Source organism: Rhizobium lentis, from assembly GCF_014200175.1.
GTDB lineage: Bacteria > Pseudomonadota > Alphaproteobacteria > Rhizobiales > Rhizobiaceae > Rhizobium > Rhizobium mulingense.
The window spans coordinates 1-55,165 of the sequence record NZ_JACHBD010000001.1 but is presented as its reverse complement, the minus strand read 5'-3'; the positions used below and the strand labels follow the sequence as shown (position 1 = coordinate 55,165).

The 55,165-nt window shown below is 61.8% G+C and carries 59 protein-coding genes, 1 pseudogene and 2 riboswitches; of the genes and pseudogenes, 26 read left to right on the top strand and 34 right to left on the bottom strand.

Translation table 11 applies throughout. From position 1 onward, the window contains the following. Positions 1-60 precede the first annotated feature (60 nt). The gene (locus GGI60_RS00295) at positions 61-1,479 is read right to left on the bottom strand and encodes a PLP-dependent aminotransferase family protein (RefSeq protein WP_183913574.1); all 1,419 of its coding nucleotides are present in this window, start codon (positions 1,477-1,479) and stop codon (positions 61-63) included. Positions 1,480-1,559: 80 nt separating this feature from the next. Here GGI60_RS00295 and GGI60_RS00290 point away from each other — a divergent pair, with 80 nt between their 5' ends. Continuing rightward, positions 1,560-1,814, top strand: a complete 255-nt coding sequence (locus tag GGI60_RS00290) for a DUF1127 domain-containing protein (RefSeq protein ID WP_183913576.1) — start codon at positions 1,560-1,562, stop codon at positions 1,812-1,814. A 24-nt stretch (positions 1,815-1,838) separates the two neighbouring features. Here GGI60_RS00290 and GGI60_RS00285 read toward each other — a convergent pair whose 3' ends face one another. The 7 genes from GGI60_RS00285 to GGI60_RS00255 form a co-directional block, all read right to left on the bottom strand. After that, on the bottom strand, positions 1,839-2,237 hold the full coding sequence (locus GGI60_RS00285) for a hypothetical protein (RefSeq protein WP_183913578.1): 399 nt from the start codon (positions 2,235-2,237) through the stop codon (positions 1,839-1,841). Between the two features lie 83 nt (positions 2,238-2,320). Next, the gene (gene purQ, locus GGI60_RS00280) at positions 2,321-2,992 is read right to left on the bottom strand and encodes a phosphoribosylformylglycinamidine synthase subunit PurQ (RefSeq protein ID WP_183913580.1); all 672 of its coding nucleotides are present in this window, start codon (positions 2,990-2,992) and stop codon (positions 2,321-2,323) included. Beyond that, positions 2,989-3,543, bottom strand: a complete 555-nt coding sequence (locus tag GGI60_RS00275; RefSeq protein ID WP_183913582.1) for an RNA 2'-phosphotransferase — start codon at positions 3,541-3,543, stop codon at positions 2,989-2,991. Before GGI60_RS00275 ends, purQ begins: the two co-directional genes overlap by 4 nt. Positions 3,544-3,585: 42 nt before the next feature. Next, entirely contained in the window at positions 3,586-3,828 is a 243-nt protein-coding gene (purS, locus tag GGI60_RS00270) for a phosphoribosylformylglycinamidine synthase subunit PurS (protein ID WP_183913584.1), read from the bottom strand. 15 nt (positions 3,829-3,843) lie between these two features. Next, positions 3,844-4,608 (bottom strand): phosphoribosylaminoimidazolesuccinocarboxamide synthase, encoded by a 765-nt coding sequence (gene purC, locus GGI60_RS00265; RefSeq protein ID WP_004676256.1) that lies wholly within the window; start codon positions 4,606-4,608, stop codon positions 3,844-3,846. 249 nt (positions 4,609-4,857) lie between these two features. Beyond that, positions 4,858-7,152: a bifunctional diguanylate cyclase/phosphodiesterase gene (locus GGI60_RS00260; RefSeq protein WP_183934445.1), complete on the bottom strand. Its 2,295-nt coding sequence runs from the start codon at positions 7,150-7,152 to the stop codon at positions 4,858-4,860. Positions 7,153-7,244: 92 nt separating this feature from the next. Beyond that, entirely contained in the window at positions 7,245-7,802 is a 558-nt protein-coding gene (locus tag GGI60_RS00255) for an alpha/beta hydrolase (RefSeq protein WP_183934444.1), read from the bottom strand. A gap of 174 nt (positions 7,803-7,976) precedes the next feature. Here GGI60_RS00255 and GGI60_RS00250 point away from each other — a divergent pair, with 174 nt between their 5' ends. Continuing rightward, positions 7,977-8,780 (top strand): DUF2189 domain-containing protein, encoded by an 804-nt coding sequence (locus tag GGI60_RS00250; RefSeq protein ID WP_183934443.1) that lies wholly within the window; start codon positions 7,977-7,979, stop codon positions 8,778-8,780. A gap of 105 nt (positions 8,781-8,885) precedes the next feature. Beyond that, positions 8,886-9,365, top strand: a complete 480-nt coding sequence (locus GGI60_RS00245) for a low affinity iron permease family protein (RefSeq protein WP_183934450.1) — start codon at positions 8,886-8,888, stop codon at positions 9,363-9,365. 34 nt (positions 9,366-9,399) lie between these two features. Here the strand turns inward: GGI60_RS00245 and GGI60_RS00240 are convergent, their stop codons facing one another. The 7 genes and pseudogenes from GGI60_RS00240 to GGI60_RS00215 form a co-directional block, all read right to left on the bottom strand. Then, positions 9,400-10,221, bottom strand: coding sequence for an RDD family protein (locus tag GGI60_RS00240; protein ID WP_183934442.1), 822 nt, complete (start codon positions 10,219-10,221; stop codon positions 9,400-9,402). Positions 10,222-10,278: 57 nt separating this feature from the next. Then, positions 10,279-10,681, bottom strand: a pseudogene (locus GGI60_RS31780) (transposase); the annotation flags it as partial. A gap of 60 nt (positions 10,682-10,741) precedes the next feature. Next, entirely contained in the window at positions 10,742-12,049 is a 1,308-nt protein-coding gene (gene purB, locus GGI60_RS00235) for an adenylosuccinate lyase (RefSeq protein WP_183934441.1), read from the bottom strand. Positions 12,050-12,111: 62 nt separating this feature from the next. Further along, on the bottom strand, positions 12,112-12,597 hold the full coding sequence (locus tag GGI60_RS00230; RefSeq protein ID WP_183934440.1) for a hypothetical protein: 486 nt from the start codon (positions 12,595-12,597) through the stop codon (positions 12,112-12,114). A gap of 14 nt (positions 12,598-12,611) precedes the next feature. After that, entirely contained in the window at positions 12,612-13,337 is a 726-nt protein-coding gene (locus tag GGI60_RS00225; protein WP_183934439.1) for a DUF2259 domain-containing protein, read from the bottom strand. Then, positions 13,334-14,011 carry a ribulose-phosphate 3-epimerase gene (gene rpe, locus GGI60_RS00220; RefSeq protein WP_183913586.1) on the bottom strand — a complete coding sequence of 226 codons (678 nt, stop codon included), beginning with the start codon at positions 14,009-14,011 and terminating at the stop codon, positions 13,334-13,336. Before rpe ends, GGI60_RS00225 begins: the two co-directional genes overlap by 4 nt. Before the next feature lie 61 nt (positions 14,012-14,072). Further along, a complete protein-coding gene (locus GGI60_RS00215; RefSeq protein ID WP_183913588.1) occupies positions 14,073-15,155 on the bottom strand; it encodes an ABC transporter substrate-binding protein in 1,083 nt (360 codons plus the stop codon). Positions 15,156-15,438: 283 nt separating this feature from the next. Here GGI60_RS00215 and GGI60_RS00210 point away from each other — a divergent pair, with 283 nt between their 5' ends. Both GGI60_RS00210 and GGI60_RS00205 read left to right on the top strand, forming a co-directional pair. Beyond that, entirely contained in the window at positions 15,439-15,933 is a 495-nt protein-coding gene (locus GGI60_RS00210; RefSeq protein ID WP_183913590.1) for a flavin reductase, read from the top strand. A 32-nt stretch (positions 15,934-15,965) separates the two neighbouring features. Continuing rightward, entirely contained in the window at positions 15,966-16,286 is a 321-nt protein-coding gene (locus GGI60_RS00205) for a TfoX/Sxy family protein (protein ID WP_064685448.1), read from the top strand. Here the strand turns inward: GGI60_RS00205 and GGI60_RS00200 are convergent. From GGI60_RS00200 to GGI60_RS00180, 5 genes are all read right to left on the bottom strand, one after another. Further along, positions 16,283-16,702 (bottom strand): NUDIX domain-containing protein, encoded by a 420-nt coding sequence (locus tag GGI60_RS00200; protein ID WP_183913592.1) that lies wholly within the window; start codon positions 16,700-16,702, stop codon positions 16,283-16,285. The two genes, GGI60_RS00205 and GGI60_RS00200, sit on opposite strands and share 4 nt — an antisense overlap. Before the next feature lie 3 nt (positions 16,703-16,705). Next, a complete protein-coding gene (locus GGI60_RS00195; protein WP_183913594.1) occupies positions 16,706-18,223 on the bottom strand; it encodes a DEAD/DEAH box helicase in 1,518 nt (505 codons plus the stop codon). Positions 18,224-18,380: 157 nt separating this feature from the next. Further along, entirely contained in the window at positions 18,381-19,697 is a 1,317-nt protein-coding gene (locus GGI60_RS00190) for a peptidoglycan DD-metalloendopeptidase family protein (RefSeq protein ID WP_183913596.1), read from the bottom strand. Positions 19,698-19,801: 104 nt separating this feature from the next. Further along, positions 19,802-20,629, bottom strand: a complete 828-nt coding sequence (locus GGI60_RS00185) for a ferritin-like domain-containing protein (RefSeq protein ID WP_183913598.1) — start codon at positions 20,627-20,629, stop codon at positions 19,802-19,804. After that, on the bottom strand, positions 20,626-21,099 hold the full coding sequence (locus GGI60_RS00180) for a peroxiredoxin (protein WP_183913600.1): 474 nt from the start codon (positions 21,097-21,099) through the stop codon (positions 20,626-20,628). Before GGI60_RS00180 ends, GGI60_RS00185 begins: the two co-directional genes overlap by 4 nt. A gap of 125 nt (positions 21,100-21,224) precedes the next feature. On the opposite strand from GGI60_RS00180, the gene GGI60_RS00175 reads away from it, so the two are divergent. Next, the gene (locus GGI60_RS00175; RefSeq protein WP_183913601.1) at positions 21,225-24,623 is read left to right on the top strand and encodes a DUF3971 domain-containing protein; all 3,399 of its coding nucleotides are present in this window, start codon (positions 21,225-21,227) and stop codon (positions 24,621-24,623) included. A 12-nt stretch (positions 24,624-24,635) separates the two neighbouring features. On the opposite strand, the gene GGI60_RS00170 is transcribed toward GGI60_RS00175, so the two are convergent. Further along, on the bottom strand, positions 24,636-26,297 hold the full coding sequence (locus tag GGI60_RS00170; protein ID WP_183913603.1) for an alpha-amylase family protein: 1,662 nt from the start codon (positions 26,295-26,297) through the stop codon (positions 24,636-24,638). Positions 26,298-26,474: 177 nt separating this feature from the next. On the opposite strand from GGI60_RS00170, the gene GGI60_RS00165 reads away from it, so the two are divergent. After that, complete coding sequence (locus tag GGI60_RS00165) at positions 26,475-26,771, top strand: hypothetical protein (protein WP_183913605.1); 297 nt, start codon at positions 26,475-26,477, stop codon at positions 26,769-26,771. A 63-nt stretch (positions 26,772-26,834) separates the two neighbouring features. On the opposite strand, the gene tyrS is transcribed toward GGI60_RS00165, so the two are convergent. Continuing rightward, positions 26,835-28,091, bottom strand: a complete 1,257-nt coding sequence (gene tyrS, locus GGI60_RS00160; RefSeq protein WP_183913607.1) for a tyrosine--tRNA ligase — start codon at positions 28,089-28,091, stop codon at positions 26,835-26,837. A gap of 132 nt (positions 28,092-28,223) precedes the next feature. Here tyrS and GGI60_RS00155 point away from each other — a divergent pair, with 132 nt between their 5' ends. Beyond that, positions 28,224-29,336, top strand: coding sequence for an anhydro-N-acetylmuramic acid kinase (locus GGI60_RS00155; RefSeq protein WP_183913609.1), 1,113 nt, complete (start codon positions 28,224-28,226; stop codon positions 29,334-29,336). Next, positions 29,333-29,869, top strand: a complete 537-nt coding sequence (locus GGI60_RS00150) for a GNAT family N-acetyltransferase (protein WP_183913611.1) — start codon at positions 29,333-29,335, stop codon at positions 29,867-29,869. The genes GGI60_RS00155 and GGI60_RS00150 overlap by 4 nt, the downstream gene beginning before the upstream one ends. Positions 29,870-29,898: 29 nt before the next feature. Here the strand turns inward: GGI60_RS00150 and GGI60_RS00145 are convergent, their stop codons facing one another. Further along, complete coding sequence (locus GGI60_RS00145; RefSeq protein ID WP_004675601.1) at positions 29,899-30,576, bottom strand: alpha/beta hydrolase; 678 nt, start codon at positions 30,574-30,576, stop codon at positions 29,899-29,901. Between the two features lie 217 nt (positions 30,577-30,793). Between GGI60_RS00145 and GGI60_RS00140 the strand changes: the two genes are divergently transcribed. The 8 genes from GGI60_RS00140 (at position 30,794) to sufA (ending at position 38,207) form a co-directional block, all read left to right on the top strand. Continuing rightward, positions 30,794-31,960 carry a cysteine desulfurase family protein gene (locus GGI60_RS00140; RefSeq protein ID WP_183913613.1) on the top strand — a complete coding sequence of 389 codons (1,167 nt, stop codon included), beginning with the start codon at positions 30,794-30,796 and terminating at the stop codon, positions 31,958-31,960. Between the two features lie 191 nt (positions 31,961-32,151). Continuing rightward, positions 32,152-33,621, top strand: a complete 1,470-nt coding sequence (gene sufB, locus GGI60_RS00135; RefSeq protein WP_064685460.1) for a Fe-S cluster assembly protein SufB — start codon at positions 32,152-32,154, stop codon at positions 33,619-33,621. A 1-nt stretch (position 33,622) separates the two neighbouring features. Continuing rightward, on the top strand, positions 33,623-33,892 hold the full coding sequence (locus GGI60_RS00130) for a hypothetical protein (protein WP_183913615.1): 270 nt from the start codon (positions 33,623-33,625) through the stop codon (positions 33,890-33,892). Positions 33,893-34,016: 124 nt separating this feature from the next. After that, a complete protein-coding gene (gene sufC, locus GGI60_RS00125; protein ID WP_183913618.1) occupies positions 34,017-34,772 on the top strand; it encodes a Fe-S cluster assembly ATPase SufC in 756 nt (251 codons plus the stop codon). A gap of 24 nt (positions 34,773-34,796) precedes the next feature. Continuing rightward, positions 34,797-36,071, top strand: coding sequence for a Fe-S cluster assembly protein SufD (gene sufD, locus GGI60_RS00120; RefSeq protein ID WP_097665924.1), 1,275 nt, complete (start codon positions 34,797-34,799; stop codon positions 36,069-36,071). Between the two features lie 12 nt (positions 36,072-36,083). Continuing rightward, positions 36,084-37,325: a cysteine desulfurase gene (locus tag GGI60_RS00115; protein WP_183913620.1), complete on the top strand. Its 1,242-nt coding sequence runs from the start codon at positions 36,084-36,086 to the stop codon at positions 37,323-37,325. A 12-nt stretch (positions 37,326-37,337) separates the two neighbouring features. Continuing rightward, the gene (locus tag GGI60_RS00110; RefSeq protein ID WP_004675587.1) at positions 37,338-37,718 is read left to right on the top strand and encodes an SUF system Fe-S cluster assembly protein; all 381 of its coding nucleotides are present in this window, start codon (positions 37,338-37,340) and stop codon (positions 37,716-37,718) included. Between the two features lie 96 nt (positions 37,719-37,814). Then, complete coding sequence (gene sufA, locus GGI60_RS00105) at positions 37,815-38,207, top strand: Fe-S cluster assembly scaffold SufA (protein WP_004675584.1); 393 nt, start codon at positions 37,815-37,817, stop codon at positions 38,205-38,207. An 86-nt stretch (positions 38,208-38,293) separates the two neighbouring features. Here sufA and GGI60_RS00100 read toward each other — a convergent pair whose 3' ends face one another. The 6 genes from GGI60_RS00100 to gcvT form a co-directional block, all read right to left on the bottom strand. Next, on the bottom strand, positions 38,294-38,917 hold the full coding sequence (locus GGI60_RS00100; RefSeq protein WP_183913622.1) for a hypothetical protein: 624 nt from the start codon (positions 38,915-38,917) through the stop codon (positions 38,294-38,296). 151 nt (positions 38,918-39,068) lie between these two features. Continuing rightward, on the bottom strand, positions 39,069-39,374 hold the full coding sequence (locus GGI60_RS00095; RefSeq protein WP_183913624.1) for a flagellar basal body rod C-terminal domain-containing protein: 306 nt from the start codon (positions 39,372-39,374) through the stop codon (positions 39,069-39,071). A gap of 134 nt (positions 39,375-39,508) precedes the next feature. Then, a complete protein-coding gene (locus GGI60_RS00090; RefSeq protein ID WP_183913626.1) occupies positions 39,509-40,549 on the bottom strand; it encodes a GH25 family lysozyme in 1,041 nt (346 codons plus the stop codon). Positions 40,550-40,756: 207 nt separating this feature from the next. Next, on the bottom strand, positions 40,757-43,621 hold the full coding sequence (gene gcvP / locus GGI60_RS00085; protein WP_183913628.1) for an aminomethyl-transferring glycine dehydrogenase: 2,865 nt from the start codon (positions 43,619-43,621) through the stop codon (positions 40,757-40,759). Continuing rightward, complete coding sequence (gene gcvH, locus GGI60_RS00080) at positions 43,621-43,983, bottom strand: glycine cleavage system protein GcvH (protein WP_183913630.1); 363 nt, start codon at positions 43,981-43,983, stop codon at positions 43,621-43,623. Before gcvH ends, gcvP begins: the two co-directional genes overlap by 1 nt. Positions 43,984-44,006: 23 nt before the next feature. Further along, on the bottom strand, positions 44,007-45,143 hold the full coding sequence (gene gcvT / locus GGI60_RS00075; protein ID WP_183913633.1) for a glycine cleavage system aminomethyltransferase GcvT: 1,137 nt from the start codon (positions 45,141-45,143) through the stop codon (positions 44,007-44,009). A 76-nt stretch (positions 45,144-45,219) separates the two neighbouring features. Next, positions 45,220-45,301: riboswitch (glycine riboswitch) on the bottom strand. A gap of 3 nt (positions 45,302-45,304) precedes the next feature. Next, positions 45,305-45,393: riboswitch (glycine riboswitch) on the bottom strand. 159 nt (positions 45,394-45,552) lie between these two features. On the opposite strand from gcvT, the gene GGI60_RS00070 reads away from it, so the two are divergent. Both GGI60_RS00070 and GGI60_RS00065 read left to right on the top strand, forming a co-directional pair. Then, entirely contained in the window at positions 45,553-45,933 is a 381-nt protein-coding gene (locus GGI60_RS00070) for a hypothetical protein (RefSeq protein WP_183913635.1), read from the top strand. 73 nt (positions 45,934-46,006) lie between these two features. Beyond that, complete coding sequence (locus GGI60_RS00065) at positions 46,007-47,005, top strand: DUF1775 domain-containing protein (protein WP_183913637.1); 999 nt, start codon at positions 46,007-46,009, stop codon at positions 47,003-47,005. 76 nt (positions 47,006-47,081) lie between these two features. On the opposite strand, the gene GGI60_RS00060 is transcribed toward GGI60_RS00065, so the two are convergent. After that, on the bottom strand, positions 47,082-47,348 hold the full coding sequence (locus GGI60_RS00060) for a hypothetical protein (RefSeq protein WP_183913639.1): 267 nt from the start codon (positions 47,346-47,348) through the stop codon (positions 47,082-47,084). 120 nt (positions 47,349-47,468) lie between these two features. Here GGI60_RS00060 and crcB point away from each other — a divergent pair, with 120 nt between their 5' ends. The 7 genes from crcB to GGI60_RS00025 all read left to right on the top strand — a co-directional run bounded on the left by crcB (position 47,469) and on the right by GGI60_RS00025 (position 52,974). Then, the gene (crcB, locus tag GGI60_RS00055) at positions 47,469-47,846 is read left to right on the top strand and encodes a fluoride efflux transporter CrcB (protein ID WP_064822084.1); all 378 of its coding nucleotides are present in this window, start codon (positions 47,469-47,471) and stop codon (positions 47,844-47,846) included. A 94-nt stretch (positions 47,847-47,940) separates the two neighbouring features. After that, complete coding sequence (locus tag GGI60_RS00050; protein WP_183913641.1) at positions 47,941-48,933, top strand: RluA family pseudouridine synthase; 993 nt, start codon at positions 47,941-47,943, stop codon at positions 48,931-48,933. Continuing rightward, positions 48,930-49,583: an HAD-IA family hydrolase gene (locus GGI60_RS00045; RefSeq protein ID WP_183913643.1), complete on the top strand. Its 654-nt coding sequence runs from the start codon at positions 48,930-48,932 to the stop codon at positions 49,581-49,583. Before GGI60_RS00050 ends, GGI60_RS00045 begins: the two co-directional genes overlap by 4 nt. 9 nt (positions 49,584-49,592) lie before the next feature. Next, the gene (locus tag GGI60_RS00040; RefSeq protein ID WP_183913645.1) at positions 49,593-50,378 is read left to right on the top strand and encodes an ATP12 family chaperone protein; all 786 of its coding nucleotides are present in this window, start codon (positions 49,593-49,595) and stop codon (positions 50,376-50,378) included. 67 nt (positions 50,379-50,445) lie between these two features. After that, positions 50,446-50,904 (top strand): hypothetical protein, encoded by a 459-nt coding sequence (locus GGI60_RS00035; protein ID WP_183913647.1) that lies wholly within the window; start codon positions 50,446-50,448, stop codon positions 50,902-50,904. Positions 50,905-50,930: 26 nt separating this feature from the next. Further along, a complete protein-coding gene (locus tag GGI60_RS00030; protein ID WP_183913649.1) occupies positions 50,931-52,463 on the top strand; it encodes an acyl-CoA carboxylase subunit beta in 1,533 nt (510 codons plus the stop codon). 118 nt (positions 52,464-52,581) lie between these two features. Next, positions 52,582-52,974, top strand: coding sequence for a DoxX family protein (locus tag GGI60_RS00025; protein ID WP_183913651.1), 393 nt, complete (start codon positions 52,582-52,584; stop codon positions 52,972-52,974). Positions 52,975-53,023: 49 nt separating this feature from the next. Here GGI60_RS00025 and sugE read toward each other — a convergent pair whose 3' ends face one another. From sugE to GGI60_RS00005, 4 genes are all read right to left on the bottom strand, one after another. Then, positions 53,024-53,338 carry a quaternary ammonium compound efflux SMR transporter SugE gene (gene sugE, locus GGI60_RS00020; RefSeq protein WP_183913652.1) on the bottom strand — a complete coding sequence of 105 codons (315 nt, stop codon included), beginning with the start codon at positions 53,336-53,338 and terminating at the stop codon, positions 53,024-53,026. A gap of 165 nt (positions 53,339-53,503) precedes the next feature. Beyond that, complete coding sequence (locus GGI60_RS00015; RefSeq protein ID WP_183913655.1) at positions 53,504-53,971, bottom strand: YaiI/YqxD family protein; 468 nt, start codon at positions 53,969-53,971, stop codon at positions 53,504-53,506. A gap of 10 nt (positions 53,972-53,981) precedes the next feature. Continuing rightward, positions 53,982-54,455 (bottom strand): GNAT family N-acetyltransferase, encoded by a 474-nt coding sequence (locus tag GGI60_RS00010; protein WP_183913657.1) that lies wholly within the window; start codon positions 54,453-54,455, stop codon positions 53,982-53,984. Then, on the bottom strand, positions 54,455-55,165 hold a 711-nt coding region (locus GGI60_RS00005; RefSeq protein ID WP_183934438.1), incomplete at its 5' end, for a zinc-binding dehydrogenase. The genes GGI60_RS00005 and GGI60_RS00010, both read right to left, overlap by 1 nt.

Sequence of the window (55,165 nt, the reverse complement as noted above, 5' to 3'; positions counted from 1 at the left end):
TAAAGCGCTCTCGTCAGACGTGTGTGTTTTTTCCGAATTATGGCATGTATTTGCAACAGGTCATATTTCGCCGTCGTAGGCAGAGCCGCCATTTTCCAGGAGCCGGCGCAGAATCATCAATCCGGAGATCAGTTCCTGCCCCGTCTTCGGCGAGGACAAGCCGACGCGAACCCGATGATAGGATTTGTCGCCGCGCGCCGCCTTGAACTCGTCCTCGTCATCGACGAGCACGCCGTCCCGGAAGGCGGCGTTCTTGAAGGTGCCCGACATCCATGGCTCCGGCAATTTCAGCCAGAGGAAGGGCGCATGCAGGTGCGATGCGAACTCGAATCCTTGCAATTGCTCGCGGGCGATCCGGACACGCCGCGAGAGTTCCTCGACGCTCTGTTTGCGAATCTCGTGCGCCACGCCGCTTTCGACGAGGCGCGCGCATGTCTCCGCCAGGATGAAGGGCAGACCACCGGTGATCATCCGGTGCGTTACCCTGATACGCTGGGCGAAATGCGGCGGGCATGCGACCCAGCCGCCACGCACGCCGGCGGCGACAGATTTCGACAGGCCGCTGACGAGAAAGGTGCGATCGGGTGCAAGCGAGGCGATCAGCGGCGTATCATCGTCGGCCATGCCGCCATAGAGATCGTCCTCGATCAGCCACACCCCGTGTTTTCTGGCGATTGCCGCAATTGCCGCGCGACGCTCATAGGGCATGATCGTCACAGTCGGATTGTGAACGGTCGGCATCAGGAAGGCGAGCTTCGGATGCTGCTGCTGGCAGAGCCGTTCGAAATCGTCGGGAATCACGCCTTGTTCGTCAAAATCGACGGTGACCGTGCGGCGGCCGAGAAGGCGGGCGCTGCGGCTGATCTGGGTGTAGCTGAGATTTTCGAAGACGATCTTATCGCCGGGCGCCGAGACGGCGGCGATGACCGATATCGCCGCCGCATGGGCTCCGAGCGTCGGTACGATGTTTTCGGCCTCCGGCGTCCACCCGCTGCGGGCTAGCCAGCGGCGGCCGGACTCGAACCAGTTCTTCGGGAAGCTTCGGGAGTAGGAGGAGATTTCGGAGAGATGCTGCTCGCCGATTTCCGCGAGAATGCCGGCTATGATCTTGCCCTGGCCGAGATCGGGGGCAGCTGTTGTGTCGAAACGGATCTTGTCGGCGGGCGCATCCTGGAGGCGGGTGCCGCCGAGCGAGATCGTCAGCGGATCGGTCTGTTCGCCGGGCGGCGATTCGGAGCGGTTCAGCACATAGGTGCCGCGCCCGACTTCGCCTGCAACGAGACCGCGTTCATGCACCAGGGCATAGGCCCGGCCGATCGTGCCGATCGTCACGCCGATATCATAAGCAAGGTTGCGCTGCGGCGGCAATTTGCTGCCAGCGGGCAGGGCGCCGCTGGATATTGCGGATTCAATACTATCGGCAAGACGGAGATACACCGGTCCTGAGCCGCGGGAGAGATCGGGAAGCCAATTTGTCATGGTGACAATTCGTAGATTGTCACATTGTCCCTGTCAAGATTAAGAGTCAATTCCAACGGACAACCGAGAGGATTCCTGGAATGTCTGCATTGCCTGAGATCAAAATGCCAATTGTGCCGATTGTCTCTTGTGAGGACAGGAGGCAGATCATTGTCCCCGACGCGCCCGCCGAGGCGACGCGTTTAAAGCGGATCTGGGTCGCAATTCTTCTGTGGCATCAGAAGCGGGAAGGCCGGCGCGCGTTGCGAGGGCTGACGGCGAGCGAACTCAAGGATATCGGGCTGTCGCAGTCCGATGCAGCGCGCGAAGTCAGCAAGTCGTTTTTCTGGGATTGATCCCGCGGAAATGGATCGCCGCGGTCAGCTGCAGGCCTTGTTGCCGCCGGACCAGCGATTGACGTCGGCCGCGATGCGGCCGGCAACCGGTTCCTGCATCATCGGACCGAAAGCCTGCAGACGTGCCGGGTTGCCCTCGGCCTGCACGACGAGCAGCGGCCGGCTTTCAGGGCTCCCCTTGTGGACGAGCAGGATGCGCGGCCGGCCGGAGAAGGAATTGAGTTCCGGGGCGAGCTTATAGGCTGCGAAGGCCGGATCGGCCGATTTGAACCAGCACGCATTGGCGGCGAGCGCCACGCGCTCCATGGTCGGCAGCGCAGCGCGATTCGGACCCGCTGCCGGAGCCGGCGATTGGCAGCCGGCGACAGCAGCTGCAAGAGCGGTCAGCAAGGCGGCGTTTGCGACGGAGAGGCGAAGGCGCATGATCGGCTCCAGTGATCCGGATGAAGGTCTTTCGCATGCCATTGCCTGCAGAGGCCTGCGGGCGGCATGCATCGAGGACGGGCTCAGGCGGCGATGACGTCGAGCGCCGAGGCGAAGAGGCCGCGGCCGTCCGAACCGCCGTGGGCGGCTTCGATCAGGTTTTCCGGATGCGGCATCATGCCGAGCACGTTGCCCTTTTCGTTCATGACCGCGGCGATATCGTTCAGCGAACCGTTGGGATTGGTGCCTTCGGCATAACGGAAGACCACCTGGCCATTACCTTCGATCTTCGCCAGCGTGGCTTCGTCGGCGAAATAATTGCCATCATGATGGGCAACGGGGCAGCGGATGACCTGACCTTGCGCGTAGGCACGGGTGAAGTCCGTCTCGGCATTGATCACTTCGAGCTTGATCTCGCGGCAGACGAATTTCAGCGAGGCATTGCGCATCAGCGCGCCGGGCAGCAGCCCGGCTTCGACGAGGATCTGGAAGCCGTTGCAGACGCCGAGCACCTTCACGCCCTTTGCAGCCTTGTCGCTGATCGCCTGCATGACCGGCATGCGGGCGGCGATCGCGCCGCAGCGCAGGTAGTCGCCATAGGAGAAGCCGCCGGGAATAACGATCAGGTCGACATCCGGGATTTCGGCTTCCGTCTGCCAGATCGTCACCGGCTCGCGCCCGGAGATCTTGGTCAGAGCTGCGATCATGTCGCGGTCGCGGTTGAGGCCCGGGAGTTGAACAACAGCTGATTTCATGGGGTCCCTGCGTCTGGCGAAAGATATTGAACTGGAACGCTTTCGGTGAGCCATACTCCATTGTCGGAGACAAAGAAAGAATGACCCTCTGAAAACATGCGGGCAGCGTCGACGCGAAGGATGACATGCTCGCCCTTGCGGCGCATCGAGACGATTTTCGCCGTTTCGACATCCGCCGACAGATGCACGTGGTGCCGCTGCATCTTCTTCAAGCCCTCGCGCTCGATCGAGTGCCAGGCGGTCGCGGATGTACCGTGGAAAAGATCTGCAGGCGGCTGGACCGCGGTCAGCGCGAGATCAACCTCTACGCTATGACCCTGGTTCGCGCGAATTCTGTTATCGACGAGCGCGAAGCGCTTCTTTTGATTGTTTTCGACAATCTCGATGATATCGGCGCGGGAAACGTCATATTTCCGCGCGACCGCTCGTTCGAGCGCGTCGAACGACACCCAGCCCTCAGCATCGAGGGTCAAACCCGCGGCCTCCGGCGCATGACGCAAAACATAGCTCATATATTTCGAGACTTCCGTCTCCAGCTTTGTTTTCGTCATGACGCCAATCCTCGAAGTCCGCCGGCCGACGGTTTGCGATCGTCAGTCGATTGCGATCGCGTAGTTCTCGATCACTGTGTTGGCGAGCAGTTTTTCGCACATCGCCTTGAGGTCGGCCTCGGCCTTCGCCTTATCGGCGCCATCGAGCTCCAGGTCGAAGACCTTGCCCTGTCTAATATGGCCGACGCCCGAGAAGCCGAGGGCGGCGAGGGCGCCTTCGATGGCCTTGCCCTGCGGATCGAGAACGCCGTTTTTCAGCGTGACGGTGACACGAGCCTTGATCACTTTGTCTATCCTGCCTTACTTGACGAGAACCGGGCCGGTGCCGCGCACAGGCTCATTTTCATTGATGATGCCGAGACGGCGCGCGACTTCGGAATAGGCTTCGAGCAAGCCGCCGAGATCGCGGCGGAAGCGGTCCTTGTCCATCTTCTCGCGGGTTTCGATATCCCAGAGCCGGCAGCTGTCCGGCGAGATTTCGTCGGCGAGGATGATGCGCATCATATCGCCTTCGAAGAGGCGGCCGCATTCGATCTTGAAATCGACGAGCTGGATGCCGACGCCGAGGAACAGACCGGTCATGAAATCGTTGACGCGGATGGCAAGCGCCATGATGTCGTCGAGCTCGGCCGGATTGGCCCAGCCGAAAGCGGTGATGTGCTCTTCGGAGACCATCGGATCGTCGAGCGCATCCGACTTGTAATAGAACTCAATGATCGAGCGCGGCAGGACGACGCCTTCCTCGATGCCGAGGCGCTTGGCGAGCGAACCGGCAGCGACATTGCGCACGACGATCTCCAGCGGGATCATTTCCACTTCCTTGATCAACTGCTCGCGCATGTTGAGCCGGCGGATGAAATGAGTGGGGATGCCGATCTTGTTCAGGTGGCTGAAGATATATTCGGAGATGCGGTTGTTGAGGACGCCCTTGCCGTCGATGACTTCATGTTTCTTCTTGTTGAAGGCGGTGGCATCGTCCTTGAAAAACTGGATCAAGGTGCCCGGTTCCGGACCCTCATACAGAATCTTTGCCTTGCCCTCGTAGATACGGCGGCGACGGTTCATCGTGGTCATTCTCTGTTGTTGGCGCTCTTGGGATAGCGCGAGTGGATCGATCTCGTGGCGTCCCCTTAAAGGAAAAGAGTAGGTTTCACAATCCGCCTGTCGCTCCTTCCCTCTTTTCGGGATTTCTGGCCCCGATTCCTGGAGGTTACGGAATACCGCCAAGAGAATCGAATGGATTCCCAAGACGAGTTTAGCGCCTTTTCCTGTAGCGTGGAATGAAGGCGAAATGGCGGGCCGCTTATCCAGGCTTTATTTGGCAGCTCTGCTTGGCAGCGCGCGGCCAAGCTGCGCCTGCAGGGCGCGAGCGGCAGTTTGCCCGTGAGGCCAGCTGCTGGCGCGGACGAAGGAAGGGATCTGTATGGCCGGCATCGGCCGGGCGAGCGCATAGCCCTGCAGCATATCGCAATCGAGTTCTTCGAGGATGCGGATGTGATCCGCCGTCTCGACGCCCTCGGCAATGACGCGGATGTTGAGCGAGCGGCCGATGTCGATGATCGAGCCGACCAGTTTGCGCTGCTCGGCCGATTGCGGCAGCAGGCGGATCAGCTCGCGGTCGATCTTCAGTGCCTTCGGGCTCAGGCGCAGCAGGCTGACAATCGAGGCGTGGCCGGTGCCGAAATCGTCGATCTGGATGTCGATGCCGAGCTTGCGCAGCTTCTTGAGGTTGGCCGACACCAGCGGGTCGCAATCGTCGAGCGAGATCGATTCCAGCAGTTCGAAGGCGATGGCGCCGGGTTCGATCTTCAGGGCGCGGAGCTTCTTGCCGAGATCGGGATCGGCAAGCCGGCGGGCGGAAACGTTGACCGATATTTTCGGAATCGACAAACCATCCTTGATCCAGGCGTGGCGGTCGGCCAGGGCGCGCTCCAGGATCAGCGCATCGATCGTCGAGACGACGTCGAGATCCTCGGCGATATCGAGAAAGCGGTCGGGTGTCAGCAGCCCGTGCCGGGGATGTTGCCAGCGGGCGAGTGTCTCAACGCCGGTGACATCGAGCGTGCGGGTATCGAACTGCAATTGATAGAATGGCACGAATTCGTTGCGCTCGAGGCCGATCAGGATTTCGTCGGCGAGATGCTTGGCAGAGACGATGTCGCGGCGGTCGGAGGCAGAGAAGAATTCAAAGCGGTTGCGGCCGCGGCCCTTGGCGCGATAGAGCGCGATATCGGCATCGAGCAATATTTGCTTGGCGTCGAGATTCGACCCGCGGCCGACGGCGATGCCGATGCTGGCGCCGAACCGGCAGTCGTGCCCCTCAAATCTGACGGGCTTGCGCAATTCGCGAATGATCCGTTGGGCGAGACCGCCGATCTTCTTCGACGCAGCATCCATGGAGCAGAGGATGACGAATTCGTCGCCGCCGATGCGGGCGACGAAATCGGCGGCGCGGACGGAATTCCTCAGCACGCTTGCCACATGCTGCAGCATGGCGTCGCCGGCCCGGTGGCCGAGCGTGTCGTTGATCTGCTTGAAGCGGTCGAGATCGATGTGGAGGATCGCAAGCGCAAGGCCCTTGGCGCGGCATTCCATGGAACGCTCGTCGAGCATCTTGTCGAGATAGCGGCGGTTCGGAAGGCCGGTGAGATAATCGTGCAGGGCCAGATGCTCGATGCTTTCCTTGGCGGCTTCGAGCTCGCGGTTGCGTGCCTCAGCCAGATCCTTGGCGCGCTGCAATTCGTTGCGCAGCGCGACGTCCTCGGTGACGTCCCAGTTGGCGCCGATCAGCTTGCGGTGGCCGTTGCCATCGACGAAAAAGGCCGAGCGGGCGCGGATGATGCGTTCGGCGCCGTCACCACGAATGATACGATATTCCTGCTGGAAATCGCTGCCGCTTTCGACGCTGCGGCCGGCCAGGCCGAGCACCCGTTCGCGGTCGTCGGGATGCAGGCTTTTCGCCCAGGCATCGCTCGCGATCTGATGCGAGGCGCCCTGCAGGCCGTAAATGGCGATGAGGCGATCGTCCCATTCGACCGTATCATTCTCGATGTCGGCCTCGAAGACGCCTATGTGGGAAATCTCCAGCGCCAGGTCGAGCCGGCGCGACAGGCGCGACAGCGTCTCCTCGGCTTCCTTGCGGGCTGTGATATCGATATCCGTGCCGACGATGCGAGTCGGCACGCCATTCTCGTCCCACTCCACGCAGGCGCCGCGGCAGTCGATCCAGACCCAGTGGCCGTCCCTGTGGCGCTCGCGATATTGGAAGATCTGATAATCCGGATCACCGGCGTTCTGGCGCTCGATGGCATGCGCGACGAATTCGCGGTCGTCGGGATGGACGAGCTGAAGCCAGGCATCGTAATCGCCGGCGACCTCCTCGTCGGGCGCCATTCCGCGGATGGTTTTCCACGTGGGCGAGTAATATTTCCGGTCGAGACGGTAGTTGTGATCCCATACGCCGAGGCCCGAGCCGACCAGCGCATGGTTCCATCGGCTCTCCCGTTCCGCCAGTTCGGAATCGCCGACTGCACCGCCGACGCCTGCCACAGCCGCTATGGCATCGCCATGCGCGTTCTCGGCCTCTGGATGGGCTTTCTTCACGGGCATTCTCGCTTATTCATCTCCGGGCGCAGTCTGCTGTCTTTCCATTAACAAAGACTTAGAAAGCAATTTCTGAATTAACGAGAAGGCGGTTTTCCTCAATCAGCGGAGAGACGGCTGAGGAACTGGGCAAAGACCATCGTGCCCTCTGGCCAGGGACCGTGACCGGAATCGGCATTGATATGCCCGGCCTCGCCGGCATCGACGAGAAAGGAGCCCCAGCTGCTGGCAATATCGTCGGCATGCTCGTAGCTGCCGAACGGGTCGTTGCGGCTGGCGACGGTGATCGACGGAAAGGGCAGCGGCTCGCGCGGGTAGGGGCCGAAGGTCATCAGGTGCTTCGGGCGGATGTCGGGATTAGTGACATCGGGCGGGGCGACGAAGAAGGCGCCCACCACCCGATTGCGGAAGAGCGGGATGGCGTGGATAGCCGTGGGTACGCCGAGCGAATGGGCGACAAGCACGACCGGCCGGGTCGAGGCGTTCACTTCCTCGGCGATGCGGGCGATCCAGTCCTCGCGGACCGGCTTCGTCCATTCGGCCTGTTCGACGCGCCGCGCCGTGCTGAGCTTCGCTTCCCAGCGGCTCTGCCAATGGCCGGGGCCGGAATTGGTATAGCCGGGGATGATGAGGATATCTGAGTCTGAGGCTTTCATAGTGCCGCCGATGTGAGAAAGCCTGTCGAAGATGTCAAGAGGGGGCACCAAGGGAGAGAGCGACACGGCCCTTGATATTTGTTATATTGCTCCAGTGCCGGTTGCGGATTTCGTATCGGCTTACCCGCCGATGCGTGCCGCCGCCGACCAATCTCGGCTGAGGAGGAGAAAGCCATGGCGGCATTTCATGTCATGACGGGTGCCAGCGAAAGTTTAGCGCGCCCCGTCGTCAATCGCATTGGCGTTGCTGACGTCTTCGACGCGCTGAAGCGCGGGCTCGACGATTTTAAGGAAAAACCTTCGCATTATGTGTTCCTGTGCCTGATGTACCCGATCGCCGGTATCTTCCTGACGCTATGGACCTCCGGCGCCAATCTTCTGCCGATGGTCTTCCCGCTGATGTCCGGTTTCGTGCTGATCGGCCCGATCGCAGCGATCGGCCTTTATGAGATCAGCCGCCGGCGCGAGGAGGGCCTCGATACATCATGGACGCATGCACTCGAAGTGCGCCATTCGCCGGCACTGCCGTCGATCGTCGCGGTCGGGCTGATGCTTTTTGCCCTTTTCGTCGTCTGGCTGGTCACGGCGCAGACGCTTTACACCAATCTTCTCGGAGAAGTGTTTCCGCGCACGATGACCGATTTCACCCGCCAGGTTTTCGGCACGGCTCAAGGCCTGCAGCTGATCATCTGGGGCAATCTCATCGGCTTCGTCTTCGCGCTGGTAGTGCTGGCAATCTCCGTCATCACCTTTCCGCTGCTGCTCGACCGCGATGTCGGGGCCGTCGCCGCCGTCGTGACCTCGATCCGGGCCACGGTCGCCAATCCGGTGCCGGTGCTGCTCTGGGGTCTGATCGTTGCTGCACTCCTCGTCATCGGAACGATCCCGGTCTTTGCCGGGCTTGCGCTCGTCATCCCGATCCTCGGCCATGCGACTTGGCATCTCTACCGCAAGCTGGTTGCGCGGGAGACCGCGTAGCCACGGCTGTTCCCGGCGGGGATTTCGGATTCCGATTCCCCAGGGGAACCTCGAACCTGCCTCGGAGTTTTGATATGGCTCCGAGGGAGGATTTCAGAGGTGACGATGAAGAATCTGTTTGCCCGTTTCGCAACCAAGACTTCAGAATGGGCGGGCAAACCCGTCATCTTCATCCTGGCGCTGAGCATTGTTATCGTCTGGGCCGTACTTGGCCCTTTCTTCGACTATTCGGAAACCTGGCAGCTGATCATCAACACCGGCACGACGATCATCACTTTCCTGATGGTCTTCGTGCTGCAGAACGCCCAGACGCGCGACACTCGGGCAATTCAGGCCAAGCTCAACGAAATCATCCTGACGAGCCACGCTGAAAACCGCTTCATCGGCATCGAAAATCTTGACGAAGACGAGCTGAAGCGCCTCGATGAATTGGTCGCCAAGGCTGCCAAGGGCAGGGGCGAGACGGAGGCTTGCATGACAGCCGAGGTCGTGGAAGCCGTTGCGCCGAAAAAGGCCGAGGCGCGCAAACGCCCGGGGAGCGCCAAAACCTCAAAGGTAAAACAACGGCCGCTTGAGAAGAGCTGAATTTCTTAATGGCGGTGCGGGGACTTGCGCTTTTTTACCCACTATTGCTTCGCGTACGGCGAACTTCGCAGCCAGCGAACCGGTCATAGAACATCTGGCCTTGCCACCGGATGAGCGGCAGGAGCCACCACAGCAGCGCAGGAATGAAAAGGCTGGCACCTATCAGTATCGGAGTAATGGCGGCCGCGGTACCATCGCGCGCCGCGTGGATCATATCATCAAGACTTTGGTTGGATGCTATCGCCGCAACGATTGAGTCGCTCGCCACAAAGGCGATCCAGGGCGAAAACTTCAGCAGTTCCCTTTTTAACGCCTCGCTCAAATGCGGCGACGCACCCTCAGTCGTAACTACCCGTATCGACGAGATCCATTTTCCCGGTGTTCTGCGACCGTTCGCAGTTAAAAATGCGAGTGCAAGCAATACAAGGAAGACGCCGACCAACGGGCCGACGAGGTCCGCGGTCCCATGGGCTAATTCACCGTTTTCGTCTAGCGCCACCGATAAAACGCGCCAAGAAACCGATTGGCCTCCGGAATTGCCAGTGATGACCGTCGTTTGAAAGAACGTGCTCTCTTGGCCCCAAAATTGCGTACTTCGGCAGATTTGATTGACCCTCGTCTCTCCCAGTTTCAGGGGCCATTCACGCTCGACTTTTTCGACCAATGGGCCAGAGGCTGCTTCCCCGCATTGCGTGCTCTCAAAGAGGGGGATGCCGAAGTTCAATGGAATGATGAGCGCTACCAACGCAAGCAAGAACTCTAAAAATGTCATGTCTATCAGGTAGGCAAAGACCCGCCTCCAAAAGAGCCGAGGCTGCAAAGTTCTCTGAAATGCCTGTGTGATATTGACGTCCACGTTACCCCCTACGCCAAAACGATGCTACATGATGGAAATGCTCGCGATGGATTACTTTAGAAATCCAAGCGTATCGGTGATGTGAAGCTTGCGGCCTTCGACGCTTTGGCTGTCGATGATCCCTGCCGGGGTACGCCTCCGTCCCTCCATTTCCCGCGCTGCCATCACCCAGAAGCTGGGTGATGCTCTCCCAAAGTCCGACCTCACGCCAAGTATAGAAATAACTATGCACGGTCGAAGCCGGCGGAAATCACTTGGCAGTGTGCGCCATTAGCAACCGCGCGAGCAGACATGGAGGATCGCCCCCACGAGGCTACGCATGTCTGTCGTGCGCGGCGGGCCCCCGTGCCTCGCCTTCGGCAGCAACCGCGTGGTCACCGACGATTCCCCGTTCGTCAATCGCTTGGAAACGCAAGACGTCTCGATTAGGCTCGCGACGAGCGATAGCAGTCCCGCTCATCGGAAAACCTTAGGCACGCGTCTACCGTTGCATCTGCGCATCGAGCTACCATCATCGGGATCACGCCGCCCCAAACACCCGCTGGAAGATCGTATCGACATGCTTGGTATGATAGCCAAGATCGAACTTCTCCCGAATATCCTCCTCGGACAGTGCAGCACGGACCTCCGCATCCGCCAGCAGCTCTTCCAAAAAGTCCTTGCCCTGTTCCCAGACCTTCATGGCGTTGCGCTGGACCAGGCGGTAGGCGTCTTCGCGGGAGGTGCCGGCCTGCGTCAGCGCTAGGAGCACGCGCTGGGAGTGGACGAGGCCGCGGAACTTATTGAGGTTCTTTTCCATGTTCTCCGGGTAGACCAGCAGCTTTTCGATGACGCCGGCGAGGCGGGAGAGGGCGAAGTCGAGGGTGACTGTGGCGTCGGGGCCGATCATGCGTTCGACCGAGGAGTGGGAGATATCGCGCTCGTGCCAGAGGGCGACGTTTTCCATGGCCGGCAGGGCGTAAGAGCGGACCATGCGGGCGAGGCCGGTCAGGTTTTCGGTGAGAACCGGGTTGCGCTTGTGCGGCATGGCGGAGGAGCCCTTCTGGCCGGGCGAGAAATATTCCTCGGCTTCCAGAACCTCGGTGCGCTGCAGGTGGCGGATCTCGGTCGCCAGCCGCTCGATCGACGAGGCGACGACGCCGAGGGTGGCGAAGTACATGGCGTGGCGGTCGCGCGGGATGACCTGGGTCGAGACCGGTTCGGCCTTAAGGCCGAGGGCCTCGGCGACATGTTCCTCGACGCGCGGATCGATATTGGCGAAAGTGCCGACGGCGCCCGAGATGGCGCAGGTCGCGACTTCTTCGCGGGCGGCGACGAGGCGCTGGCGGCAGCGCTCGAATTCGGCATAGGCGAGCGCCAGCTTGACGCCGAAGGTGGTGGGCTCGGCGTGGATGCCGTGCGAGCGGCCGATGGTGACGGTGTCCTTGTGTTCGAAGGCGCGGGTTTTCAGCGCCGCCAGCAGCCGGTCGAGATCGGCAATCAGAATATCGGTGGCGCGCACCAGCTGGACGTTGAAGCAGGTGTCGAGCACGTCGGACGAGGTCATGCCCTGATGGACGAAGCGTGCATCCGGGCCGACGATTTCGGCGAGGTGGGTCAGGAAGGCGATGACGTCATGCTTGGTGACGGCCTCGATCTCATCGATGCGGGCAACGTCGAAGGTGGCGGCGCCGCCTTTTTCCCAGATCGTCCTTGCCGCCGATTTCGGGATGACGCCGAGTTCGGCCAGCGCGTCGCAGGCATGCGCCTCGATCTCGAACCAGATGCGGAACTTGGTTTCGGGAGACCAGATGGCGACCATTTCGGGCCGGGAGTAACGCGGGATCATGGGCGGCTGCCTTTACTTCAAGAGGTTTGTTGACGCCCCTGTAGCAAAGACGGGCGGCAATCTCAACGCAAGCGTTTCGCAAGATAATAGCTGCTGACGACAAGGCAGCCGAGACCGAGCGGCAGGAAAAGGCGCATACCGATCACCAGGAACTGATAGAAGGCGCTGATGCTGGTGAAGATGAACTGGAAGACCCAGATGCCGCTTCCGAAGGGCGCGTGCCAGCGCGAATAGAAGATCCGATATTCCATCGCGAAGAGGAAGGCCGTCATCGCGATCGTGGCCGCGATCAGCGTCACGAAAAAGGCGGCGAAACGCGCCTCCGGCGGCTTGCCATAGGCGAGGAAGCGGCCGGTGGGCAAAGCGAATGGCCAGGCGAGCAGGCCGCCGAGGAAATAGAGCGCGGCGACTTCGGCAAGCCGGCTTGTCTCCAGGCCGTTACGGAGATAAAGGCCGAGCATGGCGGAGACGAGCATTTGCAGGGCCCAAAGCAAGGCGCCGAGGATGAGATGGGAGTAGGGCGGCCATGCCGCCCTGAGGCGCTCCATGTCGGGCAACCAGCTCAGGGATGAACTGGAACGGCGATCCAGCGCCCGTTCCTTTGCGCATCGAAGGCCAGGACCAGGGCGATATGTACCTGGTTTGCGGCTTCCGGCTGATAGACGACGGCGCCGCCGATCCTGTATTCGACTGAACATGCGCGCTCGGCCGGAACCGTTTGCACCTGGCGCGCTGCCTGCCGGTTCGGAGCGCCTTCCTTCTCGATCATCTGCAGGCTGAAGCCGAGGACCCGCTTGGCGATGGCCGCGCAGTCCTTCGGCACCGCGATAGGCAACTCGCCGAGCGAAAGCGTATAGGGCGATTTCGGCGGGCCGTCGGTCGCAAGCGTGGTATAACGCAGCGTCTTTGCGGGTGAGCCGAGTTCGGTCGGCGGATTGAAGGCGGCGATCAGGCCGGGGTTGGTCAGGAGATCGTATTTGTCCATCTGGCCGCGCGCCGCCGTGAGGTTCTGGCGCCGCGCCTTGGAAAGATTGGCGTCCTTCTCGGTCAGCTCGGTGCGGAAGGGCGTGCCCTCGAGATACTGGCCCTTATCGGTATCGATGAAATAGGTGTTGGAATAGGGGACATTGCTGCCCTCCTTGAGGCCGAACTCCTGGAAGGCGAAGACCTTGCCGTCGGCGGAAAAGCCGATCGGCTGGATGCTCGCAATGTCGCCGGCAAGTGACACGCCGGGCAGGCCGGCAAGTGCGGCTGCGAGCAGGCCGCCAAAGAAAAGCTGCTTCTTCATGCTCGTGCCTCTTCGGCTGCTTGACGCAGATCGGCGACGGTCCGGCGATAATCCTCGACCGTATCGCCCTTGAAAATCGCCGAGCCGGCGACGAGGACGTTGCCGCCGCCGCGGGCGATTGCCGGCGCCGTTTCCACCGTGACGCCACCGTCGACCTCAATCTCGATCGGCCTGTCACCGATCAGCGACTTTGCCGCCGCGATCTTGGCTGTCATCGCCGGAATGAACTTCTGTCCGCCGAAGCCGGGATTGACCGACATGATGAGGATAAGATCGACATCGTCGAGCAAGTTCTCGATGGCGCTGAGCGGGGTTGCCGGATTGAGCGTCACCCCGACCTTCTTGCCGAGATTGCGGACGGTCTGCAGCGACCGATGCAGATGCGGCCCGGATTCGGCATGGACGGTGATGCGGTCGCAGCCGGCCTTGGCGAAAGCTTCGAGATAGGCGTCGACCGGCGAGATCATCAAGTGGCAGTCGAAGGTGGCGGCCGTATAGGCGCGCAGCGACTTGATGACATCAGGGCCGAAGGAAATGTTCGGCACGAAATGCCCGTCCATGACGTCGAGGTGGATCCAGTCGGCCCCGGCCGCGGTGACATTGCGCACCTCCTCGCCGAGCCTGGCGAAATCCGCCGCGAGGATCGAGGGGGCAATGCGAATGGGCAGCGTCATCAAGTCTACTCCGTATGGGCGCCAGCCGAGCACGGCGCCGGAATTCAAGGCTGGCCGCCGCTCATTGCGTCGGCGCAGCCGGTGGAAAAAAGCCGTTGCCGCGCCATTCGAGCAGGCGATACGGGTTTTGCGAAAGTTCATGCGTGCCGGTGAAGGCGACGGCGCCGACCGGGGTCTGGAATGTCGTGCCGAGCAGCGGCTCCTGGAGGGGCTTGCCGGCCGCAGCAGCGGCTTCGGCCGCCTGGCCGGCAATGAATGCCGCGGCCAGCGACGGCAGGACATAACCTTCCGGCTCGATTCCTTTGGCGCGCAACGTTTCGGCCGCCGCCGCCGCTTCCGGCAGAACGGCATATTCGGGCAGGGCGACGGCGCGCACGCCAGACCCGAGCGGCAGCGGCTGATCGGCGGCGCGCATGGCGTCGCCGCCGAGGATTGAGAGCGGGATGTTCTCGGCTTCCGCGTCGCGGGCGATGACGGCGATATCGTTACGGTCACCGCCGACGAAGACCCTGGTGGCGCCGGCCCGTTTCAGGCGGCGGACAAGAGCGATCTGTTGCTCCTGCCCCGGACGATAGGTATCGGTGAAAACCGGCTTCAGTCCGTTCTGTTCCAGCGCGTTGCGCACCGCTTCCGTGAGTTCGCGGCCGTGAATGGTGCCGTCCTCGATCAGGGCGATCGGATCGGCAGCCCAGTTCTTCAGGATCACTTCGTTGATCTTTGCCGCCTCGGCGCCATCGGCGGGCGCCATGCGGAAGAGCGGCCAGCCGTTTTTCAGCGCGTCCTCCATCAGGATGCGCGAGCGCACGGAGACGGTGATCGCCGGAATGCCGGCATCCTTCAGCTTCGGAAGGGCGCCTTCCAGCGTCTCGCTGCAGAGAAAGCCGACGGCGATCTGCACCTTGGCCGCGACAAGGGCATCGCCGACTGCTGCGCCGCCATTGTCCTCGCAGGTCTCGTTGACGGCGACAAGCGTATTGCCCGACTGCCGGATCTCGAAACCGGCGCCGGCGGCAACCTGTGCGCCGAGCAGGGCGAGCGGGCCGTTCTGGGGCGCGACGACGCCGATCGTCACGCCGGCCGCATGGCCTTGCGCCGCCGCTCCCAGCAGCATCAGAACGGCTGCTATGCCACGCAGGTTGATCATGAAAGGCGGAGATCCCTAGCCATCGTTCCATGCCCTTTTATCCGCAAGGCCGCGATCGTCAAAGAAAAACAAGCGTAACCCGATGCTTTTCACCGGTCCTATTGTAGAAAAGGTAACCCATGCTCGCCATATTGGCGCGATGGAAAGTCGAACTGCAGCGCAGGACGTCCTTTCGGTGACGCAAAGGACGCTGCAGCACTTTGAATTGCCGCGTAATTTTGTCCCCAAATCGATTCCGATTTATGGATGTATGCAGTCGGCAGAAGAGCGTACGGAGAAGCAGTTGTTGAACAGGCAGCATATCGACCCCGGCCTTTATCGCGATGCCATGAGCCGTTATGCCGGCCATGTGCAACTCGTGACGACGGTGATGGAAGGCATGCGCCGGGGCGTCACCATCACAGCCGCCTGCTCGGTCTCGGATAATCCGGCCTCGGTGCTGATCTGCCTCAACAACACCAATCCGAAGAACGAGATTTTTTTCCGCAGCGGCATCTTCGTGCTGAACACGCTCGGCGCTCACCACCAGGGCGTTGCCGACGCTTTCTCCGGACGTACGGCGCTTGCCGATGACGAACGCTTCGCCAGCGCCCGTTTCGACACGCTTGTCACCGGCGCGCCGGTCCTTGCCGATGCGCTTGCCGCCTTCGATTGCCGGGTGACCGACATCAAGGAAATGCCGACCCATAATGTCATCTTCGGCGAAGTCGCCGCCGTCCGCTTCAGTGAGAAGCATCCGGCGCTCATCTATGTGAACCGGGATTATCACACGCTGTGATCGGCGCAGCGGAGATTTTGAGGGAATAGAGAATGGACAATGCCGGGATCGAGGAAATGTTTCAGGGGCTCGGCCCAGTCACGATCAAGCGCATGTTCGGCGGCAAAGGCATTTATCACCTCGGGCGCATCGTTGCAGTCGAAGTGCGCGACGAGATGCTGCTGAAGGCTGACGAGACAAGCGCCCCGGAATTTGCCGCCGCCGGCGCCACGCAATGGGCCTATGAGGGCAAGAAGGGCAAGCCGGTGAAAATGCCCTACTGGTCGATCCCAGAAGAGGCATACGACGATCCCGATCTGATGGCGAAATGGGTGAGGCTGGCCTATGAGGCGGCGCTTCGCACCGAGAGTTAGCGCTCCGCAGCCGGCAAAACTGCTATTGCCGCCCTGGTGAAGGCCGACAGCGGCATGGGCAGATCCGTCAGGGCAAACCAGCCGAAATCAGAAAGCTTGTCGGGTTCAGTCAGTTGCGGCTCGCCTTCGACGTCGCGGGCGAGATAAAGGATGGACATCCAGTGCTGGCGGTCGGCATCGATGATCTGTTCGGTCACGCCGATCCGTTCGATCCGGCCGATCTTCAGGCCGGTTTCTTCTTCGGCCTCGCGACGCGCGGCTTCTTCGGCCGGCTCCATGTGATCGACCTTGCCGCCGACAATGTTCCAGTAGCCGGCTTCAGGCGGATTCATGCGTTTGTAGAGGAGGATCCTGTCGTCGCGCAGGATCACCAGACCAACCCCGAGGCCCGGAAAATCATGGCCGGGCCTGCCCATTGTTCAGACCTTGGCGCTGCCGGCGATCAGCATGAAGGCTGGGATGTCGTCGCCGAAACCGACCGGGGTCGGGCCATCGTCGTGATCGCGATGACGGCGGCGGTCGCGGCTGTCGTCGTTTGCCGGGTAAGGCCGATTGTTGCGCGCGTTGTTTTGCGGCTTCTGCTCTGCTTTGCGCTCGTTCTTCAAGACTTCGGCCCTTGCTGGTGCTGCTTCGATCACTTGGACGTCATTATCCTGTATGTCGTTATCAGATTTATGACTCGCGGCACCGCGATTGCCGCGTCCGCGCCCACGATCCCTCTCGCCCCGCTCACCCTTTGCGGCCCGGTCGCGGCTGTTGCGCCGCGGGCGCTCGTTGTCGGCGCTTTCTTCGGCCGGTGGCAGCGAATTCACATCGCCGCTCAGCCATTCGACCTTTTCGCCGATCAGCTTCTCGATTGCATCGACGAATTTGGTGTCACGCTTGGTCACGAGCGTAAAGGCGGCGCCCGATCGGCCGGCACGGCCGGTGCGGCCGATGCGGTGGACATAATCCTCCGAGTGGATCGGCACATCGAAATTGAATACGTGGCTGACATCGGGAATGTCGAGGCCGCGGGCGGCGACGTCGGAGGCGACCAGCAGCTGGAGATTGCCGTCACGGAAGCTCTGCAGCATCATCGTGCGGGAGCGCTGATCCATGTCGCCATGCAGCGCACCAACGGAGAAGCCGTGGCGCTCCAGCGAACGGAAGAGATCGGCGACGTCCTTCTTGCGGTTGCAGAAGATGATGGCGTTCTTCAGTTCGGTCTGCGCACGGACGAGCTCGCGCAGAACCGCGCGCTTCTCATAATCCTTGCTGTGGGAGGCGACGAAGCGCTGTGTCACCGTCTTTGCGGCCGAAGCCGGCTTTGCCACTTCGATGCGCTCGGGATTCTGCAGGAAGCGGTCGGCGAGCTTCTGGATCTCCGGCGGCATGGTTGCCGAGAAGAATAGCGTCTGGCGGGTGAAGGGGATGAGCTTGGCGATGCGCTCGATATCGGGGATGAAGCCCATGTCGAGCATGCGGTCGGCCTCGTCGATGACGAGGATCTCGACGCCGCTCATCAGGAGCTTGCCGCGTTCGAAATGGTCGAGCAGGCGGCCGGGCGTGCATATGAGCACATCGGCGCCGCGTTCAAGCTTGCGGTCCTGGTCTTCGAAGGAGACGCCGCCGATCAGCAGGGCAACGTTCAGGCGGTGGTTCTTGCCGTACTTCTCGAAATTCTCGGCGACCTGGGCAGCGAGTTCGCGGGTCGGCTCGAGGATCAGCGTGCGGGGCATGCGCGCCCGGGCGCGGCCCTTTTCCAGAAGCGACAGCATCGGAAGAACGAAAGATGCGGTCTTGCCGGTTCCGGTCTGCGCGATGCCGCAAATGTCGCGGCGTTCGAGCGCAAAGGGAATGGCCCCCGCCTGAATAGGCGTGGGGATCGTATAGCCCGCGTCGGTAACAGCGGATAACACTTTTTGGCTCAAGCCAAGGTCAGCGAATGTCGTCAAAGGGAAAACTGTTTCCGTTCCGGTTCGGCCGATCTCTGAACGAGTCGGCGGGATTGCATGCCGCAATGCAGCGCGACATAGCCCCGAATGGCCGGCAAGTCAAGAAATAGAGAGGGCGCACCCCGTGCAGAGTGAAGCGATGGTTACTTGACGGCTATTACTTGATGTAGGTGGCGAGTTTAAGTCCGGCATTCATGAAATATACTGGATCGACCGCCTGGCCGTTCTGGCGCACTTCATAGTGCAGATGGGTGCCGGTCGAGCGGCCGGTACTGCCGGCAAGGCCGATGACATCGTTGCGGCCAACCGTGTCGCCGACCTTGACGAGAACCTGTGACATGTGGCCGTAGCGCGTCGAGATGCCGTTGCCGTGGTCGACCTCGACCATATTGCCGTAGCCCCCGGTCCAGCCGGCGGCGATGACCTTGCCGGGCGCCGTCGGACGGATTCTCTCACCCGGTGAAAAGCGGAAGTCGATGCCGGAATGGAGTGCCAGGCGGCCGAGGAACGGGTCGCGGCGGTTGCCGAAGGGGCTGGTGACGTCCTTGCCGATGGCGGGGTTGCGGAAGGGCAGGGATTCGGCGGTGCTGCGCACGGCCTCCAGCCGGGTCAGCGCGCCGTCGAGGGCGGCCAGCGAATTGTTGAAGTCGTCGTTGCTCTCGGGTTCGAGATAGGGACCGCCGACGGCGCTCTCCTCCTGCCTGGCGGCGGCCGTCTCCTCAGGCACAGGAATCTTGAAGCGGGTCAGCACGGTCGCGATGGCGCTGGCGGCGTGGCCGGCGTCACTCGTCAGCTGCTCGACGCGGTTGCGCTGATCCTGCTCGACATCCTTCAGCGACAGCGTCACCTTGGAGAAGATCCGGTCGGCGCGGTCGCCAACCGTCTCGGCGGACGGCACATAGGCAAGCGTCGAATTGTCGGGCGTCGCGTCGGCAGGCGCGCCGCTCGCCAGTTGTCTCTCAATGGCCTCGATGCCGGTGAGCGAAGCGCGCTTATCCTTGATATCGGGGGCAAGGGACTGGACGGGCGATGACGGTGCGGGCTGCGCGCCGTCCTTTTCCGTCAGGCCGGAACTTTCAGCGCGGTCGAGCAGATTGTCGAGCTTGCCGTGCCGCGAGGTGAGCGCCAACTGCTGCTCCATCAGCTTGTCGACCTTGTCCTCGACCACCTGCTGGTCAAGAAGCTGGCGGGAGGTGATGCGGTCGACCTGGGCACGAAGGGCGGCGATGCGGTCCTCGTAGTCATGCTGCATGCGGGCCTGGCGCGCCATGGTGGCGCCGATCAGGTCGTCGCGCAACACGAGGTAGGAGGTCGCCAGGAGATAGCCGATCGAGAAGACGCCGACGAAGCAGAAGGCAAGCGCCGCCATCCACGGCCGGACCGTCATGTGGCGCACCTTGTCGCCGCTTGCCAGGATGAGGATGTGTTCCTGCGCCCGCTTGCCGAATACCCGGTGCTGATGTCCGCTGTTCACGCAGGCTCTCCCGATTGATGCTCTACGCCTCTTTCGGAAATTAGACACCGTTATGGTTAACGAATACTTTCGCAGTCGTCATTTGCGTCAGAAAATCAATCACCTCAGGCGTGGCTGATCGATGCAAGAGTGCGGTAGAAAGACGGCGTCAGCCCGGCTTCGGCCCGGGCGAGATCGTTGAAGGGCGGCTTCAGCGGCCCGCGGAAATTGGCGCGCACCAGCTCCTGGAAGGCCTTAGCCGGATCGCGCCTTTCGCGGGCGCAGAGGAAACGGAACCATTTGGCGCCGACGGCGACATGGCCTTTTTCGTCGTTATAGATGACGTCGAGGACGGCAGCGCTTTCGAGATCGCCGGTCTCGCGCATCTTGGCCTGCAGCGACGGTGTGACGTCGAGGCCGCGGGCTTCGAGAATTAGCGGCACGACGGCGAGCCTTGCCGTCAGGTCGTTGCGCGTCGAATTGGCCGCCTGCCACAACCCGTCATGGGCGGGAAGATCGCCGTAATCGGCGCCGAGATCGTTGAGGCGGGCGCGCACCATGCGAAAATGTTTCGCCTCCTCGAAAGCGACCTGCATCCAGCCGTCGAAGAAGGAGTTCGGCACCTGTTCGGTCGCGAATCGCGCAACGATATCGAGCGCCAGGTCGACCGCATTGAGCTCGATATGGGCGATGGCATGCAGCAGTGCGATACGGCCTTTCAGCGTGTGCAGCGAGCGCTTCTTCACCAGGGTCGGCGGCGTCAGCACCGGTTTGTCGGGACGGCCGGGCCTTTCCGGCAGGGCAGCGTCGAGCGGCGAGCGCAGCGACACCCGGCGGGCGAACCAGCGGGTGGCGCTTTCCTGCGCAAGGGCGGTCTTGCGGTCGAGATCGGCCGAGCGGATGGCGTCGATGGCGCCGCCGCGCAACGAGCTTATTGTGAAATCACCGGTCACGCGGCCAGATTCCTGACGGCCTCGAGCACGGTTTCGGCATGGCCTTGCACCTTCACCTTCTGCCAGATGGTGGCGATCGTGCCGTCCTGGCGGATGAGGAACGTGGTGCGCTCGACGCCCATGAAGTTTCGGCCGTACATGCTCTTTTCCTTCCAGACGCCATAGGCCTGCAGCGTCGTCTTGTCTTCGTCCGAGGCGAGCGCCACCGAAAGACGGTGTTTCCTGATGAACTTGTCATGGCAGGCAGCCGAATCGGGCGACATGCCGATCACGGCGGCACCGGCTGCTTCGAACTCCGGCGCCAGCGCTGTGAAAGCCAGCGATTCGGCGGTGCAGCCCGTGGTGTCATCTTTGGGATAGAAGAACAGCACTAGCGGCCTGCCGTGAAAATCGGACAGGGAGACACGACCGCCGCCGTCGCGGGGGAGATTGAAATCGGGGGCCAGGGCACCGATGCCGGGAACCGCCATTGGGAAAACCTTTCTTTTGCCGGGTTTGTGGATGACACTCTCTCTCCCCGAATTATATAGTGGATGGAAACCCGTCCAGCATGGCCGGGTTCAATTCTTCGATTTAAGGGAGAGCCCGAGGGCGCATGTCAGCCATCCGCGGCGAAAAGGTCACGTTTCGCAAGAAGGATATCGTTGCGCTGGACCGCTTGCCGTCCGCCCAGGCCGAGGATCCGATCATCGTTCATTGCCCGCCGCCGCGTTCGCCGATGCGGCGAACGGCGAAGCTGACCTTGGGATTTCTGGGACTGATTCTCCTGATCCTCGGTGCCATCGTCTTCACCGTCGAGAGCGGCATGTTCGACAAGCCGCTGTCTGAGCAGGCGCAGGCGGCGCTGAACGGCGTGGCCGGACCGCGCTACCGCGCCGAAGTCGGGTCCACCGTCATCCGTTTCACCTCTGACTTCCGGCTGGCGCTGGAAGCGCGCAACGTCAATATGATCGACCAGCAGAGCGGCCAGCACCTGTCGACGACGGGTTCGGTGCGGCTGGGGCTCGATCCGCTACAGCTCTTCCGCGGCCGCATCGCCGTCGCCGATATCGAAGCGGAGGATATCGCGCTCGACACCGCGCTTTTGCCCTCCGGCAACCCCGTCAAGCTCGACGATCTGCGCATCGACGCCATGCCGGCGGCGATGGAGACGATCTTCTCGCAGCTCGACATGTTCGACAACATCGTGACACGCGGCTCGACCAATTCGGTGCGCATCTCCGGCATCGACGTCAAATTCGCCGACACCGCAAACGGCCCGTTGTCGCTCGTCGTCGATAATCTGATCTTTGCGCATGCCGGGCCATCCTCACTGCAATTGAGAGGTGAGGTTGCGCTTAACGGCGAAGTGGCGGAGCTCGATGTGCTGGCCGAGAAGGAAGGCGGCCAGGTGTCGAAGGTGGTGGCGACGCTCAGGCACGCCGACCTCACGCCCTTTGCGTTGAAACGCAACGATCAGGGCGTGATACGGCAGGGGCTCAGTGCCTTCGTCGACCTGACAGTGTCGGCGACCAGGGAGCGCGACGGCGTGCAGCCGGCGCTTGCCGCAACGATCGATATCGATCCCGGCGTGATTTATGCAGATGGCGATCCGCAGGAGCTGTCGGGCGGGCAGATCAACCTCGCCTATGATTTCGCCAAGCAGACGCTGGAGATCGCCAAGTCGAACGCCCGGTTCGGCGCGACCACGGTTCCGATCAACGGCGCGCTGATTGATCTCGACAAGCTCGACCCGCAGGCCGGCAAGGGCTTCGGCATCGACCTGCTGGTCAGCGGCGGCACCGCCGCGCCTGGCGCCTCCGGCGAACAGCCGCTCTCCTTCGATATCCAGGCGACCGGGCGTTATATGGTCGCCGGCCGGGAATTCCTGTTTCCCAACATGACCGTTTCCAGCGCGCTCGGCGCGCTTTACGGGGCGTTGCACGTCAAGCTCGGCGATAAGTCGCCGGAAATCAGCTTTGCCGGGCAGTCCAGAGAGCTGCAGACGACGGCGATCAAGCAGCTCTGGCCGTTCTGGATGGCGCCCAAGGTGCGCACATGGGTGCATGGCAATCTCTTCGGCGGCACCGTCACCGACGCCGCCATATCCGTTTTCATCCCGTTCGGACGGCTTGACGAAGCAGCCGGCGGCAAGGGATTGAAGCTCGACGCCAACCAGATCCGCATCGGCTTCGACATTGCCGGTGCGCGGATGAACGTTGCCGGCGACATTCCGCCGGTGCGCGATACGGCGGCGCATTTCGATCTGACCGGCCCGGTTGCGACGATTTCGATCAAGAGCGGCACTTCCTATTTCCCCTCCGGCCGGTCCGTCGGTCTCGGGCAGGGAACGTTCGTCATACCTTCCGCATACGACAAACCGCTGATGGCCGATATCGATCTTGCGGTCTCCGGTGCGGCGGACGCCGTAGGCGAGCTCCTGACCTACAAACCGATCCGGGTGCTGCAGCGCGCCGGCTTTACGGCCGACGATTTCAAGGGACACATCGACGCGAATGTGAAGGCGCATTTCGGACTGCTGTCGTCGCAAAACCCGCCGCCGGCCGAGTGGAAGGCCGCCATGAAGCTCACCGACGTCGATCTGGCCAAGCCGTTCTCCGGCCGCACGATCAGCAATGTCAGCGGCATGCTGAATGGCGATCCGAAGCAGATCACGCTCGACGCCAAGGGCGAGATCGACGGCATTCCGGCCGAGATCGATCTGACCGAGCCGGTCGAAGCGTCGTCTGGCGTGGAGCGGCAGCGCGTAATCACGGCGACGCTCTCGGATGATCAGCGCAGCAAGGTGATGCCCGGGGTTTCCGATATCGTCAGGGGTAACCTGAAGATGGTGCTGACGCGGATAGACGACGACCGGCAAGACGTTCAGCTCGACCTCACCAAATCGATGCTCGACCTTCCTTGGATCGGCTGGTCGAAAGGCAGCGGCATTGCCGCATCCGCGGAGTTCGAGATTTCCGGCCCGCCCGAAAATACTGAGATAAAGAATTTCCGGCTGAAGGGTGACGGCTTCGGTGCCAGTGGCTCGCTGAACGTCGGCAAGACGGGCCTAATCTCCGCGGATTTCGACAGCGTCAGGCTCTCCTCGCTCGACGATTTCGCCTTGTCGGTGAAGCGCAGCAAGGGCAATTTTGACGTCTCCGTTTCAGGAACCAGCGCCGATGCGCGGCCGGTCATCGCGCGATTGAAATCGGGCTCGGACAGCGGCGAGGGCGGCGATAGCGACAATACCGGCGTGTCGGTGCGCGCTAGGCTGAAAAACGTCATCGGCTTCAATGACGAGAAGGTCGGCAACTTCCAGGCTCAGCTGTCACTGCGCGGCGACAAGCTACAGACCCTGAATTTTTCCGGCATCACCGACAGCGGTGAGGCCGTGGTCAGCCAGATGAAGGATGGCGGCGTCATCAACATCACCAGCGGCGATGCCGGCGCGGTTTTCCGTTTCGCCGATCTCTACCAGCACATGCAGGGCGGCCTGCTCAATCTGGGGATCCGCTTGGGTGCGGAGGGCGGTTGGGATGGCTCGCTCGACGTGCGCCGCTTCTCGATCGTCAACGAACAGCGCCTGCGTTCGATCGTCTCGACACCCGTCGGAAACGAGCAGCGCAGCCTTAACGAGGCCGTCAAACGCGACATCGATACTTCGTCGCAACGCTTCCAGCGCGGCTTTGCCCGCATCGTTTCGCGGGGCGGCATGATCGGTATCGAGAACGGGGTGCTGCGTGGCGACCAGATCGGCGCGACGTTCCAGGGCGTGGTGCGGGACCGCAAGGGCAATATGGATATGACCGGCACCTTCATGCCCGCCTACGGCCTCAATCGCCTGTTCGCTGAACTGCCGCTGATCGGCGTCATCCTCGGCAATGGCAGCGACCGCGGCCTGATCGGCATCACCTTTAAGCTCACCGGCAAGTTCGACCAGCCGAACCTGCAGATCAATCCGCTGTCGATCATCGCCCCGGGCGTCTTCCGGCAGATTTTCGAATTCCAGTGAAGGAAAGCGAGACTAAATATCCTTCCGCCTGAGGAGATAGTCGAGGCCGCCGACGCGATACCAGCGGTAGCCATAGGCATCGAGCATGACCGTATGGCGGCCTTTTTCGTCGGCTTCGCTACTTGCCCCATCGGCAATATCGATCAGCAATCGCCCGAGTTCACCAACATCAGGATCGAAGGTCACTTCCATCGGGTGCGGACGCAGGTTGTGCAGGATCAGCACCGAATTGCCGCGCCAGTCATAACGCAGCGCCAGTACGCCGTCGTCACCTGTGTCGACCGCTGAGAAATCGCCCCAGCCGATCTCGGGAGCCTCCTTGCGCATCCGGATCATCCGCTCGGTCCAGTTCAAAAGCGAATTAGGGTCGCGCCGTTGGACGGCGACATTGATGTGCTCGAAGCCGTAGGGGCCGTCCTTGATAACAGGTGAAACGGGCTTCGCGCTTTTGGTGAAACCGCCTTCCGGTTCCGTCGACCATTGCATCGGGGTGCGCGCGCAATTGCGCTCCGGCAGGCACAGATCATCGCCCATGCCGATTTCATCGCCGTAGCGGATGACCGGCGTCCCGGGCAGCGAGAACAGCAGGCTGTAGGCCAGCTCGATCCTGCGGCGGTCGCCGCCGAGCATGGGCGCCAGGCGACGGCGAATGCCCCTGTCATAAAGTTGCATGCCCTTCTCGGGTCCAAATGCCGCGAATACCGCGTCGCGCTGCTTATCCGTCAGGCGACCGAGATCCAGTTCATCGTGGTTGCGAAGGAACAGCCCCCATTGCGCAGTTGCCGGGCGCGGCTTCGTGGCATCCATCGCCTTCTTCAGAGGCCGCGTGTCGGCCGTGGCGAGAGCATAAAACAGCGTCTGATTGACCTGGAAATTGAACATCATCTGCATGCGGTCGCCATCGTCGCCGAAATATTCGAAATTGTCCTTCGGCAGGATATTGGCCTCCGCCAGCACGATGGAATCTCCCAGGCGCCATTGCAGGAATTCGCGAAATTTCCTTAGCATGTCGAACTGTTCGACCGGCTTGGTGACCTCGGCGCCCTTGGTGGCGATGATGAAGGGGGCGGCGTCCATGCGGAAGCCCGAGACGCCGAGCTGGACCCAAAAGCCCATGATCTTGAGGATCTCCGCCTGCACCTCGGGATTGGACGTGTTGAGATCGGGTTGGTGATCGTAGAAGCGGTGAAAATAGTAGCTTTTGGCTTTTTCGTCATAGGTCCAGGTGGTTTTCTGGACGCCCGGGAAAACCATGCCTTGATCCGCGTTGGCGGGCTTTTTGTCTGACCAGACGTACCACTCGCGATAGCGTGAATGCGGGTCGCTCCTAGCGTCTTCGAACCAGGGATGATCCTTCGAGGTGTGATTGATCACCAGATCGATCAACACCCGGATACCCCGCTGTTTGGCACCATGGGTGAACTCGACGAAATCGCCGAGCGAGCCATAGCGTGGATCGACATTATAGTAATCGGAGACGTCGTATCCGTCGTCCCGACCGGGCGACGTCTGGAACGGCATGAGCCAGATCGCCGTCACGCCGAGGCCTGAAAGATAGTCGAGACGGCGCATCAGGCCTTGGAAATCGCCCACACCGTCGCCGTTCGCATCCATGAAGCTCTCGACGGACAGGCAGTAGATGACCGCGTTCTTATACCAGAGGTCGTTGATCATGCCGGCACTCCAAATGCATCTGGTCGCAAATCCCGTCGGGCGGAAAAGGTTCCGGGAAGGCGATATCGTGGCGCGGCCAGTTGGATAATTGCGACCTATAGGCTGGTCATTGATGCTTTGCTTATTTTAGATAACTCTGATGTAGTGTGGGTGCCAGCTGCAACAGCGATTGGTGCAATGTCGGAGGATGCCATGCAGTGCGCCCGGACAGTCTCCTTCCTATCGGCCACCATGATGGCCGTGACAGTTGGCGATGCTTCGAATTCTGCAGAAAAGGGCGGACGGCTGAAGCTGGTGAAGAGCATCCCCGTCGAGCATGTCCTCCTGGTTCCGCTCGACGCAAAGATGACGCCGCCGATCTTCTCGATTGGCTGGTGGTCGCGCGTACGACCCGCTTCGGAAGTTAATCCACCCGGACCGCTCCTTCGAGAGATGAAACAAGACGATGCGGAATATCGGTGGCGGGCCGACTGATCCCGTGCCAAAGGAAAAGCCGGCGCGGGGCGCCGGCTTCAAGATCCGTCCATTTGAAGCGACCTATGCCGCGCGGCGGATCAGGATGTGCTTCTTCTTGCCGAGCGAGAGCTTGATGACACCGTCGGCGGTGATTTCGCCGCTGCCGATCAGGCGGCGTTCGTCGCTGACGGCCTCGTCATTGATGCGCACTGCGCCGCCCTGGACGTGGCGACGAGCCTCGCCGTTGGAGCCGGCAAGGCCGGCGCGGACCATCAGCGAGAGCAGGCCGATGCCGCCGTCAAGCTCGGTGGCCGGGATTTCAACAGAAGGAAGGTTTTCGGCGACGCGGCCTTCCTCGAAGGTGGTGCGGGCCGTTTCAGCGGATGCTTCGGCCGCCTCGCGACCGTGGACGATCGCGGTCGCTTCGGTGGCGAGAATCTTCTTCGCCTCGTTGATTTCGGCGCCGCCGAGGGCCTCGAGCCTGGCGATTTCGGCGAGCGGCAGGCGGGTGAAGATCTTCAGGAACCGGCCGACATCGGCATCCTCGGTGTTGCGCCAGTACTGCCAGAAATCATAGGGGCTGAAGACGTCCTCGTTCAGCCAGACGGCGCCGGAGGCGGTCTTGCCCATCTTGGCGCCGGAACTCGTCGTCAAAAGCGGCGTGGTCAGCGCGTAGAGCTGCGGCGTGCCCATGCGGTGCCCCAGATCGACGCCGTTGATAATGTTGCCCCACTGATCCGAACCACCCATTTGCAGGCGGCAGCCGTAGCGGCGGCTGAGCTCGACAAAGTCGTAGCCCTGCATGATCATGTAGTTGAATTCGAGGAAGGAGAGCGACTGCTCACGATCGAGGCGCAGCTTGACGCTGTCGAAGGAGAGCATGCGGTTGACCGAGAAATGCCGGCCGACGTCACGCAGGAATTCGACATAGTTGAGCTTCATCAGCCAGTCGGCATTGTTGACCATGAAGGCATCAGTCGGACCGTCGCCGAAGCGTAGGATACGCGAGAATATCTTCTTGATGCCCTCGATGTTGGTGTTGATCGCCTCCGGCGTCAGAAGCTTGCGCTGCTCATCGCGGAAGGAGGGATCGCCGACCATCGACGTGCCGCCGCCCATCAGCGCGATCGGCCGGTGGCCGGTCTCTTGCAGCCAGTAGAGCATAGTGGCCGAGATCAAATTGCCGATATGCAGGCTGGTCGCGGTTGCGTCGTAACCGACATAGGCCGTCACGACCTCCTTCGCGAACAGATCGTCGAGGCCGCTTTCATCGGAAACCTGATGGATGAAGCCGCGCTCTTTCAGCGTGCGGAGGAAATCGGACTTGAACTCGGACATGGCTTTCGTCTCTTGGTGTCTGCGCTCGGTCCCGTGTGGCCTTGCGCAACTTCGTTGTTGTTGATCTGTCGCGGCGCGTTTAGCACTGTTTTTACAAAAGTGCATCCGGGAATCGCATGGGAGGCAAGCCTCATGGATGTGGTCAGAACCGCGATCGGCCTGATGAGCGGCACGTCGATGGACGGTATCGATGTTGCGCTGATCAGGACCGACGGCCGCGGCTTCATCGAGCGCGGGCCGTTTCTGGGCATGCCGTATGATGCAGAGTTTCGCGGACGGCTCAAACGGGCGCTGGAACTGGCGCGGCCGCTCCGGGACAGGAACCAACGGCCGGGAGAACTTCGCGAGATCGAGCTCGAGCTGACCTTACGGCATGCAACTGCCGTTACGGCATTTCTCGAGCATTTCGGGCTCGCTGCCAATGGCGTCGACATTCTCGGTTTCCATGGCCAGACGGTGCTTCACCGGCCGGACGAGGGACTGACGATCCAGATCGGCGACGGCCGGGAATTGGCGTGCCGGACGGGCTTATCAGTGGTCTACGACATGCGTGCCAACGATATGGTGCATGGCGGGCAGGGTGCGCCGCTGGTGCCGGCCTATCATGCAGCATTGGCGGGAAAATTCCAGCAGGCGGGAGAGGCGGTGTGCTTCGTCAATATCGGCGGCATCTCCAACCTCACCTATATCGGCGCTGACGGCCGGATCGCCGCCTTCGACAGCGGCCCTGGCAACACGCTGATCGATCAATGGGTAGAGATGCAGACCGGCAGAACCTATGATCCCGGCGGCGAGATCGGCGGGCGCGGGAAAGTCGTCCCCGCCCTGGCGGAGCGGTATCTGAACAGCCCGTTCTTCCGCGGCAATGTCCGCCGTTCGCTCGATCGCGGCGATTTCGCGCCGCTTCGGCCTGATGAGGCGAGCCTCGAAGACGGCGCCCGGACGCTTGCGCATGTCGCTGCCGCATCGATCATCAAATCCGCCGGATTCCTGCCCGAACGTCCATCGGCCTATATCGTCTGCGGCGGCGGTCGGCTGAACGGCACCTTGATGGGCGAGCTCTCGGCGATGGCCGAGGGATCAAGAGTGTTGAGCGCCGAGGCCGCGGGCTTCGACGGCGATGCGATGGAGGCCGAGGCCTGGGCCTACCTCGCCGTACGCTCGCTGGACGGGCTGCCGCTGACCTTTCCCGGCACGACGGGAGTTGCGGCTCCCGTCAGCGGCGGCGTGCTGGCAAGACCATGACAAGCCAAAGGCTGATATTGGAAACGCCGAGGCTGCGTTTTGTCATGTGGGACGAAGGCGACGCCGCCCTGCTGCAGCAACTGCACTCAAGCATGGCGACGACGCGATATCTTCCCGGCAATACTCCCTGGAGCCTTGATAAGGCCGAGCAACGGTTGCGCGACTGGTTCGCGGAGCAGGCGCGCGACGGTACAACCAAATACAAGCTTCTCGCCGCGGATGGCAGCTTTATGGGTCGCGCCGGCATTTCGCGATTCGGGAGTGACCAATTCGAACTCGGCTATTCCCTGCGCGAGGAGGCGTGGGGCAAGGGCCTGGCGACTGAGGCGGCGAGCGCGCTCGCCGGCTGGTTCTTCGCGAGGGCGTTCGCGTCGAGCTTAATCGCTTTCACGCATCCTGAAAACGTTGCTTCGCAGCGGGTCCTCAGGAAGATCGGCATGCGCGAACGCGCGCCAATCCTGATCGATGGAGTCCTCGACACGGCTTACGAGCTGACTGCAGGCATGCAGTCGGGAAAGCCCAGCGCGTCGTGATGATGGCGGTGGGCAGACGGGTTATGCGGTCAGCGGATCCGCTTGGCCGCCGGCTCGGGCACCAGCTCGCCATTGAGGCGGCGGTCGAGATAGTCCTCGCATTCGCTCATCAGCGTCTCCACCTGACCGTTGAAGAAGTGGTTGGCATTGGCAACGGTGCGATGGGTAATGAGAATCCCCTTCTGGGTCTTCAGCTTCTCCACAAGGCCGTTGACATCCTTTTCCGGCGCCACCTTGTCGGCCTCGCCGTTGATGATCAGGCCGGAGGAGGGGCAGGGCGCCAGGAAGGAGAAGTCGTAGGTATTTGGCTGCGGCGCGATCGACATGAAGCCCTCGATCTCCGGCCGGCGCATCAGGAGTTGCATGCCGATCCATGAACCGAAGGAATAACCGGCGACCCAACAGGTCTTCGAATCGGGATGCAGGCTCTGCACCCAGTCGAGCGCCGAGGCGGCATCAGACAATTCGCCGGCGCCGTGGTCGAATTCGCCCTGGCTGCGGCCGATGCCCCGGAAATTGAATCGCAAAGTCGTGAACCCGCGCTTCTGGAACATGTAGAAGAGCTGGTAGACAATCTGGTTGTTCATCGTGCCGCCGAACTGCGGATGCGGATGCAGGATCAGGGCGATGGGCGCGCTTTTTTCCTTGGAGGGCTGGTAGCGGCCTTCAAGACGGCCGGCTGGACCGTTGAAAATTACTTCGGGCATTGGTACTCCGGGTTTTATTTCGCGTTCGCGCTGCGTCGGGCGACAACATGACTTGACTATCGTTGTCAGCTTTTCTAAAACGCAGTTTAGAACAATTCGAAACTTGCATGGCGATCCACGCTTCGTGGAACGTGTCATACGGCAAGCCCGGCGGAAATTTCAAGAAAAATGAACCGTGGGTGCTGAAGCAAGCTCGTCAAGCGCAGGACTGAAGATCATGGCGCCGCCACGCCTTTATCTCGACTGGAATGCCACAGCGCCGCTGCACCCCGCAGCGCGTGAGGCGATCATGGGCGCCATTGACGTGTTTGGCAATCCGAACAGCGTGCATGGTGAGGGACGGGCCGCCCGCGCCGCTATCGAATGTGCGCGACGCAAGGTGGCCGCCCTTGCCGGCACAGAAGCCGGCAATGTGATCTTCACCAGCGGCGCAACGGAAGCCGCCAATCTGGTGCTGACGCCGGAATTTCGCATGGGTCGTACGCCGCTTCGGCTTGGCCATCTCTATTTTTCAGCGGTCGAGCACCCGGCGGTTCGCGAAGGCGGGCGCTTCTCCAGGGAAAACATGACGGAGATCCCGGTGACGGAAGCCGGAATCGTCGATCTCGACGCGCTCGGGCTTCTGCTCGGGGCGCATGACAAGGCAGCAGGCCTGCCGATGGTCGCCGTCATGCTTGTCAACAACGAGACGGGTATCGTCCAGCCGGTCGAGGCGGCGGCAAAAATCGTGCATGCCCATGGCGGGCTTTTCGTGGTCGACGCGGTGCAGGCGGCCGGCCGCATCCCGCTCGATATCAATAGGATTGGCGCCGATTTCATGATCGTCTCCTCGCATAAGATCGGCGGGCCGAAAGGCGCCGGCGCGCTGATTGCGCGCGGCGAGGCGCTGATGCCGCGGCCGCTGATCCAGGGTGGCGGGCAGGAGCGTGGTCACCGTTCGGGGACACAGAATTCGCTGGCGCTGATTGGCTTTGGCGCGGCGGCGGAGACGGCAGCGGGCGAGCTGGAGACGCGCAATGCGGCAATCGGCGCGTTGCGCGAGCGGCTCGAGGAAGGCATGCGACGGCACGCCGCCGACGTGATCATCCATGGCGAGAGCGGCGAGCGCGTCGCCAATACGATCTTCTTCACCCTACCGGGGTTGAAGGCCGAGACCGGACAGATCGCCTTCGATCTCGAAGGTGTCGCGCTCTCGGCAGGTTCGGCTTGCTCGTCGGGACGGCTTGGCGAAAGCCATGTGCTGACGGCGATGGGCCGCGACGCCAAGCTCGGCGCACTACGCATCTCGCTCGGCTTCTCGACGACGGAAGAAGACATAGACAGGGCGGTTGCCGCTTTTGCGAAGATCGCCTGCCGGCGCAGGTCGGCGGGTGAGGCGGCCTGACCGCATCATAAACTTGCGGAAACGCAAATTTCCGCTTGCCAATCGGGCTGAAAAGTCCCTTTTGGCCTCTTACATCAGGGCAAGGAATTGCCCGACCATCAGGGCAAGCGATTGCCCGACAGGAAGGGCGAGACGATTGCCCATATGCTACAAGCTGCCGGACCTTGGATCCGGCGAGATTGGAGAATGAAATGGCTGCCGTGCAGGAAACGATCGACCAGGTGCGCCTGATCGATGTGGACCAGTACAAATACGGTTTCGAGACCGTCATCGAAATGGACAAGGCGCCGAAGGGCCTGTCCGAGGATATCATCCGCTTCATTTCGGCCAAGAAGCAGGAGCCGGAATGGATGCTGGAATGGCGTCTGGAGGCCTATCGGCGCTGGCTGACGCTGGAAGAGCCGACCTGGGCACGCGTCAATTATCCGAAGATCGATTTTAACGACATCCATTACTACGCCGCGCCGAAAAGCGCGCCGGGTCCGAAGTCGCTCGACGAGGTCGATCCGGAGCTGTTGAAAGTCTATGAGAAGCTCGGCATCCCGCTGCGTGAGCAGGAGATCCTGGCCGGCGTCGAGAAGCCGAAGATCGCTGTCGACGCGGTTTTCGACAGCGTCTCGGTCGTCACCACCTTCAAGGCGGAGCTGAAGAAGGCCGGCGTGATCTTCATGTCGATCTCGGAAGCCATCCGCGAGCATCCCGATCTCGTCCGCAAATATCTCGGCTCGGTCGTGCCCACCTCCGACAATTATTATGCGACGCTGAATTCGGCGGTCTTCACTGACGGCTCCTTCGTCTTCGTGCCGAAGGGCGTTCGCTGCCCGATGGAGCTTTCCACCTATTTCCGCATCAACGAGAAGGGCACCGGCCAGTTCGAGCGCACGCTGATCATCGCGGAAGAGGGCGCCTACGTCTCCTATCTGGAAGGCTGCACGGCGCCGCAGCGCGATGAAAACCAGCTGCATGCCGCAGTGGTCGAGCTCGTGGCTCTCGACGATGCCGAGATCAAATATTCCACTGTCCAGAACTGGTATCCGGGCGACAAGGAAGGCAAGGGCGGCATCTACAACTTCGTCACCAAGCGCGGGGATTGCCGCGGCGACCGCTCGAAAATTTCCTGGACGCAGGTTGAAACCGGCTCGGCGATTACCTGGAAATATCCGTCGTGCATCCTGCGCGGCGACGACTCCAGAGGCGAATTCTACTCGATCGCCGTCTCCAACGGTCATCAGCAGATCGACAGTGGCACCAAGATGATCCATCTCGGCAAGAATACGTCGAGCCGCATCGTCTCCAAGGGCATCGCCGCCGGCGTTTCCAACAACACCTACCGCGGCCAGGTCTCGGCCCACCGCAAGGCGTCGAATGCGCGCAACTTCACCCAGTGCGATTCGCTGCTGATCGGCGACAAGTGCGGCGCCCATACGGTGCCCTACATCGAGGCGAAGAACTCGACGGCGCAGTTCGAGCATGAAGCGACGACCTCGAAGATCTCCGAGGACCAGCTGTTCTACTGCCTGCAGCGCGGTATCCCGACAGAGGCGGCGATTGCGCTGATCGTCAACGGCTTCGTCAAGGAAGTGCTGCAGGAGCTGCCGATGGAGTTCGCCGTCGAGGCGCAGAAGCTGATCAGCATTTCGCTTGAAGGCTCTGTAGGCTGATATGGACGAGACGGACAAGAAGCGCATTCTTGAACGTCTGGAAAATATTCGCGGGGAAATATTGGCGAAAATTCGCCCCCGCGAGCAAAGGTACGAGACGGAAACGCCGCCGGAGCAGCCTTACGTGTTTCTTCAGCAGCGAGTGGAAAAACCGGCAAAGTTCATTGAAGTTATCGGGAGATTTCTGCAAATCCCTGAATTCATCGAATGGCTTCGGTTCGTCTTCAAGGCAGCAGGTGTGGTTTTTGCTGCCATCTGTTTTTGGCGTTAGCGCCGAATACATGCCCTTAGGAGTTGCAGTTCTCGGGACAAGCCCGAGGATGACGGATCGAGACCAGTGCGAACGGTCAATTGGGCGGATCCTTGAAATCCGCCGGATAACAGGAAAGACAAAGATGCTTGAAATCAGAAACCTTCATGCCCGCATCGCCGAAGACGGCACCGAGATCATCCGTGGTCTGAACCTGACGGTGAAGGCCGGGGAAGTGGCCGCCATCATGGGGCCGAACGGCTCCGGTAAGTCGACGCTTTCTTATGTGCTGTCGGGTCGCGAAGACTATGAAGTCACCGAGGGTGAGATTCTCTACAACGGCGAGAGCATCCTCGAACTCGATCCTGCCGAGCGCGCCGCAAAGGGCATTTTCCTTGCCTTCCAGTATCCGGTCGAAATCCCCGGTGTCGCCACCATGCAGTTCCTCAAGGTGGCGATGAACGAGCAGCGCAAGGCGCGCGGCGAGGACGAGTTGACGACGCCGGATTTCATGCGTCGCGTCAAGGATGCCGCGGCCAAGCTGCAGATCAACACCGAGATGCTGAAGCGGCCGCTCAACGTCGGCTTCTCCGGCGGCGAGAAGAAGCGCGCCGAGATCCTGCAGATGGCGCTGCTGGAGCCGAAGCTCTGCGTGCTCGACGAAACCGATTCCGGCCTCGACATCGACGCGCTGAAGATCGTCGCCGACGGCGTCAATGCGCTGCGTTCGCCCGATCGCGCTGTCGTCGTCATCACCCATTATCAGCGCCTGCTGGACTATATCGTGCCTGATACGGTTCACGTGCTCTACAAGGGCCAAGTGATCAAGTCGGGCGACAAGACGCTGGCGCATGAGCTCGAAGCCAACGGCTATGCCGATATTATCGGCGCGGCGGCCTGAGTTCGGGTGGAAAGGACGACCTCCATGAACATGCAGACGACGAGTCGCCTGACCGCGGCCGAAACGGCGCTGATCGACGCCTTCAACCAGCAGATCGGCGAGTTGCCGGGGAACGGCATGGTGACGGCGCTGCGCGACCGGCTTCTCGATGACTTGAAGAAGGCCGGCCTGCCGACGCGGCGCATCGAAGCCTGGCATTACACCGACTTCAAAAACCTGCTGCGCGGCTTGCCGCCGCAGGCAGGCGACGCCGGCTCCGACCCGCTTGAGCCGCTCGTCGCGGGTTCCAGGGTGCTGGCGGTGATCCAGGGCCATGCCAATCAGAAGGCGGTCGCAGAGGGCCTCGGTGTGTCAGCCTATAGCGAACGTCTGCGTGACGGCTCGGCCGCAGGCGGGCTCGATGCGCTCGGCAGCGACGATGCGGTCGGCCGCATCAATGGCAGCTTCGTGCGCGACGGCTATGTGGTTGACGTGCCCGATGATACCGAGCTTGAAAATCCGCTCGAGATTCAGTTCATCCATGCTGGCGGGCAGACGCATACGCGCCTTCCCGTTTCCTTCGGCGCCGGCGTCAAGGCAACTGTTATCGAGCGTCACCGTGCGGTGACGGGCGATGCTGCCTTCGTGTCCCATGTCAGTGACATCACCGTCGGCAAAGGCACGGAACTGACCTGGATCATCCTGCAGCAGCAGGGTGCTGACGATACGCATCTCGGCCAGATCCGCGTCGATCTCGGCGCCGATGCCAAGCTTCGCCTGTTCGTCATCAATGCCGGCGGCAGGCTGGTGCGCCAGGAACTGCACATCAAGGTGACCGGCGAGGGCGCCGATCTGACGCTGCGCGGGATTAACCTGCTCGGGGCCGAGAGCCATACCGACGTGACGATGGTTCTCGGCCACGACGTGCCGCATACCGGCTCGACCGAGGTGATCCGCAACGTGGTGTTCGACCGCGCCAAGGGTGTCTTCCAGGGCATGATCCGGGTGGCGCCCGATGCGCAGAAGACCGACGCCAAAATGGCGTGCAACACGCTTCTGATGTCGGACGATGCCGAGTTCTCGGTCAAGCCCGAGCTCGAGATCTTCGCCGACGACGTCCAATGCGGCCACGGCGCGACGGTGACCGATATCGACGCCAACCATCTCTATTACATGATGGCGCGCGGCATTCCGGAGAACAAGGCGCGGGCAATGCTCGTCAACGCCTTCGTCGCCGAAATCGTCGAGGAACTGGAAGACGAGGCCCTGGTCGAGGCGCTGGAAGGCGTGATTTCGGCCTGGCTCGAAAAGCACGCCTGATCGGATATAGCAATGGACAAGATCGTGCCGGCCACGCAATACGACGTCGAATCCATCCGCCGGGATTTTCCGATCCTGGCGGAGAAGGTGCACGGCAAGCCGCTGGTCTATCTCGACAACGGCGCCTCCGCCCAGAAGCCGCAGTCGGTGATCGATGCGATCTCGCATGCCTACGCCCATGAATATGCCAATGTGCACCGCGGCCTACATTATCTCTCCAATGCCGCGACCGATGCCTATGAGGCGGCGCGCGAAAAGGTCCGCCGTTTCCTCAACGCCCCTTCGGTCAACGATATCGTCTTCACCAAGAATTCGACCGAAGCGATCAACACCGTCGCCTATGGCTGGGGCATGCCCCAGCTCGGCGAAGGTGACGAGATCGTCCTGACGATCATGGAGCACCACTCCAATATCGTGCCCTGGCATTTCATTCGCGAGCGGCAGGGCGCCAAACTGGTCTGGGTGCCGGTGGACGACGAGGGCGCCTTTCATATTGAGGATTTCGAGAAGAGCCTGACGGAACGCACCAAGCTCGTCGCCATCACCCATATGTCGAATGCGCTCGGCACGATCGTTCCGGTCAAAGAGGTCTGCCGCATCGCGCATGAACGCGGCATTCCGGTCTTGATCGACGGCAGCCAGGGCGCCGTGCATCTCCCGGTCGACGTGCAGGATATCGATTGCGACTGGTACGTCATGACCGGCCACAAGCTCTACGGCCCGTCGGGTATCGGCGTGCTCTACGGCAAGAAGGAGCGGCTTTTCGAGATGCGCCCCTTCCAGGGCGGCGGCGAGATGATTTTCGAGGTTGCCGAGGATGCGGTCACCTACAACGATCCGCCGCATCGCTTCGAAGCCGGCACGCCGCCGATCGTCCAGGCGATCGGGCTCGGTTATGCGCTCGACTATATGGAGAAGGTCGGCCGCGAGGCGATCGCCCGCCATGAGGCCGATCTTGCCGCTTACGCGGTCGAGCGGCTGAAATCGGTCAATTCGCTGCGCGTGTTCGGCACGGCGCCCGACAAGGGCAGTATCTTTTCCTTCGAGCTTGCCGGCATCCACGCCCACGACGTGTCGATGGTGATCGACCGGCAGGGCATTGCGGTGCGCGCCGGCACGCATTGCGCCATGCCGCTCTTGAAACGCTTCGGCGTCACCGCCACATGCCGTGCATCTTTCGGCATGTACAATACCCGCGCCGAGGTCGATGCCCTGGCCGATGCGCTTGAACATGCGCGCAAGTTCTTTGCTTGAGGAGTGTCCGTGATGAGCCTGGACGAAAGCGAACAGAAGATCGATGTGCGCGAAGGCATCGTGCATTCCAGCATCCCGGCCGATGAGTTGGCAAGGCTGAGCGACGACGTCATCGGCGCGCTGAAGACGGTCTACGACCCGGAAATTCCCGCCGACATCTTCGAACTCGGTCTGATCTACAAGATCGACATCGAGGACGACAGGATGGTGAAGATCATGATGACGCTCACCGCTCCCGGCTGCCCGGTCGCAGGCGAGATGCCGGGCTGGGTGGAAAACGCCGTGGGCGCCGTCGAAGGCGTGTCGGGTGTCGAGGTTGAAATGACCTTCGATCCGCCGTGGACGCCGGATCGCATGTCCGAAGAGGCGCAGGTCGCAGTTGGCTGGTACTGATACCGTACCGTGGTATTGATCCGTTTACGTGCGGCGACTACATTTGAATCACGAAGCACCGGATCTTGACCCCGGTTGCGGAAGGAGATGAAGCCGATGGGCTTTGCAGTGATGAGCATGACGGAAGGGGCCGCGGCCCGCGTCAAGGCGATCGTCGAAAATTCCGGCCCGGAAGCCAAAGGCGTTCGCGTCGGCATCAAGAAGGGCGGCTGCGCCGGGATGGAATATACCATCGATCTGGTGACCGAGCCCAATGCTAAGGACGACCTGATCGAGCGCGATGGCGCGAGGGTCTGGGTCGAGCCATCGGCCGTGCTCTATCTTCTCGGCACCGAAATGGGCTTCGAGCAGACGACGCTGCGCTCCGGCTTCACCTTCACCAACCCGAACCAGACATCGGCCTGCGGCTGCGGCGAATCAGTCGAGCTGAAACCCGCCGATCTCGCGGCCCTTGCCGCGCAGCGCCAAAGCGAGCCGGCGCATTCTTGACGCCGTTCGCATGGGGCTGGCTGAAATTACCGCTAAGCGTTGCTGATGAAGCCGGTTTGGCTTCGTCGAGATCACCGGGTCCTGTTTTATGGATGCGCAAAACGAGGCGCTGCACCACAGGCTGCGTCTTGCTCAGCGGTACCTGTCGCGAAAAACGATAGCGATTGGGATCGTGTCTCGATTTGCATAGTAGAGACGACGCGGCAGCCGGAGGGATTTTTTTCGGCTAACCGAACACCAAGGTTAGTGGAAAATATGGGGTCCGGATTCCAGCGCTCGTAGCGCCCAGTGCCGTGGAGTTGATCTCGCTCCGCGAGAAATGCCGTCCTCAAGTGGTTTTCCTCGTCCACCGAGATCGGCTTTGCTCCCTGAGCGAGTTCGAGTTTACACGAACGTCTCGATTTGCCATGATCGGGTGGATATTCGGTTTCCACGACGACGAAACGAGCTCGGGGAACCTCCCAGCGCTGTTCAGCCATTTTGTACCCAGGCAGAAGTGGAAAGGGTACCCCGGAAGCGGTCACCGGGGCCACCGTCCTGACGTCACGCCCAAGGTCGCGTAATCCTGTTGCATCAAAGTCTTTGCCTGTCTCCACGGCAGTTCGACAGCGTGTGAACAGGTCACGCCAAACACCGGAAAGGTCGTCGCTGGCGCCAGCATTGGTTATCAGGACAAAATTCAGAAGAATTGATAAGGTAATACGGCGCAAGCGGAATTCTTTCCTGAGATGATGTATGAGCCCCTACAGGGCAATTCTGCTCACAGAGCGGCTGATTTCGCGACGGTCGAGGCAGTCGGCAGATCGACATAGGTCTGATCCAAGTGGAATTACAACAGCGCGACGACTTCGAGAATCGCACTCAGTCGCGCTTAATGCTCATCAGCATTTCCCACATATCCGCGCCGGTCTCGAAGACCACGGCGTTCGCCTTATAGGCCTGTGCGGCCTCGATGAGATCGGTCAGTTCGGTGGCCGGGTCGACATCCGACGCCGTCGGGCTGACTGTCGCCTGGACGCCGCCTGATGCGACAGTCGTAAGGCTGGTGTTCAGCCTGGCGTAATCTGATGTGCTGCCGTTGGCGACATTGTTGGCGATCGCGCCGATCCGCGTCGTCTGCGCCCGCATGCCCGAAAGAGCAATGTTCGTGATGCCCGATATGCTCATCAGTTGTTCCCCGGAACTGGATGATCCCATTTACCTCCCAACTTTTAGAGAATGCTGAAGGCGTTGCGTTAGCAAAGATCTATCGAACGCACGTCTGCCGTTCCGTTGTTCCGGATTGGCACAAGAACTCATCACTATCGCGATGCCACCCAATCGTGCCAATCGCTTTCGCTGCCGTTGAAGACGTTGAGATCGATCTTGCCGTCGACACCGTCGGAGAGGCCAGAGCCGGAATATTGCCAGAAAACCCACTTGCGGCCCGGATAGACCTTAGAGGGGTGGGCGGCCACTGAGCGCAGCCAGAAGGGATAGTCGAGCATCTGGCCCTTCAAATTGTCGCGGTAGAAATCCGGCGCCGTGTAGATGATCGGGCGCTGGCCGTAATGACGCTCCAGCTTGTCCATGAACACCTGCATCTTTTCCCGGACGCGGGCGGGGGAAATCCGCCTCTTGCAGCTCGATTCTCCGTTCCATTCAACGTCGATCACGGGCGGAAGCGCGTTTGCTTCTCTCGGCACGTTGCGGATGAACCAGTCGGCCTGTTCGCCTGCGGTCCGGCACCAGTAAAAGAAGTGGTAAGCGCCGTGTTTCAAGCCGGCTTCCTTGGCCCGGCGCCAGTTCTTCCTGAACATCGGATCGAGGTGATCGCCGCCGTCGGTCGCCTTGATGTAGACGAAGTTCGCCCCCTGCTGCCGCAGCGTGTCCCAATCGATCTCGCCCTGCCAGCGCGAGACGTCGACCCCATGCACGGCAAGCTTTCGAGGTGAAGTCGAACCGAAGTTGATCGGTTTGGCGTCGCGGAATCGATGGCTATAGATTCGCGAGCGTGTCGGTGGTTTCGGGCTGACATCCGGGTCGATCCCCGGATTGGCAGGCATCAACATTGCAACCGGCCTTTCGGTCGGCATCGGCATGCCGACCGGTCTCTCCGCCGGCACCAACGCCTGAGGTTCCGGAACCTGTCCCGTCCAGCTCAATGCTTCCTGTCGCGGGCTTGCCTGCGGGGCGGCGTCGCCAACGGTGGCGGCCGGTATCGGACCGGTCGGCTTCGCGATGGCGTTGGTGGTTTCTTTCGACGGCACAGGGGTGAGCACGTCTTCGGCGCCAGAGCTTGTGGAGCATCCCGACAGGATTACGGCGGCGAGGAGAATTGCTGATACAGCCGATGAACGCATAAGAACCTGCACGCAAAACCAAGATCGACGGCGACGTTTCCGGCAAGGAAAACCGCCCATTGGAATTGCTAACAGAGACTTGCTAAGAAAGGTTAAATTTGAATCCAATGCCGCGAAAGGTGCATGGGTTCATTGCGCCGGTTGCCACCTGCGCAAGGCGAGGTGTTAGCCCTCCCGAACAGCGCGGGAGGGCCTGTACAATTGCTGTTATTCCGCAGCCTCGGCGTAGCTTTCCACCGGCGGGCAGGTGCAGATGAGGTTGCGGTCACCGTAGACATTGTCGACGCGGTTGACCGGGGACCAGTATTTGTCGACGCGGAAGGCGCCGGGCGGGAAGCAGGCCTGTTCCCGGCTGTAAGGCCGATCCCATTCGCCGACAAGGTCTTCCACCGTGTGCGGGGCGTTCTTCAGCGGGTTGTTGACCTTGTCCATGCGGCCGTCCTCGATGGCGCGGGCTTCCTCACGGATCGCCAGCATCGCCTCGCAGAAACGGTCGAGCTCGGCCTTGGGCTCGCTTTCCGTCGGCTCGATCATCAGCGTGCCAGCCACCGGCCAGCTCATGGTCGGCGCATGGAAGCCGCAGTCGATCAGCCGCTTGGCGACGTCGTCGACGGTGACGCCCGCGCTGTCGACCAGCGGCCGGGTGTCGATGATGCATTCATGCGCCACGCGGCCGGTCTTCGACTTGTAGAGCACGTCATAGGCGCCCTTCAGCCGGGCGGCGATGTAGTTGGCGTTGAGGATCGCCACCTTAGTCGCTTGCGTCAGGCCTTCGCCGCCCATCATCAGGCAGTAGCTCCAGGAGATCGGCAGGATCGAAGCCGAGCCGAAGGCTGCCGCAGACACCGCGCCGGGACGGCCGTCGGTCTCGGGATGGCCGGGCAGGTGGGGCGCCAGATGCGCCTTGACGCCGATCGGGCCCATGCCGGGGCCGCCGCCGCCATGCGGGATGCAGAAGGTCTTGTGCAGGTTCAGGTGGGACACGTCGGAGCCGATGTCACCAGGGCGGGACAGGCCGACCATGGCGTTCATGTTGGCGCCGTCGAGATAGACCTGGCCGCCGTGTTTGTGCACCAGTTCGCAGATCTCCTTGACCGTTTCCTCGAACACGCCGTGCGTCGAGGGGTAGGTGATCATGCAGCAGGAAAGATTTGCCGCATGCTCTTCTGCCTTCGCACGGAAGTCTTCCATGTCGATGTCGCCATTCTCGCGCACCTTGACGACGACCACCTTCATGCCGACCATCTGGGCCGAAGCCGGATTGGTACCGTGCGCCGAGGTTGGGATCAGGCAAACGTCGCGATGAGCCTCGCCATTGGCGATGTGGTAGTTGCGGATGGTCAGCAGGCCGGCATATTCGCCTTGAGCGCCGGAATTCGGCTGCATCGAGAAGGCATCGTAGCCGGTGACGACGCAGAGCTTTTCCGTCAGGTCGTCGAGCATCTCGCGATAGCCGAGCGCCTGGTCTGCCGGCACGAAGGGATGGATGTCGGAAAATTCCGGCCAGGTGATCGGCAGCATTTCCGCGGTCGCATTGAGCTTCATCGTGCAGGAGCCGAGCGGGATCATCGAGCGGTCAAGGGCCAGATCCCGGTCGGAGAGCCGGCGGATGTAACGCGTCATCTCGCTTTCGGCGCGGTTCATGTGGAAGATCGGATGGGTGAGGTAGTCGCTGGTCCTGAGCAGACCCTTCGGCAGCCGGTAGGAGGGCTCGAAATCGGCAATGGTGAAATTCCCGCCGAAGGCGCGCCAGACGGCTTCGAGGGTGGCGGGGCGCGTGCGCTCGTCGAGGCTCATGCCGATCTGTGTTTCACCGACCTTGCGCAGATTGACGCCTTCGGCGACGGCTGCGCGCAGGATGAGGCCCTGCATGTGGCCGACATCGACGGTGATTGTGTCGAAGAAACTTTCCGGCTCGACCTTGTAGCCGAGCTTTTCCAGCCCCTTGGCCATCAGCACGGCCTTCTGGTGCACCTGCTGGGCGATCGCCTTAATACCCTTGGGGCCATGGAAGACGGCATACATCGAGGCCATGACGGCAAGCAGCACCTGGGCTGTGCAGATGTTCGACGTCGCCTTCTCACGACGGATATGCTGTTCGCGGGTCTGCAGCGACAGGCGATAGGCGCGGTTGCCGCGGGCATCCACGGAAACGCCGACAAGGCGGCCGGGCATCGAGCGCTTGATGGCATCCTTGACCGCCATATACGCGGCATGCGGACCGCCGTAGCCGACGGGAACGCCGAAGCGCTGCGAGGAGCCGATCGCGATGTCGGCGCCCATCTCGCCCGGTGATTTCAACAGCGTCAGCGCCAGGATGTCGGCTGCGACCACGGCGATGGCGCCGGCCTGGTGCAGGCGTGCGATCAGGCCGGTGAAATCATGGACGTGGCCGTGCGTGCCGGGATACTGAAAGATCGCGCCGAAGACATCGACGGCATCGAGATCGGTGAAGGGATTGCCGACGATGACGCTCCAGCCGAGCGGTTCGGCGCGCGTGCGGATCAGGGCGATAGTCTGCGGATGGCAGTCGGCATCGACGAAGAAAGCCTTCGCCTTCGACTTGGAGACGCGCTCGGCCATTGCCATGCCTTCGGCAGCGGCGGTCGCCTCGTCGAGCAGCGAGGCGTTGGCGACGTCGAGGCCGGTCAGGTCTGAGATCATCGTCTGGTAGTTCAAGAGCGCTTCCAAACGGCCCTGGCTTATCTCAGGCTGATAGGGCGTGTAAGCCGTGTACCAGGCGGGATTCTCCAGGATGTTGCGCTGGATGACCGGCGGCGTGATCGTGCCGTAGTAGCCCTGGCCGATTAGCGAAACGAGCACCTTGTTCTTGTTTGCGGTCTCGCGCAGCTTGTCGAGCGCCTCGCGCTCGGTCATCGGCGCGCCCCAGACGAGCAGCGCCTTCTGGCGGATGGAGGGCGGCAGCGTCGCGTCGATCAGCCCGTCGAGGCTGTTATAACCGATCACCTTCAGCATGTCGGCCATCTCGGCCGGCGAGGGGCCGATATGGCGGCGATTGGCGAAATCGTAGGGCTGATAATCGGTGAACTGGAATTCGGTTGGCGTCGTCATTACGCGGTGAGCTCCTTATAGGCCACCTCATCGAGCAGGCCATCGGCTTCCGCGGGATTGGCAAGCTTCAGCTTGAAGAACCAGCCGGCGCCTTGAGGATCGGAATTGACCAGTGACGGATCGGCAACGATGGCCGGATTGACCTCGGTGATCTCACCGTCAAGCGGACAATAGACGTCCGAAGCGGCCTTGACCGATTCGACGGTCGCGGCATTGCCGTTCTTCGAGAAGGTCGCGCCGACTTCCGGCAGTTCGACGAAAACTAGGTCGCCGAGCTGATCGACGGCATAATTGGTGATGCCGACCGTCGCGACGTCGCCTTCGATCTTCAGCCATTCGTGTTCTTCAGTAAATTTCAGCATTGGTCGTCCTCTCTGGAAAAGCTTTATCGTTTGTAGGTCGGTGTGATGAAGGGCAGGGCGCTGACGGTGACGGGCAGATACTTGCCCCGCACTTCCGCGTAGATGAGCGTGCCGGCCGCAGCATGAGAGACCGGCACGTAGCCCATGGCGACGGGGCCATCGACGCTGGGGCCGAAGCCGCCCGAGGTGACTTCGCCGATTTCGGTCTGGCCCTCGGCATCGGCATAGAGCCTGGCATGGCCGCGCACCGGCGCCTTGCCTTCCGGCTTCAGGCCGACGCGGCGGCGGACGGCGCCGTTTTCGAGTTCGGAGAGAATGCGGCCGGAGCCGGGAAAACCGCCGGCGCGTGCACCGCCTGCGCGCCGCGCCTTCTGCATCGCCCATTCCAGCGCTGCCTCGACGGGCGAGGTGGTCGTGTCGATATCGTTGCCATAAAGGCAGAGGCCGGCTTCCAGGCGCAGCGAATCGCGGGCGCCGAGACCGATCGCCTGGACGTCGGGATGTTCGAGCAACCGCATGGTGACATCCTCGGCCTTGTCCACCGGGACGGAGATCTCGAAGCCGTCCTCGCCGCTATAGCCGGAGCGCGAGACCAGACAGGAAACGTCATGCAGGCGGCAGTGGCGCACATCCATGAATTTCATCGCCGCGACATCGGCCCAGAGTTCGGCGAGAACCTCGACCGCGCGCGGCCCTTGCAGCGCGATCAAGGCGCGGTTCAGGAGGGTGATGTCGCACTGGTCGCCGATATGGGCCTGCAGATGGGCGAGGTCGGCTTCCTTGCAGGCGGCGTTGACGACGACGAAAAGGTGGTCGTCGAGATGGGCGATCATCAGATCGTCAAGAATGCCGCCGGTGTCGTCGGTGAAGAAGCCGTAGCGCTGGCGGCCTTCCGGGAGCCCGAGGATGTCGACCGGCACTAGGCTCTCGAGCGCCAGCGCCGCATCCTCATAGCTGCCCGACTTGGCCTTCACGATGACTTGGCCCATGTGGGAGACGTCGAAGAGGCCGGCCTCGGTGCGGGTATGAAGATGTTCCTTCATCACGCCCGCGGGATATTGCACCGGCATGGCGTAGCCTGCGAACGGCACCATGCGGGCGCCGAGCGAAAGATGCAGGGCATGCAGCGGGGTTTTCTTCAGGGCAGCAGTATCGTCCAAACGACGCCTCCGGGGTTTGCGCCTTGTTGCGAAGGCGCGGGCTCAAATCTGAAGGCGCGGCTGCGCACTTCTCTCCTGAGCCCCCTCTGTCCTTGACGCCTGAGATTGTTATCCCTTCGGCGAGCGTTTCGAGAACGCTTCTCTCCAGAGTTCCGTCTGCCCCTTGCTGGTCCTTTGGCCTGAGAGTTTCCGGGGCGGTTGCTCCTTCGGCACCGGTGGCGAAAGCACCGGATTCTCCCAACAGGGTAGGCCGCAATTATCCGGTGGGCGCGGCGCTTGGCAAGCGGCAAATGTCGTCGCCGAGCAAATTTTTGTCGCGATAGTCAGGTCCGGCCCTAAACTGCGGCAAATCTGCTTTTGCAATCCAAGGGGAAACCGGCTATCGCGACATGCTGTTGAAGGGGATCTCATGCGGCGGACCGGACTGAAAGCGACGCTCTTTCTGCGCATGATTTGCGCCTTGAGCTTGGCTTTGCTCGGATTTGCCCACCAGGCGCCGCAGGCTGTCGCTTCCGAAGGTTATGACGCCGCCGCCTATGTGCTGCCCGACGGCAGCTTTGCCTCGCTATGCGTCACCGTGAGAGACACCGGCGGCAAGACCGTCGCCTTCCAGCGAAATTGCGAAGCCTGCCGGCTGTCTGCTTCGGTGATCCTGCCGACGCCGGATGCGGGCTCCTGGCTCGAGCGCAAGTTCGCCTCGTTCATCAATTCCCCGATCGAGACCGCCGCCTTTGCCGGCGCCAGCGCCGTCAGCCGGCCGAATTCCCGCGCCCCTCCGGTCCTCATCTGAGCTGCCCCTGCGCCCGATGATGAAGCATGCCGGCCCGCCCAACAGAAGTTTTCGGCCGGCGAGGAGATATCCGATGAAGACCATCAAGACTTTTGCCAAGACATTCCCGCTTGCCGCCCTTGTTTCCGCAACCGCCTTTGCCAGCGCCGAGGCGCATGTGAGCTTCCTCGACAAGGAGGCGAGCCAGGAAAGCACCATTCTCGCCACGCTGCAGCTGCCGCATGGCTGCGACGGCAAGGCGACCACCGAAGTGCGGGTCAAGCTGCCGGAAGGCTTCGTCTTCGCCAAGCCGCAGCCGAAGGCCGGCTGGGAACTCGAAGTGATCAAAGGCGACTATCAGAAGACCTATGACAATCACGGCGACAAGGTGAAGTCGGGCGCGGTCGAGATCCGCTGGAAGAACGGCAATCTCTCCGACGATTTCTACGACACCTTTGTCATCCAGGGGAAGGTGTCGGGAGTTGAAGCCGGCACCTCGCTCGCCTTCCCGGTGATCCAGATGTGCGGCGATGCGGTCGCCGCCTGGGATCAGGTGGCGAAGGACGGCAGCGACCCGCATGGGATGAAAAGCCCGGCGCCGCTCCTGAAGGTCGTCGCGGGGGATAGCCATGGTCACGACCACGACATGGCCGGCATGGATATGACGGGCATGGGCGGCATGGCGGCTGCGGCGCCGGCCGGCGAGACGGTCAAGGCCGGCGACCTCGAGATCTCAGCCGGTTTTGCCAAGGCGATGCTGCCCGGCCAGCCGGTCGGTGGCGGCTTCTTCACGGTGAAGAACAGCGGCCAGACGGACGATCGCCTGCTGTCGGTAACCTCGCCGGTATCAGGTGAAGTTCAGATCCATGCGATGGAAACGAAGGACAATGTCATGAGGATGCGGCAGCTGAAGGATGGCATCGCCGTCGCTGCGGGCGAAACCGTCAAGCTCGAGCCCGGCAAAATGCATCTGATGTTCCAGAAGGTGAAAACGCCGTTCAAGCAGGGCGATACCGTGCCCGTGACGTTGACCTTCGAGAAGGCCGGCAAGGTCGACCTTGTGCTGCAGGTGGTGTCGGCCCAGGGCAAGTGACAGCGCACTCCAAGAGCCCGCGGCCTTGGCTGCGGGCTCTTAACCCAGGTCGGGCTTCGTTCGGAAAGCGGCTGCCTCAGACGTCTTCGTAGGATTGTAGCGCCTGCCTGAGTCCGGTCTGGGGCTGGCGGTTGCCTTTGGTCATCAGGTCGAGCGCCACTTCCGTCGATTGAATGATGCTGGAGGGCTCTTCGGCTTGGTCCGGGTTTTCGGCCTTCAATTGCCGGTCGGCAATGCGTTTTGCATCACGCGCCGCCGTGCTCGTCGCCACACGCTGCGGGATCCTCAGCGATTCGAAGGCAACGGCGGCGGTATTGGCCGATATGGACAGGAGCTGCGTCATGCCGTCACGGTATCGGCATGATCTTGGCGCTATCCTAAGAAAATCATTGGCATTTTACCGACTGGCAGCATTTCGTGCGAATCGATTGGAGTTGATCCCGAATTGCGGTAAATCCGGCTTATGATTCAGGCTTTCCTTGTCGCCCTCGGCGGCGCGATCGGTTCCGTTCTCAGATATTACGTCGGCCAATGGGCGCTGAGGCTCATGGGGCCGGCCTTTCCCTGGGGCACGCTCGCCGTCAATGTGGTCGGCTGCTTCGTCATCGGCGTCTTCGCCGAGCTGATCGCGCGCAAGTTCAACGCCTCGATGGAGTTGCGCCTTTTGCTCATCACCGGCTTTCTCGGCGGCTTCACCACCTTCTCGGCCTTCTCGCTGGATGCGATCTCCTTGTTCGAGCGCGGTGAGGCCGTCGCCGGCGGGATCTACATCGCTGCAAGTGTTGGGCTTTCGATGGCGGCGGTCATATCAGGGCTCGCCGTCATGCGCGCTTTGGCCTGATTTCGATTCCGGTTTCCGTTTTGTGTGAAAATGCTCTAAAGGCTGCGGCAAGAACGCCGGCTCGGCCCGTGCGGCAATTTCCGAAAGATCGACTATGGCTGGCATAGAACATATCAAGGTTGAACCCGACGAAGCCGGCATGCGGCTTGATCGTTGGTTCAAGGTGCATTTTCCCGGGCTCGGCTTCGGTCCGCTACAGAAGCTGCTGCGCTCCGGCCAGGTGCGCGTTGACGGCGGCCGCGTCAAATCGGATGCGCGTGTGCAGCCCGGCCAGACGGTGCGCGTGCCGCCGCTCGATGTCGATGCGAAGCTGAAATCGGGACCGATCGCCGGCAAGGATCTCAAGCATTCGTCAGATTTCGAGCTGCTGTCGCGCATGGTGCTGCATGAGGACGAAAAGGTGATCGTGCTCAACAAGCCGCCCGGCATTGCGGTGCAGGGCGGCTCCGGCGTGGCCCGGCATATCGACCAGATGCTCGAGGCCTGGACCAGCCCGAAGGGCGAAAAGCCGCGGCTTGTTCACCGCCTCGACCGCGACACCTCGGGCGTTCTCGTCATCGCTCGCACCCGCGGCGCCGCACAGAAGCTGACCGCCGCCTTCCGCGAGCGCGACACGAAGAAAACCTATTGGGCGCTAGTCAAGGGCGTGCCGCGCAAGCACGAGGACAAGATCTCGACCTGGCTCGTCAAGGAAGCGACGGCCGATGGCGACCGCATGCGCATCGCCAAACACGGCGAGGACGGCGCCGATCATGCGATTTCCTTCTACCGCGTCGTCGAGACGGCGGCACAGAACCTCGCATGGCTGGAGATGGAACCATATACCGGCCGTACCCATCAGTTGCGCGTCCATGCCCTGCATATCGGCCATCCGATTATCGGCGATCCGAAATATTTCGACGACGATCCGAATTGGGATTTTCCGGGCGGCATCCAGAAGAAGCTGCATCTGCACGCGCGTCACATCGACATCCCGCACCCATCCGGCGGCCGTCTGCGCGTCAGCGCGCCGCTGCCGTCGCATATGGTGCAGACCTGGAACCTTCTCGGTCTCGACCTTGCCGGCGCCGAAAGGGAGAGCGAATGAAACTCGCGCTCTTCGATTGCGATGGCACGCTGGTCGACAGCGCCGGCCTGATCCACGAAACCATGCGCCGCACCTTTGAAAAGTTCGGCAAGCTGGAGCCGCGATTTGAGGATACTAAGGCCATTATCGGCCTGTCGCTCGATATCGCGATCGCCCGCATGCAGGGCAGGCCCCATGTCGAGCAGCAGGACATCGAGATGACGGCGCATTATAAATCGCTGTTTACCGTCGTGCGCCAGGATCTCGACTACAGAGAACCGCTGTTTCCCGGCATTCGCGAGATGATCGACGCGATCAGCGGCCGCGAGGACCTGCTGATCGGAGCGGTGACCGGCAAATCCCGGCGTGGGCTCAACCTCGTGATGGAGACCCACGGCTTCGACCAGCATTTTGTCGTTGCCCGCACCGCTGACGATTGCCCGTCCAAGCCGCATCCGGCCATGGTGACGGAATGCTGTGACGAAACCGGCATGAATGCGCGCGACGCCATTGTCATTGGGGACGCGGTTTACGATATGCAAATGGCAAAGGCTGCCGGCGCCAAGGCGATCGGCGTAGCCTGGGGCTATGCCAGCGTGGATGAACTGATCGCCAACGGCGCCGATGCGATTGCCTATCATCCGAACGAGATATTGCGCCATTTTTCCTGAGGTGAGCCCATGCGCGATCTGCTGAACGATCTTTCCGAAGGCCTGAGCCATCCGGATCCCATCCGCCGGGCGCAGATTCAGATGAAGAAACCGCTGCCGAAGCGCTTCTATGCCGAGGTCGCTGTTGCAGAGCACGAGGGCGGGTTTGCGATCACGCTCGACGGCAAGATGGTCCGCACGCCGGCGCGGCAGGTTCTCGCCGTGCCGACCGAGGCGCTCGCGCAGCTTGTCGCCGCCGAATGGCAGGCCCAAGGCCAGGAGATCGATCCCGTGACGATGCCGGTGACGCGGCTCGTCAACACCGCGCTCGACGGCGTAGCCAACAATGCGCAGGCGATCTTCGAAGACATCCTGCGCTTTTCCTCGAGCGACCTCCTCTGCTACCGCGCCGACGGACCCGAACTGTTGGTCGAGCGCCAGAGGGAGCGCTGGGATCCGGTCATCGACTGGGCGGCCAATGATCTCGGCGCACGCTTCATCCTCATCGAGGGGGTGATGCACCACGAGCAGCCCCGCGAGGCGACCGCAGCCTTCGCCGTCACGCTGGCGCGGCATCAAAGCCCGATGGCGCTCGCCGCTCTCCACACCATCACGACGCTGACCGGTTCGGCGATCCTGGCACTCGCCTTTGCCGAGCGCCGGGTGACGGTGGAAGAGGTGTGGTCGCTTGCCCATCTCGACGAGGACTGGACGATCGAGCATTGGGGGCGCGACGAGGAAGCCGAGGAGCGCCGCGCGAAGCGCTTTGTCGAGTTCAAGGCGGCGGCGGATGTTTTTTTCGCCCTAAGCTCCTGAAACATATTGCCTTCCCAGGCATTATGACGAAACTGCGACTCCAACGGGGTGGGTGCGGGATTTTGTCATGAATTGGCTGAGGTCGTGTTTTTGCCGGGCCGTACTCGTCTGTATCGCGCTCACGGACTGCGCCAGCCTTTTGGGTCCGAAGCCTGCGGCGCCGCTCTACGATGTGCGCAGCGCCGTCGTTCTCTCCGGACCGAATATGCCGGCCGAACTGCTCTCCGGCATCAACGACCGCGTCAATGCCGCGATCAATGCCACAGTGCGTGATACCGCGCTACCGCGAGTTGTGCTGACGATCCGGGTGATATCCATCCAGAAAGGCCTCGGCTTCCAGAAGGACCGCAACGTCGCCAAGATCAGCGTCGACGCGGCTTCGGTCGAGGATGGGTCGGTGATCGCCGTCAGCGCCTTCGACGTGACCAGCATGGCGGCCGATCCCAAGCTTGCCGACGAAATCATCGCCGAGGATGTAGCGGCCAGGATACGCTCGGTTTTCTCGCTCAGCGGACGTAGCCGCTAGCGCAAGCCACGGCAAGGGGAGATTGCATGAAGGAAATTCTCGAAGAACTGGAACGCCGCCGCGGCATCGCCCGCCTTGGCGGCGGCAAGGCGCGTATCGAGGCTCAGCATAAGCGCGGCAAGCTGACAGCGCGCGAGCGCATTGACCTCTTTCTCGACGAAGGCTCCTTCGAGGAGTTCGACATGTTCGTCGAACATCGCTCCACCGATTTCGGCATGGACAAGAGCCGTATCGCCGGCGACGGCGTCGTCACCGGCTGGGGCACGGTCAATGGCCGCACGGTCTTCGTCTTCGCCAAGGACTTCACCGTCTTCGGCGGCTCGCTTTCCGAAGCGCATGCCGAGAAGATCATGAAGGTGCAGGACATGGCGCTGAAGAACCGCGCGCCGATCATCGGCATCTATGATGCCGGCGGCGCCCGCATTCAGGAAGGGGTCGCCGCACTTGGCGGTTATGCCGAAGTCTTTCAGCGCAATGTGCTTGCCTCGGGCGTCATTCCGCAGATTTCCGTGATCATGGGCCCCTGCGCCGGTGGTGACGTCTATTCGCCTGCGATGACCGATTTCATCTTCATGGTGCGCGACACCTCCTACATGTTCGTGACCGGTCCCGACGTGGTGAAGACCGTCACCAACGAGACGGTGACGGCAGAAGAACTCGGCGGCGCCGTGGTGCATACGGTGCGCTCATCGATTGCCGACGGCGCCTATGAGAATGACGTCGATACGCTGTTGCAGGTGCGCCGGCTGATCGATTTCCTGCCGCTATCCAACACGTCGCCGGTGCCCGAGATCGAATGTTACCAGTCGGTGACGGAGACCGACGCCTCACTCGACACGCTGGTGCCGGCGAGCGCCAACAAGCCCTATGACATCAAGGAACTGATCCGGAAGGTGGCGGACGAGGGGGACTTCTTCGAGATCCAGGCGAGCTTCGCCAAAAACATCGTCTGCGGCTTCGGCCGCGTCGAAGGGTCCACGGTCGGTTTTGTCGCCAACCAGCCGATGGTGCTGGCCGGCGTGCTCGATAGCGACGCCTCGCGCAAGGCGGCGCGCTTCGTGCGCTTCTGCGACTGCTTCAACATTCCGATCATCACTTTCGTCGACGTGCCGGGCTTCCTGCCTGGCACCGCACAGGAATATGGCGGGCTCATCAAGCATGGCGCCAAGCTGCTCTTCGCCTATGCCGAGGCGACGGTGCCGAAGCTCACCGTCATCACCCGCAAGGCTTTCGGCGGCGCCTATGATGTGATGGCGTCGAAGCATTTGCGTGGCGACTTGAACTATGCCTGGCCGACGGCGCAGATCGCCGTGATGGGCGCCAAGGGTGCGGTCGAGATCATCTTCCGCAAGGATATCGCCGATCCGGAAAAGATCGCCGCCCATACGAAAATGTACGAGGACCGGTTCCTGTCCCCCTTCGTCGCCGCCGAGCGCGGTTATGTTGACGAGGTGATCATGCCGCATTCGACCCGGAGGCGGCTGGCGCGGGGCCTGAAGATGTTGCGCAACAAGGATCTCGCCAATCCCTGGAAGAAACACGACAACATCCCGCTCTGACATTTGGCCGCGTGTTGCCTGCTGTCGAAAAAGTGAACGGCCGTCAGCGATCCGTGTGTTCAATCGCGGCCGGGGACGGGCTAACGCTCGGCTGCATTTTCTTTGATGGAGAGGTTTAATGTATAGTTTCGAGCGTCTTTCCGCCTATCGCCCCTATGGGCTGGCCGCTCTCAGAATCATCACCGCGCTGCTGTTCATCGAACACGGAACGATGAAGCTTTTCGGCTTTCCGGCGTCACAAATGTCAGGTTCGCTACCGCCGCTGATGTTGTTTGCGGCCCTGCTGGAACTGGTCGGCGGCATTCTCATTCTCGTCGGCCTGCTGACGCGGCCTGTGGCCTTCCTGCTGGCGGGCGAAATGGCGGTCGCCTATTTCATGGCGCATGCCCCGAACAGCTTTTTCCCGGCCGTCAACCAGGGCGACGCTGCAATCCTGTTCTGCTTCGTCTTCCTTTACATCTTCTTCTCCGGTCCCGGCGCTCTTGCCGTCGATAACCGGAAGATGGCTTGAAATAGACATCGATTTGCGGGGCGTTTCGGCGCCCCGCAGCATTTCGGAATCAGGCGGTGAGCTTGAGGCCGGCGATGCCGGCGACGATCAGCGCGATGCAGGCAAGACGGGAAACGCTTGCCTCATCACCGAGCAGCCAAATGCCGAGGAGCACGGTGCCGACCGTGCCGATGCCAGTCCAGACCGCATAGGCGGTACCGATCGGCAGGTACTTCACCGCCAGGCCGAGCAGCACGACGCTCACCACCATTGAAAACATGGTTAGCGCTGTTGGCAACGGCCTCGTGAAACCATCGGTGTATTTAAGGCCGATCGCCCAGCCACATTCGAACAGACCAGCGAGAAAAAGCAGAAACCAGGCCATACGCCTCTCCTTGTTCAAGAGCGAGGCCGTCCCCGCGACGGTTGCATCCTCAGGACGCCGCAGTCGTCTGCGATAGTGCCTATATCAATGAGGGAACGGCTGTCTTCAAGGTAGGAATCGACATGGCTGCCATGCCACCCGTTTCTTGCCGGCTCCCGAAAGAGGTCATGGCCCGCCGTCGGCCTCGCCGGAAAGGCTCTTGGCGCGGCGGCAGAGGCGATCGAAGGTTTCGAGAAAACGTGAGCGGTCCTTCGGGCTGAACGCGGCGTTGTAGCCCTTGCTTTCGCCGGTTTCGCGCAAATGCGCACCGAGATCGCGCATGGCGCTCGCCATGCCGATGTTGGTCTCGTCGAAGACACGTCCGGTCGGACCGCTGACGAAAGCGCCGGTCGCGACGCATCGCACGGCCAGCGGCACGTCGGCAGTAACGACGACGTCGCCCGCGCCGGCGCGCTCGGCGATCCAGTTGTCGGCGGCATCGAAAGCGTTGGAAACGATAACGTTGTGGACCATCGGATCGCGGGACGGGCGCAGGCCCGAATTGGCGACGAAGGTGACTTCGAGGCCGTGGCGTTCGGCAACCTTCAGGACCTCGGGTTTCACCGGACAGGCATCGGCGTCGACATAGATCATGGCGGTGTCCTCATGGCGGCTGAATGGCCGGTTGTCTGATCATATCGATATGGGGAATGCCGTCTTCCAGATATTCCTGCGACGTCCCGACAAAGCCGAAGGATTCGTAGAAGCGGCGCAGATGGGCCTGCGCCGACAAGGCGATCCGATTTGCCGGATAAAGCCGCTCACAGGCGGTGATCGCTTCGCGCATCAATGCATCGCCCAGCCGTTTGCCGCGGTGGGCAGGCGAGACAACGACGCGACCGATCTTTGACGGGTCCTGCGGCTCATGCGGTTTCAGGATCCGCGCCGCCGCCAGGAGGTCACCGCCCTCCAGCAGCCGCAGATGCAGGGCATCGATGTCCTTGCCGTCGAGTTCCGGATAGGGACAGTTCTGCTCGACGACGAAGACATCGACGCGCATTCGAAGGAGGTCGTAGAGCTCCCGCGCGGGGAGCTCATCGAAATGCTTGACATCGACCCGGTAGTTGGCTGCCGCCATCAGTACACGACCACGCCGCGGATGCTTTCACCCTTGTGCATCATCTCGAAGCCGTTGTTGATGTCTTCGAGCGGCATGGTGTGGGTGATCATCGGATCGATCTGGATCTTGCCCTGCATGTACCAGTCGACGATCTTCGGCACGTCGGTGCGGCCGCGTGCGCCGCCGAAGGCGGTGCCCATCCAGTTGCGGCCGGTCACCAGCTGGAACGGCCGGGTGGAGATCTCCTGGCCGGCGCCGGCCACGCCGATGATGATCGATTTGCCCCAGCCGCGGTGGCTGGCTTCCAGCGCCTGGCGCATCACCTTGGTGTTGCCGGTGCAGTCGAAGGTATAGTCGGCGCCGCCGATCAGGTCGCCACCCCGCTTGGTCATGTTGACGAGATAGGGCACGATGTCGTCGCCGACCTCCTTCGGATTGACGAAATGCGTCATGCCGAACTTCTCGCCCCAAGCCTTGCGGTCGGGGTTGATATCGACGCCGATGATCATGTCGGCACCGGCAAGCCGCAAGCCCTGCAGCACGTTGAGGCCGATGCCGCCGAGACCGAAGACGATCGCCGTCGATCCGATCTCGACCTTGGCGGTGTTGATCACCGCGCCGATGCCGGTCGTGACCCCGCAGCCGATGTAGCAGATCTTGTCGAAGGGGGCGTCGGGATTGACCTTGGCAAGGGCGATCTCCGGCAGCACGGTGTAATTGGCGAAGGT

Excerpts from the sequence above, each read along its gene's own strand:
- GGI60_RS00295 (WP_183913574.1), bottom strand. The coding sequence starts at position 1,479 with ATGACAAATTGGCTTCCCGATCTCTCCCGCGGCTCAGGACCGGTGTAT.
- GGI60_RS00290 (WP_183913576.1), top strand. The coding sequence starts at position 1,560 with ATGTCTGCATTGCCTGAGATCAAAATGCCAATTGTGCCGATTGTCTCT.
- GGI60_RS00285 (WP_183913578.1), bottom strand. The coding sequence starts at position 2,237 with ATGCGCCTTCGCCTCTCCGTCGCAAACGCCGCCTTGCTGACCGCTCTT.
- purQ (WP_183913580.1), bottom strand. The coding sequence starts at position 2,992 with ATGAAATCAGCTGTTGTTCAACTCCCGGGCCTCAACCGCGACCGCGAC.
- GGI60_RS00275 (WP_183913582.1), bottom strand. The coding sequence starts at position 3,543 with ATGACGAAAACAAAGCTGGAGACGGAAGTCTCGAAATATATGAGCTAT.
- purC (WP_004676256.1), bottom strand. The coding sequence starts at position 4,608 with ATGAACCGTCGCCGCCGTATCTACGAGGGCAAGGCAAAGATTCTGTAT.
- GGI60_RS00260 (WP_183934445.1), bottom strand. The coding sequence starts at position 7,152 with ATGCCCGTGAAGAAAGCCCATCCAGAGGCCGAGAACGCGCATGGCGAT.
- GGI60_RS00255 (WP_183934444.1), bottom strand. The coding sequence starts at position 7,802 with ATGAAAGCCTCAGACTCAGATATCCTCATCATCCCCGGCTATACCAAT.
- GGI60_RS00250 (WP_183934443.1), top strand. The coding sequence starts at position 7,977 with ATGGCGGCATTTCATGTCATGACGGGTGCCAGCGAAAGTTTAGCGCGC.
- GGI60_RS00245 (WP_183934450.1), top strand. The coding sequence starts at position 8,886 with ATGAAGAATCTGTTTGCCCGTTTCGCAACCAAGACTTCAGAATGGGCG.
- purB (WP_183934441.1), bottom strand. The coding sequence starts at position 12,049 with ATGATCCCGCGTTACTCCCGGCCCGAAATGGTCGCCATCTGGTCTCCC.
- GGI60_RS00230 (WP_183934440.1), bottom strand. The coding sequence starts at position 12,597 with ATGGAGCGCCTCAGGGCGGCATGGCCGCCCTACTCCCATCTCATCCTC.
- GGI60_RS00225 (WP_183934439.1), bottom strand. The coding sequence starts at position 13,337 with ATGAAGAAGCAGCTTTTCTTTGGCGGCCTGCTCGCAGCCGCACTTGCC.
- rpe (WP_183913586.1), bottom strand. The coding sequence starts at position 14,011 with ATGACGCTGCCCATTCGCATTGCCCCCTCGATCCTCGCGGCGGATTTC.
- GGI60_RS00215 (WP_183913588.1), bottom strand. The coding sequence starts at position 15,155 with ATGATCAACCTGCGTGGCATAGCAGCCGTTCTGATGCTGCTGGGAGCG.
- GGI60_RS00205 (WP_064685448.1), top strand. The coding sequence starts at position 15,966 with ATGGACAATGCCGGGATCGAGGAAATGTTTCAGGGGCTCGGCCCAGTC.
- GGI60_RS00200 (WP_183913592.1), bottom strand. The coding sequence starts at position 16,702 with ATGGGCAGGCCCGGCCATGATTTTCCGGGCCTCGGGGTTGGTCTGGTG.
- GGI60_RS00180 (WP_183913600.1), bottom strand. The coding sequence starts at position 21,099 with ATGGCGGTTCCCGGCATCGGTGCCCTGGCCCCCGATTTCAATCTCCCC.
- GGI60_RS00175 (WP_183913601.1), top strand. The coding sequence starts at position 21,225 with ATGTCAGCCATCCGCGGCGAAAAGGTCACGTTTCGCAAGAAGGATATC.
- GGI60_RS00170 (WP_183913603.1), bottom strand. The coding sequence starts at position 26,297 with ATGATCAACGACCTCTGGTATAAGAACGCGGTCATCTACTGCCTGTCC.
- GGI60_RS00165 (WP_183913605.1), top strand. The coding sequence starts at position 26,475 with ATGTCGGAGGATGCCATGCAGTGCGCCCGGACAGTCTCCTTCCTATCG.
- tyrS (WP_183913607.1), bottom strand. The coding sequence starts at position 28,091 with ATGTCCGAGTTCAAGTCCGATTTCCTCCGCACGCTGAAAGAGCGCGGC.
- GGI60_RS00155 (WP_183913609.1), top strand. The coding sequence starts at position 28,224 with ATGGATGTGGTCAGAACCGCGATCGGCCTGATGAGCGGCACGTCGATG.
- GGI60_RS00150 (WP_183913611.1), top strand. The coding sequence starts at position 29,333 with ATGACAAGCCAAAGGCTGATATTGGAAACGCCGAGGCTGCGTTTTGTC.
- GGI60_RS00145 (WP_004675601.1), bottom strand. The coding sequence starts at position 30,576 with ATGCCCGAAGTAATTTTCAACGGTCCAGCCGGCCGTCTTGAAGGCCGC.
- GGI60_RS00140 (WP_183913613.1), top strand. The coding sequence starts at position 30,794 with ATGGCGCCGCCACGCCTTTATCTCGACTGGAATGCCACAGCGCCGCTG.
- sufB (WP_064685460.1), top strand. The coding sequence starts at position 32,152 with ATGGCTGCCGTGCAGGAAACGATCGACCAGGTGCGCCTGATCGATGTG.
- GGI60_RS00130 (WP_183913615.1), top strand. The coding sequence starts at position 33,623 with ATGGACGAGACGGACAAGAAGCGCATTCTTGAACGTCTGGAAAATATT.
- sufC (WP_183913618.1), top strand. The coding sequence starts at position 34,017 with ATGCTTGAAATCAGAAACCTTCATGCCCGCATCGCCGAAGACGGCACC.
- sufD (WP_097665924.1), top strand. The coding sequence starts at position 34,797 with ATGAACATGCAGACGACGAGTCGCCTGACCGCGGCCGAAACGGCGCTG.
- GGI60_RS00115 (WP_183913620.1), top strand. The coding sequence starts at position 36,084 with ATGGACAAGATCGTGCCGGCCACGCAATACGACGTCGAATCCATCCGC.
- GGI60_RS00110 (WP_004675587.1), top strand. The coding sequence starts at position 37,338 with ATGAGCCTGGACGAAAGCGAACAGAAGATCGATGTGCGCGAAGGCATC.
- sufA (WP_004675584.1), top strand. The coding sequence starts at position 37,815 with ATGGGCTTTGCAGTGATGAGCATGACGGAAGGGGCCGCGGCCCGCGTC.
- GGI60_RS00095 (WP_183913624.1), bottom strand. The coding sequence starts at position 39,374 with ATGAGCATATCGGGCATCACGAACATTGCTCTTTCGGGCATGCGGGCG.
- GGI60_RS00090 (WP_183913626.1), bottom strand. The coding sequence starts at position 40,549 with ATGCGTTCATCGGCTGTATCAGCAATTCTCCTCGCCGCCGTAATCCTG.
- gcvP (WP_183913628.1), bottom strand. The coding sequence starts at position 43,621 with ATGACGACGCCAACCGAATTCCAGTTCACCGATTATCAGCCCTACGAT.
- gcvH (WP_183913630.1), bottom strand. The coding sequence starts at position 43,983 with ATGCTGAAATTTACTGAAGAACACGAATGGCTGAAGATCGAAGGCGAC.
- GGI60_RS00070 (WP_183913635.1), top strand. The coding sequence starts at position 45,553 with ATGCGGCGGACCGGACTGAAAGCGACGCTCTTTCTGCGCATGATTTGC.
- GGI60_RS00065 (WP_183913637.1), top strand. The coding sequence starts at position 46,007 with ATGAAGACCATCAAGACTTTTGCCAAGACATTCCCGCTTGCCGCCCTT.
- GGI60_RS00060 (WP_183913639.1), bottom strand. The coding sequence starts at position 47,348 with ATGACGCAGCTCCTGTCCATATCGGCCAATACCGCCGCCGTTGCCTTC.
- crcB (WP_064822084.1), top strand. The coding sequence starts at position 47,469 with ATGATTCAGGCTTTCCTTGTCGCCCTCGGCGGCGCGATCGGTTCCGTT.
- GGI60_RS00050 (WP_183913641.1), top strand. The coding sequence starts at position 47,941 with ATGGCTGGCATAGAACATATCAAGGTTGAACCCGACGAAGCCGGCATG.
- GGI60_RS00045 (WP_183913643.1), top strand. The coding sequence starts at position 48,930 with ATGAAACTCGCGCTCTTCGATTGCGATGGCACGCTGGTCGACAGCGCC.
- GGI60_RS00040 (WP_183913645.1), top strand. The coding sequence starts at position 49,593 with ATGCGCGATCTGCTGAACGATCTTTCCGAAGGCCTGAGCCATCCGGAT.
- GGI60_RS00035 (WP_183913647.1), top strand. The coding sequence starts at position 50,446 with ATGAATTGGCTGAGGTCGTGTTTTTGCCGGGCCGTACTCGTCTGTATC.
- GGI60_RS00030 (WP_183913649.1), top strand. The coding sequence starts at position 50,931 with ATGAAGGAAATTCTCGAAGAACTGGAACGCCGCCGCGGCATCGCCCGC.
- GGI60_RS00025 (WP_183913651.1), top strand. The coding sequence starts at position 52,582 with ATGTATAGTTTCGAGCGTCTTTCCGCCTATCGCCCCTATGGGCTGGCC.
- sugE (WP_183913652.1), bottom strand. The coding sequence starts at position 53,338 with ATGGCCTGGTTTCTGCTTTTTCTCGCTGGTCTGTTCGAATGTGGCTGG.
- GGI60_RS00015 (WP_183913655.1), bottom strand. The coding sequence starts at position 53,971 with ATGATCTATGTCGACGCCGATGCCTGTCCGGTGAAACCCGAGGTCCTG.
- GGI60_RS00010 (WP_183913657.1), bottom strand. The coding sequence starts at position 54,455 with ATGGCGGCAGCCAACTACCGGGTCGATGTCAAGCATTTCGATGAGCTC.